This is a genomic window from Lyngbya confervoides BDU141951 (genome assembly GCF_000817775.3).
Taxonomy (GTDB): Bacteria; Cyanobacteriota; Cyanobacteriia; order Thermosynechococcales; family Thermosynechococcaceae; genus Lyngbya; species Lyngbya confervoides.
In genome coordinates this window covers 1-57,671 of record NZ_JTHE03000019.1, presented here as the reverse complement: position 1 = coordinate 57,671, position 57,671 = coordinate 1, and the positions used below count along the sequence as shown (strand labels likewise).

At 52.3% G+C, this 57,671-nt stretch carries 31 protein-coding genes and 1 pseudogene (1 of these 32 running past the window's edge); 22 read left to right on the top strand and 10 right to left on the bottom strand.

All coding sequences use genetic code 11. The features are described 5' to 3' along the window. Positions 1-490, top strand: a pseudogene (locus QQ91_RS02830) (D-cysteine desulfhydrase family protein) (it extends 500 nt beyond the left edge of the window). Positions 491-518: 28 nt separating this feature from the next. Here QQ91_RS02830 and QQ91_RS02825 read toward each other — a convergent pair. From QQ91_RS02825 to hslO, 4 genes are all read right to left on the bottom strand, one after another. Then, positions 519-1,112, bottom strand: a complete 594-nt coding sequence (locus QQ91_RS02825) for a hypothetical protein (RefSeq protein WP_166279757.1) — start codon at positions 1,110-1,112, stop codon at positions 519-521. 4 nt (positions 1,113-1,116) lie between these two features. Further along, on the bottom strand, positions 1,117-1,830 hold the full coding sequence (locus QQ91_RS02820; protein WP_236096046.1) for a TIGR04283 family arsenosugar biosynthesis glycosyltransferase: 714 nt from the start codon (positions 1,828-1,830) through the stop codon (positions 1,117-1,119). A gap of 143 nt (positions 1,831-1,973) precedes the next feature. Further along, entirely contained in the window at positions 1,974-2,414 is a 441-nt protein-coding gene (locus tag QQ91_RS02815; protein WP_166279751.1) for a hypothetical protein, read from the bottom strand. A 179-nt stretch (positions 2,415-2,593) separates the two neighbouring features. Then, on the bottom strand, positions 2,594-3,493 hold the full coding sequence (gene hslO / locus QQ91_RS02810; protein WP_166279748.1) for an Hsp33 family molecular chaperone HslO: 900 nt from the start codon (positions 3,491-3,493) through the stop codon (positions 2,594-2,596). Positions 3,494-3,682: 189 nt separating this feature from the next. Here hslO and QQ91_RS02805 point away from each other — a divergent pair, with 189 nt between their 5' ends. From QQ91_RS02805 to QQ91_RS02715, 19 genes are all read left to right on the top strand, one after another. Further along, positions 3,683-5,497, top strand: a complete 1,815-nt coding sequence (locus QQ91_RS02805) for a coiled-coil domain-containing protein (protein ID WP_166279745.1) — start codon at positions 3,683-3,685, stop codon at positions 5,495-5,497. 166 nt (positions 5,498-5,663) lie between these two features. Beyond that, positions 5,664-7,358: an ABC transporter permease gene (locus QQ91_RS02800; protein WP_166279742.1), complete on the top strand. Its 1,695-nt coding sequence runs from the start codon at positions 5,664-5,666 to the stop codon at positions 7,356-7,358. A gap of 333 nt (positions 7,359-7,691) precedes the next feature. Continuing rightward, entirely contained in the window at positions 7,692-10,079 is a 2,388-nt protein-coding gene (locus tag QQ91_RS02795) for an EAL domain-containing protein (protein WP_166279739.1), read from the top strand. 136 nt (positions 10,080-10,215) lie between these two features. Continuing rightward, positions 10,216-11,046, top strand: a complete 831-nt coding sequence (locus QQ91_RS02790) for an ABC transporter permease (RefSeq protein ID WP_166279736.1) — start codon at positions 10,216-10,218, stop codon at positions 11,044-11,046. Between the two features lie 9 nt (positions 11,047-11,055). Then, positions 11,056-12,354: an ABC transporter ATP-binding protein gene (locus QQ91_RS02785; protein WP_166279733.1), complete on the top strand. Its 1,299-nt coding sequence runs from the start codon at positions 11,056-11,058 to the stop codon at positions 12,352-12,354. Continuing rightward, the gene (locus QQ91_RS02780) at positions 12,351-13,703 is read left to right on the top strand and encodes a glycosyltransferase family 4 protein (protein ID WP_166279728.1); all 1,353 of its coding nucleotides are present in this window, start codon (positions 12,351-12,353) and stop codon (positions 13,701-13,703) included. The genes QQ91_RS02785 and QQ91_RS02780 overlap by 4 nt, the downstream gene beginning before the upstream one ends. A gap of 38 nt (positions 13,704-13,741) precedes the next feature. Next, the gene (locus QQ91_RS02775) at positions 13,742-14,677 is read left to right on the top strand and encodes a glycosyltransferase family 2 protein (protein ID WP_166279725.1); all 936 of its coding nucleotides are present in this window, start codon (positions 13,742-13,744) and stop codon (positions 14,675-14,677) included. A gap of 195 nt (positions 14,678-14,872) precedes the next feature. Next, complete coding sequence (locus QQ91_RS02770; protein ID WP_166279722.1) at positions 14,873-18,058, top strand: G8 domain-containing protein; 3,186 nt, start codon at positions 14,873-14,875, stop codon at positions 18,056-18,058. A 130-nt stretch (positions 18,059-18,188) separates the two neighbouring features. Further along, positions 18,189-19,196 (top strand): glycosyltransferase family 2 protein, encoded by a 1,008-nt coding sequence (locus QQ91_RS02765; protein ID WP_166279719.1) that lies wholly within the window; start codon positions 18,189-18,191, stop codon positions 19,194-19,196. 79 nt (positions 19,197-19,275) lie between these two features. Beyond that, positions 19,276-20,250: a glycosyltransferase family protein gene (locus QQ91_RS02760; protein WP_166279716.1), complete on the top strand. Its 975-nt coding sequence runs from the start codon at positions 19,276-19,278 to the stop codon at positions 20,248-20,250. Further along, on the top strand, positions 20,250-21,533 hold the full coding sequence (locus QQ91_RS02755) for a glycosyltransferase (protein ID WP_166279713.1): 1,284 nt from the start codon (positions 20,250-20,252) through the stop codon (positions 21,531-21,533). Before QQ91_RS02760 ends, QQ91_RS02755 begins: the two co-directional genes overlap by 1 nt. Positions 21,534-21,585: 52 nt before the next feature. Next, a complete protein-coding gene (locus QQ91_RS02750) occupies positions 21,586-22,296 on the top strand; it encodes an FkbM family methyltransferase (RefSeq protein ID WP_166279710.1) in 711 nt (236 codons plus the stop codon). A gap of 1 nt (position 22,297) precedes the next feature. Further along, the gene (locus QQ91_RS02745) at positions 22,298-23,383 is read left to right on the top strand and encodes a glycosyltransferase (protein WP_166279707.1); all 1,086 of its coding nucleotides are present in this window, start codon (positions 22,298-22,300) and stop codon (positions 23,381-23,383) included. After that, positions 23,358-24,773 (top strand): glycosyltransferase, encoded by a 1,416-nt coding sequence (locus QQ91_RS02740; protein WP_166279704.1) that lies wholly within the window; start codon positions 23,358-23,360, stop codon positions 24,771-24,773. Before QQ91_RS02745 ends, QQ91_RS02740 begins: the two co-directional genes overlap by 26 nt. Before the next feature lie 28 nt (positions 24,774-24,801). Beyond that, on the top strand, positions 24,802-26,298 hold the full coding sequence (locus tag QQ91_RS02735; protein WP_166279701.1) for a hypothetical protein: 1,497 nt from the start codon (positions 24,802-24,804) through the stop codon (positions 26,296-26,298). Positions 26,299-26,427: 129 nt separating this feature from the next. After that, the gene (locus QQ91_RS02730; RefSeq protein WP_166279698.1) at positions 26,428-27,630 is read left to right on the top strand and encodes a glycosyltransferase family 4 protein; all 1,203 of its coding nucleotides are present in this window, start codon (positions 26,428-26,430) and stop codon (positions 27,628-27,630) included. Between the two features lie 187 nt (positions 27,631-27,817). Beyond that, positions 27,818-28,339: a GNAT family N-acetyltransferase gene (locus tag QQ91_RS02725; RefSeq protein ID WP_166279695.1), complete on the top strand. Its 522-nt coding sequence runs from the start codon at positions 27,818-27,820 to the stop codon at positions 28,337-28,339. A 391-nt stretch (positions 28,340-28,730) separates the two neighbouring features. Further along, a complete protein-coding gene (locus tag QQ91_RS02720; RefSeq protein WP_166279692.1) occupies positions 28,731-29,429 on the top strand; it encodes a hypothetical protein in 699 nt (232 codons plus the stop codon). Between the two features lie 116 nt (positions 29,430-29,545). Further along, positions 29,546-50,743: a T6SS effector amidase Tae4 family protein gene (locus QQ91_RS02715; RefSeq protein WP_201277287.1), complete on the top strand. Its 21,198-nt coding sequence runs from the start codon at positions 29,546-29,548 to the stop codon at positions 50,741-50,743. A 48-nt stretch (positions 50,744-50,791) separates the two neighbouring features. On the opposite strand, the gene QQ91_RS02710 is transcribed toward QQ91_RS02715, so the two are convergent. The 6 genes from QQ91_RS02710 to QQ91_RS02685 form a co-directional block, all read right to left on the bottom strand. Beyond that, entirely contained in the window at positions 50,792-50,950 is a 159-nt protein-coding gene (locus QQ91_RS02710) for a hypothetical protein (RefSeq protein ID WP_166279686.1), read from the bottom strand. A gap of 559 nt (positions 50,951-51,509) precedes the next feature. Continuing rightward, positions 51,510-52,025, bottom strand: coding sequence for a DUF2059 domain-containing protein (locus QQ91_RS02705; RefSeq protein ID WP_166279683.1), 516 nt, complete (start codon positions 52,023-52,025; stop codon positions 51,510-51,512). A 194-nt stretch (positions 52,026-52,219) separates the two neighbouring features. Beyond that, positions 52,220-53,086 carry a sigma-70 family RNA polymerase sigma factor gene (locus QQ91_RS02700; RefSeq protein ID WP_236096045.1) on the bottom strand — a complete coding sequence of 289 codons (867 nt, stop codon included), beginning with the start codon at positions 53,084-53,086 and terminating at the stop codon, positions 52,220-52,222. Positions 53,087-53,271: 185 nt separating this feature from the next. Further along, a complete protein-coding gene (locus QQ91_RS02695) occupies positions 53,272-53,673 on the bottom strand; it encodes a YybH family protein (RefSeq protein ID WP_166279680.1) in 402 nt (133 codons plus the stop codon). A 207-nt stretch (positions 53,674-53,880) separates the two neighbouring features. Further along, on the bottom strand, positions 53,881-54,732 hold the full coding sequence (locus QQ91_RS02690; protein ID WP_166279677.1) for a DUF1361 domain-containing protein: 852 nt from the start codon (positions 54,730-54,732) through the stop codon (positions 53,881-53,883). Between the two features lie 79 nt (positions 54,733-54,811). Next, on the bottom strand, positions 54,812-54,958 hold the full coding sequence (locus QQ91_RS02685) for a hypothetical protein (RefSeq protein ID WP_250833238.1): 147 nt from the start codon (positions 54,956-54,958) through the stop codon (positions 54,812-54,814). Between the two features lie 141 nt (positions 54,959-55,099). Here QQ91_RS02685 and QQ91_RS21785 point away from each other — a divergent pair, with 141 nt between their 5' ends. After that, the gene (locus QQ91_RS21785; RefSeq protein WP_166279668.1) at positions 55,100-55,309 is read left to right on the top strand and encodes an ArdC-like ssDNA-binding domain-containing protein; all 210 of its coding nucleotides are present in this window, start codon (positions 55,100-55,102) and stop codon (positions 55,307-55,309) included. A gap of 450 nt (positions 55,310-55,759) precedes the next feature. Then, positions 55,760-57,511 carry a mechanosensitive ion channel family protein gene (locus QQ91_RS02680; RefSeq protein WP_166279671.1) on the top strand — a complete coding sequence of 584 codons (1,752 nt, stop codon included), beginning with the start codon at positions 55,760-55,762 and terminating at the stop codon, positions 57,509-57,511. Positions 57,512-57,671 lie beyond the last annotated feature (160 nt).

Genomic DNA, 57,671 nt, shown 5'->3' with positions numbered 1-57,671 from the left:
AGATCAGCAGCTTGGGGCAAATTCAGACCGAGGGAAACCCTTTGATGCGCTAGTGGTGGCTTCTAGCTCCGGGGGGACGCAGGCGGGGATGGCAGTGGGGCTGAAACAGGCGCAGTGGCCCACCCGGCTGATTGGAATTGCGATTGATGCAGAGGAAAAGTCCTTGTTGGAAGCCCACTTAACGACGTTGGCCAATGATCTTGGACAAGATTGGGGTCTGACCTTTCGGGACCAGGAGTTTGAGGTCAATCGATCCTATTTAGGGGCCGGCTATGGGGTGGTGGGAGATCCAGAGCGCCAGGCCCTGCGGCTATTGGCCCGAGAAGAAGGCATTATCCTTGATCCTGTTTATTCTGGACGGGCCTTCGCGGGACTGCTAGGACTGATCCGCAGCCAGGAGTTTAGCCCTGCCCAGCGAGTCCTGTTTTGGCATACGGGCGGTATTCCGGCCCTCTTTGCCTACGGCGATTGCCTGGGCGCAGAGAGGTAAGACCGTTAAGTTCGGGTGGATCAGCGTCCTAAGCGCTAAACATCAAGGCAATGATCAGTAAAAAGATCATGCCAAACCAGAGGATCATCGCGATCGCCAGAAAGGTGCCAAGCTGCGATCGCGGCTCTCCTGAATCCGGCTGGTGGGGCAACAGCACGTGGCTCAGGATATAGCGAAATTTCCCAAAATAAATCCGTCCCCAATAGGGGGTTTGCCGCAGAATGAACAGTTGCCCTTGGCTATGGTCCCAAACCGCGGGCAAATAGAATTGCGCAAAATATTTCTGGGGCGCCCCCAGGCAAATCCGCTGGGCCTCTGGAGTGACGCGCTTTGCCAGATAGGCCACCAGAATCGCGTTCCCTGACTGCAGTCCCCGGGGGAGGGGAGAGGGGTTCAGGCGCTGGGCCTGGTCAAAAAAGGACTGGCGCTCCTGAGCCATCATCTCAGGGGTGAGGCAATCGACGCTGCGCACAAACACCGTGTAGTTCACGCAGGTTAGCAGGCAGTCCCAGTAAAAGTTATGTCGCTTCGCAATCAGGGTATGGGGATCTGTTTTGAGGATTTCAAATCCAAGGCGCTGCAGTTCCTGCCGTTGAGCCCCAAGGGAGTATGAATCTGGCATGGGATCAAGTCTCCAGAGAGGGGGAGGAAGCACGGGAGGCATGATGGGGCCTGTACCAGCGCGCTAGGCGATGGGGACTCACTCCCCAGTGATAGAGAAACATTAACAGCCAATTGCGCAGGGTAGTGTAGAGTAAGCCTTCTTTTTGCCATCGTCGCGCCGATACTTGAATCGGGGTGGCCAGGAATTGAATCCGATACCCCTGCTGCTTCATACGCTGCATCAGGGCCACATCTTCCATAATGGGAAAATCGGGATACCCTCCGATCGACTCAAAAACCGCCCGTCGCACAAAAATCCCCTGGTCTCCGTAGGGAATTCGCGTCAATCGCGATCGCCAACTGGAAATCCGGCCAATGATCCGCAGTCGCCAATCCGTCGCATCAATTCGCAGATCAAAGGCCCCGCCGCTCAGCTTAGGATCCTCAAGTAGGCCCTGGATTGCCGGAATCGCCTGGGGAGGAAGTCGATTGTCCACGTGCAAAAACAGCAGAACCTCCCCGGTGGCCAGGGCAGCCCCGGCATTGAGCTGCGATCCCCGTCCGGCCGATGCCGTGATGCCCATCACTCCCGTGGGGAGTGGCGAAACTGCCGCTAGCGTTGAACCCTGGGGATCGCCATCCACAATGATCACCTGATGGAGTTGCGCGCAAACCCCATGAAGATGAGCAAGCAGCTTGGGAAGCGCCGCCTGCTCATAGAGAACCGGGATAATCAAGGTTAGTTTGATGTGCTCTTGAGGCAAACCGTTGGGCAAATGATCTGAGGTTGAATCGTCTCTAGAGGAATCGTCTATGGATGAACCGTCTATGGATGAACCCTCTACGGATGAACCGTCTGCGCGGGGGCAGATCAAGAGAACTAGTCGCCTTCGGCAGTGGGAATTGGCCCATTGTAGTCAATATTCACCAGGCTTCCATCTAAGGCAACCGTCACTACGCTTTGCAGGCTCGGGGGCTGTGCCGGTCGCCCGCCTAAAAAGGTGTAGGTTAAGGTACCGTTGCCATTGTCTTTATAGGGAGCCTCGGCGGCAGGACCATACATTGCTTGCTCAGCTCGGTAGTTGTTCAGCCCACCGTTGGCATTTTCTGCGGCTTGGCGGGCGAGGTTCATGGTGCGAGTGAGGGCACCGGGTTCATAGCTCGGGGCCGGCTTGGGAGTTGGTTTGACTAAATCGGTGGGGTCTCCGATAAATCCCTCGATGATTTGCCGGATGGAGTCAATATTTTGACCAAATGCAGGCTGGACGGAAAGCGATAGAGCTATACTTGCCAGAGCCAGGGGAATCAGCTTTCTGCTCATAGTCGTACCTTCGATGAAGAATCTATTTTGACTGTACGATTATTCTCTAGGCACAGCAATGAATATGAAGTTATTTCGATCACCCGATTCTGTGATCTGTCTCATGGGTCTCCCTGGCGTTATCCCGTCAGGGTGGGGTTGGGGATCCTGGGAATTGGCGGTGGTGCCGGTCCTCTGCGCTAGGCAAATTCGTGATCCAATTCCTGGATTAATCCCTCCAGATCCGCGGCGCTGGCTTGATAAATCTCGTTACAAAAGTCGCAGGTGGTTTCAGCGCCCTGGTCAGATTCAATTATGTCCCGCAGTTCTGCCTTCCCCAAGAGCTTCAGGGCGGCTCGCACCCGATCTTGCGAGCAGTGACAGAAGAAACGCAAATCCTGAGGATCAGGAAAGATCTCCAGATCGAGATCGCCAAAAAGCCGATGGAGAACGGCAGCGCCATCGGTGTCATTCTGGATCAAAGAGGTAAATCCCTGCATCGATTCCAGGCGCGATTCGAGAAAGGCCACCAGGGCCAGGTCGCGAGCGGCCTTCGGAAGAACCTGCACCAGCAGTCCCCCCGCCGCAACCACGCCCTCGGTTTTGAGGAAAACCCCCAGGGAGATGCCCGAGGGGGTCTGTTCGGACTGAGCGAGATATTGGGCCACATCCTCTCCCACTTCACCGCTCACCAGGTTGACGGTGCTGGAGTAGGGCGGTCCCTGACGGCTATCTCGAATGACGTGGAGAAAGCCCTTCGCGCCGATGGCGGATCCCACATCAATGTTGCCCTGATCCGTAAGGGGAATCTCAATCCGAGGACAATTGACATAGCCCCGAACCGTACCATCGCGTCCTGCATCCACCAGCAGCCCGCGCAGGGGACCGTCTCCCTTCAGGCGCAGATTCACGCGGGCTTGCCGTTGTTTCATATTGGAGGCCAGCAGTAGCCCAGCGGTCATGGCTCGACCCAGGGCCACGGTGCCGACGTAGGATAGGTCATGCCGTGCCCGTGCCTCCTGAGTCAGATCCGTGGTAATGGCGCACACCACCCGAATGCCGCCGTCGGCAATGGTGCCTCGAATTAACTGGTCAGCCATATTACAAATATTTACAATGAACCTGATTCTTATTCTAATCATCTTTAGGATCGTCTCTTTTCTGACCAAGCATCTGGATCCTTCCCTGGGGATCGCTAGGATGGGACTTCTGGATCTGGGCCATTCCGCACCGGAAGAAAGGGGTATCCTGAACAGTAATCCAAGGGTCAAGCCACACTTAGGACGTCCATGACAGTAGAATCGTCCCTGCAACAGGTGAAACAAACGCGCTGGCGTCCAGTCTCGGGTCGACTCGGGCGATCGCTGGAACGCTGGCCTCTTTGGGGCTTAGGCGTGGTGACGGTGATGCTGATTTCGGGCGGCGGCGCGCTGTTCTATCTGGTCACGCAGCCCCCCAAGCCCAACTGCAGCCATGTGTTTTGGCCTCTGGCCTCAGCCTCCACGCGCCTGTACTGTGCCCAGGAACTGGTGCGTAACCCGACCCTGGATAACCTGCTTCAGGCCATTGCTCTGGTTGACGCGCTAGCGACGGATCATCCGCTGCGCGGGACCATTAACCCTCGCATTGAAAAGTGGTCCACCCTGGCTCTCGATCGGGCGGAGGAAACCTTTCACCAGGGAAATTTGAAGCGGGCCATTGAATATGCTCGAAAGATTCCCACCAAGACAGCGGCCGCCAAGCAGGTGCAGGCGCGCATTGCCCGCTGGCAGAAAATTTGGGCCGAGGGTGAGGAAATTAATGACACCGTAACCGCAGCCCTGGCCCAGGAGGATTGGCGCCGGGCCTTTAGCGCGATGGTGGACTGGCTTTATGTGGAGAATCGCTACTGGTCCAAGGTTCGCTACGAAGAGGTTTCGGACATTATCATTCAGGCCCAAAAGGATGAGAAACTCGTGGTGGAGGCCGAAAGATTAGTGAAGCGGGGGGGCTTTGAAAATCTAGAACGGGCCTTGGGGCTTGCGCGTCAGCTGCCCTCTGAGACCATTTTCAAGCGATCGCGCCTGAAGATATTTAATGGGGTGGCCGATCAGTTTGTGGCCATTGCGGAGACAGCTCTTGACCAAAAGCGGCTGCGAGAGGCCACCGATGCCCTCTCCCTCATTCCCCGAGAGAGCAATGTGTGGTCCTATGCTCAGGATCTGATCAAGATTGCCAATGCCACCTCCCTGACCTGGGCTGTTAGCAGCGATAGCTATCTGCGGGCGATGGAGGAGCTGCGCGAAATTCCAAAGTCCAGTCGGCTCTACGGGAAGGCGCAGCAGTTAATTGCGCGTTGGCAGGGGCAAATTGCTTCGGTGAAGGTGCTGGAAGAGGCCCAAACACGAGCCGTTGGTGGAGATCCCGAGGACTTGCGCGCCGCCATCGCCCAGGCCCGTCTGGTTGCCTCTAGTAGCGATAAGTGGGAAGAGGCCCAAAGCAACATTCAAGATTGGCGGCAGCAACTGGAGCTGTTTGAGGATCAGCCCATTCTGGACTATGCTGAGGAGCTGTCTTTGGCTGGGGACCCAGCTTCGCTGCGCTCAGCCATTGCCCAGGTCCGCAAAATTGGCCCTGGACGCTTGCTCTATGCAGAAGCCCAGTCTCGTCTGCGCTACTGGCAATCGCAGCTAGAGGATTTTTCGCGGCCCTCTCGCTATGCCAGTGGGTCCCAGGAGTCCGTGAGCCTAGCCCTCGCGCCAGCCCGTCAATCCTCCACAGACTCCAGCTTGGAATTTGAAAATCTAGAGTCGAATCGGACGCTGCTGGTCCAGGCGCGGCGGGTGGCCCAGGCAGGGGACTCCCAAAGCCTGCTTCAGGCCATGAACACCGCCAATCAGGTTCCGATCAATTCCGTGGATCGCTACGAGGCTGAACTGGAAATTGAGAATTGGGCGAATCAACTGCTGACCCTTGCGGTTCAAGAGGCCCCTCGGGATCTGCGTGCGGCCATTGCCCTGGCGCAGAAGGTGCCGCCCTATAGCCAGGTCCATTCGGCGGCTCAGGCTCAAATCCAGACTTGGCAAAGATCACAGCCTAAGCCCCCCTCGACAGGACAGCCTTGACGCGGGGCGACCCTCTCGGGATTGAATCCCCGGTGCAAATCTATTTTAAATTGGTTGAACATCCCCACTAGACCGCCCGGAGGAGACTCTGCCCCCAAGGGGCGATGGGGCCGTTGTGACCCTTACATTTTTGTTTTTGAGTTTTGTTACGGAGAGGACTGTGCCATTGACTAAGTCTGCATCGCCTTGGTTTGGATCTTGGGGGCGATGGCTCTGGGCGCAGCCGGGCTGGACCCTATTTGTGCTGTTTACCGCTTCCCTGGTTGCCCTGCCGATTTTGACGGTCCTGAGCCACATTTTTGCTGACAGCAGCGAAACCTGGGCCCATCTAGCCGCCACGGTCCTGCCGAGCTACCTGATCAATTCCCTCTGGCTCTCCTTGGGGGTCAGCCTTGGGGTGCTGGGCGTTGGCGTCAGTACGGCTTGGTTTGTGGCCATGTGTCGATTTCCGGGCCGCGCCATCGTGGAATGGGCACTGTTACTGCCCCTCTCTACTCCTGCCTACGTCCTGGCCTATACCTACACAGACTTTTTAGATGTGGCTGGTCCGGTGCAGCAGTGGCTGCGGTCCACCGGGCAATGGCAGGTGGGAGACTATTGGTTTCCCGAGATTCGATCCCTGGGGGGGGCGATCGCCATGCTGGTGTTGGTGCTCTATCCCTACGTGTATATGCTGGCACGGGTGGCGTTCCTGGAGCAGTCTAACCGATTGCTTGAGGCCAGTCAGATGATGGGCTGCAACAGCTGGCGCAGTTTTTGGCTAGTGGCCTTTCCCCTGGCCAGGCCCTCCATTGTGGTAGGGGTCGCGCTGGTTTTGATGGAAACCCTGAATGATTTTGGGACGGTCCAATACTTTGGAGTGGATACCTTCACCACAGGGATTTATCGCGTATGGACAGGGTTTGGCGATCGCCAGGCGGCCACGCAGCTCGCTGCGGTCCTGCTGCTGCTGATTTTCGGACTGGTGCTCATCGAGCGCTGGTCTCGGGGCCGCGCCCAATATTATCAAAGTCACGGCCTGCGCGAGCGCCCTTACCAATATTCCCTCTCGCGGTTGGCCACCGCTGGCGTGCTGGCCCTGTGCTGGCTGCCCATCACCTTGGGATTCCTGTTGCCCACAGTGCTTTTGGGCATTATGACCTACCAGAACCTGACCGAGAGTGTGACCCTTGAGTTTACGGGCTACGCAGGGAATAGCTTTTTCCTGGCGGGGGTGGCGGCGATCATTTCGGCCGCGATTGCCACGGCTCTGGCCTATGGTCAGCGATTAAACCATGCTCCCTGGCTGCGAACCGCAACGCGCTTTTCAGCCATGGGATATGCCATTCCAGGATCGGTGATTGCGGTGGGCATTGCCATGCCCTTCGGCTGGCTGGATCAAGGCCTGAACCTGATTGCCCAGATCTGGACAGGATCTCGTGTGGGTCTGGTTTTTAGTGGCACTGCCCTGGCCTTGATTTTTGCCTATCTGGTCCGATTTTTGGCGGTGTCCTTTGGCACAGTGGAGGCCGGGCTGAGCAAGATAAAGCCCTCCCTTGATGAGGCCGCCCGCAGCCTGGGGCGCACCCCCACCCAAACCCTCTGGCAAATCCATCGCCCCTTGATGTGGAGCAGCATTCTCACTGCGGTGATGCTGGTCTTTGTGGACGTGATGAAGGAGCTACCCGCTACCTTGATGATTAATCCCACCCATTTTGAAACCCTGGCGGTGCGGGTCTACCGCCTGGCCTCCGATGAACGATTGGCCGCAGCCTCGGCACCGGCCCTGGCCATTGTCGCAGTGGGGCTGCTTCCGGTCATTGTGCTGAGCTGGCAAATCGTGCGATCGCAGGAAGACGAATCCTCCGAAGGGATCGGATGATGGTTTGATTTTTCTCTTAAAAAATAAATTTTGGCTACGATTTGCTCTGTCAATTTCGATGATTTATTGCTGGAAAAGGGCACTCTAACAGGAGTCAAGGAATTGGCCATAAGTCTGGTGCAATTCCTTCACGAAGCGGGTGTGGATTAAAGGCTGTCACCTTATCTCCATTAACTGTGGTTGTTTGTCAGCCTCTTAGCCAGCCCCCTGTTATTCTGGGGACTTGATATGACTGAAACCTGTTCACAGCCAGCTCACAAATTTATAAACACCCATTCGTCTTCTGCGCGTCAAGCCTCCCCTGAGACAATTCCATCCTCAGAATTGCGAGCGGTGAATCTATCGGTATTCACCCAATATTATCCCCCTGACTTTGCGGCCACCGGCCAGCTCATGGAGGAGCTGGTAACCTACTTAACCCAACAGCAGGTGCAGGTGCAGGTCTTCACAGGGCAGCCGACCTATGCCTTCAATGCGAGCGATGCTCCGACCCACGAAGTGCGTGGAGGAGCAAAGGTGCAGCGAACGCGTGTCTCCAAAACTCGAAAATTTTTGGGCAGAACCGGCAGCGGATTGCTGTACTGCCTCCGATCGGCCCTACATCTGTTAAAACAGGCCCACCGGGGTGACCTGCTGCTGTTAACGAGCGAGCCCCCGTTTTTATTTGTGGTGGGCTACGTCGCCCACCGGCTCTTTCGGGTTCCCTACGTTTGTTTAGTCTACGACCTCTACCCGGATGCCATTGTCGAATTTGGGATTGCCCAGGAAAAAAGTCTGGTTGTCCGATTTTGGAACCGTGTCAATCGCTCGGTGTGGGAGCGGGCTGAATCCATCATTGTTTTGAGCGAGACGATGAAGCAGCGAGTGGTGGACAAGGCTCCTCAGGTTAGCCGGAAAATTTCGATTATCCATAACTGGTCCGATCCAAACTGGATCAAGCCCATCCCCAAATCCGAAAATCCCTTTGCCGCCCAGCACAATCTGCAGAATAACTTTGTGGTGATGTACTCCGGAAACATGGGACGCTGCCATGATATGGAAACCATCATGGATGCGGCGGAGGCCCTGCAACAGGAAGCAGTGCAGTTTGTGTTCATTGGGGCTGGCCCAAAACGGCAGGACTGTATCGACCGCGCCGAAGCAAGTGGATTGAAAAACTGCCTATTTTTGCCTTACCAAGACAAGGAGGTGCTGCCCTACTCCCTCACCGCCTGCGATCTGACCCTAGTCAGCGTCGGGGCTGGGATGGAAGGGGTTGTCGCCCCGAGTAAATTTTATTCGGCCCTGGCGGCCGGTCGTCCCATTGCCGCGATTTGTGAAAGCCACTCCTACCTCCGGCAGCTGATTGCGGATGCCAACTGCGGCACCGCCTTCCAGCCGGGCGACAGTCTGGGACTGGTTGCCTTTATCCGCTATTTGGCAAAGGATTCCCAGCGGCAAGCAACCATGGGAAATATGGGGAGCAACTATATCAAGAATCGCTTCACCCCAGACCTGATTGGCCAGGAATATTTACAGCTCGTGGAGCAGGCGGTTCTCAAGGATAGCGAGTTGAGACGCGGACTTGTGAATCGGGAGTTTCAGCTGCTCTATCAACCCCTTTATTCTCTGCGCACGGGGATCCTCAGCGGCTTGGAACTCTTGGTTTACTGGCAGCATCCGCAGAAGGGACTGATCTCTCCGGGAGAGTTTCTCCAGTTTGCTGAGAATTCCGGGTTGATTGTGGAAATGGGACAGGCTTGGCTGGCAGAGGCCTTTTCTCACTTCCGCCATTTCACGGAAAATTGGCAGCATCCGCTACTGCTCAAGATTAACCTGACGGCGGGTCAGTTTTTTCATCCGTCGTTGGTGCCCATGCTAGATCAGTACATGGACCGGCACAATTTAACGGGGCAGCAGATTTGTCTGGATGTGGCGGAGGAAGCCTTAATGAGCGACGGGGCAGCGGCCACGGCCATTCTGTTACAGCTCCAGGATCGTCATATCCAGGTTTGCCTGGAGAATTTTGGCCAGGGGGCCACCTCAGTTAAATTTCTCAACCGCTTTGCCCTGAATGCGGTGGAAATTGACCGACAGGTGGTGAATCGTCTGGAATTTGATCCCGAAGCCGATACTTTAATTGAGTCCATTATCCTCCTGGCCCAGGGGATAAATCTGGAGGTGATTGCAGAGGGCATTGAAACACCGAAGCAGTTAGCGCGCCTGAAGGCCCTGGGGGCTGGCTATGGCAAGGGATTTCTCTTCTCCAAGCCCCGTCCTTACTCGGAGGTGCTGGCCCAAGTCCTGGTGGAATCGACCCCCGTGCCGTACGTCAGTGAAGCCAAACCCAAGGCCCAACAGAATGAGGATGCCCCCTTGATTCTGGTGATTGATGATGAGCGCGGGATGCGTCGACTCCTGCGCTTAGCCATTGCCAAGGAAGGCTATCGCATGATTGAAGCTGAAACCGGTGCAGCCGGATTAGAGCTTTACCGAGTGCATCAACCCGACCTGATTTTGCTAGATGGCATGATGGAAGACCTGGATGGTTTTGAATGCTGCCGCAGAATTAGAGCCGAGGAATCAGCGGAGGCGAAAGTTCCAATTTTGATGATTACTGCCCTAGATGATGCGCAATCCATCAGCAGTGCCTATGGCTGCGGAGCCACGGACTATATTACCAAGCCCGTTAACTGGGAACTGCTGCGACAGCGTCTGAACAGAATCTTGCCACCCCAGTGACCCCTGGGGGTTAACGCTGCTTGGCAGCACCTGAACCAGGCTTCTGTTTGGCCCAGGTGGTACATTCCTTCCCAAAATTACGGTTCCCACGAACCATACCTTATAGATGTTCTGGCCGAGATCGAGGCAATATTTTATGCAGTCCCCTAGAAAAGAACTTGTAATTACGGCCGGGTCCCAGAGTGGTCAATACTGGCGCGACCTTTGGCAATATCGTGAACTGTTTTACTTCCTGGCTTGGCGCGATATCCTCGTGCGCTACAAGCAGACCGTCATTGGGATGGCCTGGGCGTTGGTTCGCCCCTTCCTGACCATGGTGGTGTTTACGATCGTGTTTGGAAATTTGGCGAAGCTGCCCTCGGACGGGGTTCCCTATCCGATTCTGGTGTTTGCGGCCATGCTGCCCTGGCAATTTTTCTCCAGTTCGCTCACGGAGAGCAGCAATAGCTTAATTACCAATGCCAACCTCATTTCAAAGGTTTATTTCCCCCGTTTGATCGTGCCAACGAGCGCGGTGATGGTGTGTTTTGTGGACTTTTTAATCTCAGGCATCATTTTGCTGGGATTAATGGCCTGGTATAACTACGTCCCAAACTGGCGAATTCTCACCTTACCCCTGTTTATCGCCATTGGGTTTGCCGCTGCCATTGGAGCGGGATTGTGGTTGGCAGCCCTCAATGTTAAATATCGGGACTTTCGCTATGTGGTGCCCTTCATTGTGCAGTTTGGCCTTTACATTTCCCCGGTGGGATTTAGCAGTGCGATTGTGCCTGAACAGTGGCGGCTGGTTTATTCCCTCAATCCGATGGTTGGCGTGATTGATGGATTTCGCTGGGCGATTTTAGGCGGCGATGCCAGTATTTACCTGCCGGGATTTTGTCTATCGCTATTTTTAGTGGGATGTCTGTTGATTACAGGGGTCCGATTCTTTCGAGCCTACGAGCGCTCGTTTGCTGACGTCATTTAGGGAAGAGTCATGTCCAGTCCAATCATTAGAGTTGAACATCTCAGTAAGTGCTACCGGCTCGGGCGCAATAAGCAGCATGGACGCTATCAATCGCTGCGCGATAGCTTGGTGGCTAGTACAAAATCTCTAGGAAAGCGGGTGCTTCACCCCTTTCAGCAGCAGGCACAGGGGGAGGATCAATCCCTGGACTTTTGGGCCTTAAATGATGTCTCCTTTGAGATTCAAGAGGGGCAGCGAGTCGGGGTCATTGGTCGCAACGGTGCTGGCAAGTCCACACTTTTAAAGCTCCTCAGTCGGATTACGGAACCGACCCAGGGGCAGATTGGTATCCGGGGGCGCGTGGCGAGTTTGCTAGAGGTGGGAACCGGCTTTCACCCGGAACTCTCGGGGCGAGAGAATATCTATCTCAACGGTGCCGTCCTGGGTATGGCCAGGGATGAGATTCAGCGTAAATTTGATGAAATTGTGGCCTTTGCTGAGGTGGAACGATTTTTAGATACGCCGGTGAAGCGGTATTCATCGGGAATGTATGTGCGCCTTGCCTTTGCGGTGGCGGCCCATCTAGAGCCAGAAATCTTGGTCGTGGATGAGGTGCTGGCGGTGGGGGATGCCAAGTTCCAGAGCAAGTGTCTTGGCAAAATGAAGGATGTGGCTCACTCGGGCCGCACTGTCCTGTTTGTGAGTCACAATATGGCCGCGATTCGGCAACTGTGCAATCAAGCGATTTTGTTGGACCAGGGCCGACTCAGTTTCCAGGGCGATACGGAGGAGGGTGTGGCTCGCTATCTCAAGGCAACCGAGGCCGGGGGGGGCTACCAGGGTCGAGTCAATGTCCATGGCATTGAGCTGCTCGATGCTTTTTTAGAGGATGCCAACACTGGCGATCGCCTGGCAGCCGCCATGTTCAACGGCGACTATTCTCTCAAGATTCGCTTCCGACCGCATCAACCCCTCACCCAGGTGGGGATTGTGGTGCGGATTTACGATGCCGTGGGCACGCTCGTGTCCAGCATTTGCACGCCGGAGGAAGATATGCCGCCTTTTCTCCTGGATCAAGATACGGAAGTGCGGTTTAACCTGCCCCAGCTACAGCTAATGCCCGGCCCCTACCGCGTGAGCATCTTTGTTTACCGGGCCAATGACCCGGTGGAATATATGGCCGCCGATGACGTGCTCTCCTTTGAGGTACATCCGACGATCCTCGGCGATGCCATGTGGGCCTACCGCGCCGATCATGGCATTGTGCGCCTTGCCCGAGGCGGCGATGTGGCCCCGATCAAGGCTGCGGTTCAGGAACTGGTGTTATGAAGCTCCTCTATGTAATTCCTGAATATCCGCCCCAGTCTGGCGGGGGCATTGGCACCTTTTACAGTCAATTCCTGCCGGAGATTGTGGAGCTGGGCCATCAGGTCACGGTGCTGATCGCTAATCCTTTTGCGGCTGAATTTGATTCATTTAGCGATGGTGGCCTTCGTGTTGCCTCCGTTTCCCAGGCCGCGATCGCCGGGTATCTGCCCAAATTTGATCACTATGGCGCCATGCCAGAACTCCAGCGGGTTTTAGCAACGGCTTGGGCCGCCTGGGATTGGGGACAAGGGGGACAGGGGTTTGACCTGGTGGAAACCACGGACTGGGGTCTTCCCTTTGTGCCCTGGATCTTGCGGGATGAAAGCCCCCCAACCCTCGTGCAGCTCCATGGCAGCATGGGCCAGATCGATGCCCATGACCCCCAAATTGATAAACAGGTTCAGGGGAATTTAGTTCGTTTCATGGAAATCGGCTGCTTTGCCCTGGCCGACGCGCTTCAGGCCAACAGCCCCAGTAATGCCCATTACTGGGCCGATCTAACGGGGCGGTCCGTGGACTATCTGCCCCCGGCCTTTAGACTGCCTCAGACCCATGGTCAGGTCTTCTCCGGGGGCAAGGGCGGACTGGTGGTGGGGCGAATTCAGCAGTGGAAGGGGCCAGAAATTTTGTGTCAAGCCCTGGCCCTGGAAGCCTCCGCACCGAAAGCCCGTTCGGATCACAGCCCCATGCAACTGCAGTGGATTGGTCGAGACACGGTTTTTAAGCAGCTTGATCATTCCCTCTCGGACTATTTGCGGCAGCGATATCCGCAGATATGGTCACAGCAGGTGCAACTCCTGGGCGCCTTACCGACTCAGAGAACTCGTCAGTACCAACAGCAGGCCGATTTTATTTTGGTTCCTTCCCAGTGGGACGTGCTAAACTTTGCCGCCATTGAAGGGATGGCCTACGGGAAACCTGTACTCTGCTCGGAGGGGGCGGGCGCGGCCCATCTCATTGAAGATGGGATCAATGGGATTCGCTTTGCCGCCGAGGATCCTCAAGCCCTCCGGGAGGCCCTCGACCGCCTTGAAGCCTTAACATCTGCCCAGCGGCAGCAGATGGGCGCGGCGGCTCGGAACACTGTGCGTGACCGGCTCAATCCGCGGCGGGTGGCCCAGGATCGGGTGCAGGTCTACGCTGAGATTCTCCAGCAAGGGAGATGGCCTCTGCGGCCCCATGATTGGCTGTGCAAGGCCCTTTCTCCCCACCCATCCGAGGGGCATCCCCTAGCCTTTTTAGATTATTTGCCCTTAAAGCAGTTAGGGCGCTACGTCATGCAGCGGAGTTTGCAAAAGCTCACGCGCTAGTGTCTGGTTCACTCAATTTATGGATCTGTTCGATGGCGATGTCTACCCTTGCTCTGTGCATTCCTGCCTATAATGCCGCTGCCTATCTCCCCCGGTTACTCCAATCGGCGCAGGCCCAAACCCAGGCCTTCGATGAAATTTGGGTGTATGACGATTGCAGCCGCGATGAAACTGCCGCGGTGGCGCGATCGCTGGGAGCCCAAGTGGTCAGCGGCGAGGTGAATCGGGGCTGCTCCCACGGCAAAAATATCCTTGCCCAACGGACCCACTGCGACTGGATTCATTTCCACGATGCCGATGATGATCTAACCCCAGATTTCGTGGCAACCGCCCACACCTGGATGCAGCAAGCCGAGGCCCCGGATGTGGTGCTGTTTGCCTACGAAGCCCGAGACTACGACAGCAATAAACGGCTCTACGAGCGTCAGTTTGACGATGCGGCCCTGCGCCAGGATGCGATCGCCTACAGTATTCGCGAGCAGATTAATCCCTTCTGTGGACTCTACCGTCGCGAGGCCATGCTTAGAGCGGGGGGGTACGATACTGACCCCCAGGTGCTCTATAACGAAGATGTGGCCTTTCATTGTCGACTGGCCATTGCGGGCCTGCACTTTGCGGCGGAGTCTCGGGTCACGGTCATTAACTACTGCCGGGCCAACTCCATGTCCAGCGGTAACTTGAACAAATGTCTTCAGGCTCAGTATCAGGTGATGAAAAAGGTTTCGGAACAGGTGGCACCCTGCTACTGGCCCGCCATTGGGCAGCGGCTCTGGGCGATCGCCGCGGTGTCTGCGGCCCAGTCGGACTGGTCCAATGCCGATGCCTGCGTCACTCTGGCTCAGCAGTTGGGAAAACCCCAGGGGCTGCCGCTGGGAATGAAGCAGCTGGCGACCTATCAGCCAGGACTGGCGCTCAGGCTGCGAGAATATCTGATTCGCGGGCTCAAGCCCCACCTGCGATCGCAACGAGCGTAGAAGGTCTTCCAATGCTGATCCCAGAACCTAGAACTGACGGGGGCAGCAAAGGGCAGCAAAACGTTTGTTTTCTCCGCGGTTCTACGGAGGTGAGGGCAGGCAGAGGGCGATTACGATTTTGTTGTACGAACTTGCTGCTGCAGACATGGGGTGTAGGCCCAAGTTCGAGTTGTGAGTAAGAGAAGGAAGGGTTGAATGAACTCGCGCTCTGAGAAGATGGAAAAGGTCAAGTACGAAAAGCACCGAGTCCTGAAAGCCCATCAACGAGTCTTTGGTGATTCCCTCACCCCCCCTTGGATCGATGTAATGTTGGGCACCGATACCTCTCTGGGCATTCAAAGCGCCCCCTCTAGCCTGACCTACGATGCCTATGGTTCGGGGTCAACCCTGGAGGTCTCAACAGCCTTGAGTTTGGATTCAATTGCTCTGACACAGAGGGATCTCACCCAGAGCAATGCAGAGCCTCAGTCCATGACCATGAGCATGGACCCAACCATGCCCCACGCCAGCGATCCGGTGAAGCATGGGGAGCATATGGGGCTGCTCAATCTTCTGCCCCACGGCGCAGAAACCCATCGGGCTGTGAACAGCGGTTCCTGGTTTCATGCCAGTACTTGGTTAAACGGTCAGATTCCTGGCGAGAATGCCAGGGTTCTGATTCCGGTTGGCATTGAGGTGATCTACGATGCGGAAAGCGACCTGCGCTTTGACACCGTGCGGATTGACGGCGGCCTCACCTTTAGCAGCAGTCAAAATACGAAAATGGTGGTTGATACGCTGTTTTCTGATACCACTGGCACCTTAACGATTGGCACCGCCCACAATCCGATTCAGGCCGACAAAACAGCGCGGATCATCATTGATAGTCAAGATGCCGTGAGCGATGCGCTCCAACTTGGGAAAGGGGTGATTACCCATGGAACCACCCGTATCTACGGCGCTGAAAAGCTGGATTTTGTCAGTCTTCAGGATGCTCAAGCTGGGGACAATGTGCTCACCCTAAACCTGCCCACGGGGATGCTTACCCCCCAGGGCTGGCAAATTGGAGATCAACTGGTGCTGGGTGGAACCGGCTATAACCGCCAGGGATCCAATCAAGACAACAGCCGTTTCCAGGATGAAGTTTTAATCATTACCGCCATCAACGGGAATCAGATTCGCTTTATTAACCGAGACATCATCACTGGGGACAATACCGTTTTACGCTTCAATCACCGCCGTCCCCCCGGATTTACCAATGAAACAAATCTCTACGTGGCCAATCTGAGCCGAAATGTTTCCATCAGTTCTGAACAGGGAAAGGATACTCCCCTGGCGCATCGGGGGCACGTCATGTTCATGCACAACCCAGATGTGCAGGTGGTGAACGCTGGATTTTACGATCTAGGACGCAGCAATAAAAATCAGATTGTGGATGATGTCGGCACCAATCGCGACGGAACGGCAGGCAATGGAACCAACGTCCGGGGCCGCTATGCGCTCCATTTCCACCGCACCGGAGCCAACGATATCCACGGTACCCCTGCACTGGCGCGGGGCAACGCGGTGGTGGGGAGTCCGGGCTGGGGGATCGTGCATCATGATAGCCATGCCACCCTGGAAGACAACGTGGTCTTTGATGTCCTTGGGGCAGGGATTGTGGCTGAATCTGGCAACGAAATTGGATCCTGGCATAATAATATTACCCTTAAAACCACCGGTGATTCGGATCCCTGGCATAGCTTCGAGCACCATGGGCTGCGGGTGCAAAACTTTGATATGGGCTTTAATGGCGAGGGCTACTGGGTCCAGGGAGCGGGCCAGGTGGTGATGACCGATAACATTGCCGTTAGTGCCGCCGGGGCCGCAATCACGGTGTTTGGCGGCGGCGATGGCGGCGCAGAGGCACGCGATAAACATGCGATCGCCGTGGCTAATCTGCCGCAGGAGTGGCAAAACATTTCCCAGGGACGGGGAGACGAATCCATGGTAGATGTGGCGGCAACCCCGCTGCGACTGCTGTCGGGCTTTGAAGCTTACAACTCAGAAAAAGGTATTTTGACCTGGGGTACGATGCTGAATGGCGACGGACAACACACCATGGATGTCCCCGGTGCCCATGCCCTGCCCACCACGATTCCAGCCCATGACTATCGGGCTACAGTGGAGAATTTTAAGCTGTGGAATATTCGCAACCACGGCGTCCAGCTCTGGTACACCAGTCAGTACAATTTGTCCAACGGATTAATTTTGGCGGATACTTCCATTCATGAAAATGGGCGCGGGATTGGAATTGCCAACAACAGTAAGAACCATCGCTTTAAAAACCTCCACATTCAAGATTTCTTTACTGGAATTCAGCTCCCTAATGATGATGGAGGTTGGTGGGGAGACTATCAGCACCGGGCGCTCATGGGATCGGTTCTCGAAGATAGCTACATTTTTGGGGTTAAAAGTAACTTCAGTTACTTTGCCGACGACAGCCACTACTTGGCGATGCAGGGTAACAATACCTTTGGAGATCCGAATGGCCCTAACGCCTTACCCATTGCCAGCTATACAACCCAGAGTATGGGCGGCCTAGCGTATCGACTGGATGCATCTAGCTCCTACGATCCTGACCCTTGGAATACGGAAAGTAAATATACCACGCGAGGCATTGTCTCCTACGGCTGGGACTTTGACCACGATGGCATCGTTGACAAATATGGGAAAACCGTCAGTCATGTCTTTGATGGGGTAGGGCTGAAGCCTGTAACTCTGACAGTATGGGACCAAGATGGATCCACCACCCAAACTATGCAGTGGCTAGAGGTGTGGCCCCAGCCCTATGGTGATGCCTTTATCAACGGTAACTTCAGTCAAAACCAGTTTAAGACCCATAACGCCGCTTCCAGCTCAGAAGCTAACGTGGGCTGGGTGAAGGGATCGGGGACCCATGATCCCTTTCTGGGAACCGATGGGGCGCTAGTGTTGAGTACGGGTAGCGCTCATCACACAGGCATTAGTCAGGTGATTCAGGATGAGGCCATGCGGCGAGGTGTGCAAACTCTCCAAATTCGGGCCAAAAATACCGAGGCCCGCATTGATCCCTACAACACCAATCAGATTAAGGTGAGCCTGTGGGGGATTAACGGCCAGTTTCTCAATCGCGTTAACGATGGAGGCCAGGGACCGAAGCCGTCTGGGGCGCTGCCCATGGAGGCCGTTCAACTGTTGAACTCAGACTTGGGCGGGAGTACCTACGACTGGCAAACCTTTAACTTCGAGGTGAATTTGGGATCGGGCTACAACTATCTTCTGGCAGAAGTGTATATCACTCGCACAAACCAGTCGGGAGACTATTTTGCCATTGATAGTTTCAACTTGGTGGGTCCTAGCCCGATTCCGCCAATCCTCTAAAGCGTTGCTAGAGTTGAGCAGCGCTTTCAGAGCCGATGAGGACTGATGTGGACTGATGTGGACTCTTGAGCTGGGATGGGCAACCTAGACCATAGGTTCGGATCTAGTCCAGACGAGAAGAATTGGCTTCATGTATCCCCTAGTATCAGTCTTAATTCCTTGCTATAACGCTCAGAAATGGCTGGAGACAGCTATTCATTCTGCCTTGGGGCAGTCCTGGCCCAAGGTTGAGATTATTATTGTAGATGACGGATCAACCGATGCCAGTCTGGAGATTGCCCGATCTTTTTCCTGTGATCAGGTCAACGTGATCTCGCAGGAAAACAGGGGGGCCAGCAGCGCCAGAAATACGGCATTAAAGGCAGCTCAAGGTGATTTTATTCAATATCTGGACGCCGATGATTTCTTGGCCCCCCATAAGATAAGGGACCAAATTCAGATCCTGGATCAATCCCCCCCTCAGGTATTGGCCATTTGTGGCACGATGCACTTTTTTGATGGGGAGGATCCCAGCAGGGGGATTTTCCATGACGGGATGCCGTTCTATCAAGACAGCGATGATCCCCTGGATTGGCTCATCACTTTGATGGGTGGAGATGGTGAGGGGGGAATGGTACAACCGGCAGCTTGGCTGGTGCCGCGATGCGTGATTGATCAAGCTGGCCCTTGGAACGAACAACTCGCCCTCGATGACGATGGGGAGTATTTTGCCAGGGTTATCCTGGCAAGTGCCGGAATTCGGCGATCGCCTTCGGCTTTAACCTACTATCGGAAGTTTCGATCGCTGCAAAGTTTGAGTGGTCATCAAACGCCTCAAAATTTGCGCTCTGGACTGGATGCTTTAAATCTGCGGGCTGAATATATCCTGTCGCGGACCCAAAGCAATCGGGCCATCCGCGCCATAACCCGCAACTATATGATTTTGGCCGTGGCGGCCTATCCCTTTTGTCCTGCCGTCACTGAGGCTGCACTGGATCGGGTTCAGGAACTGGGCGGTAGCGACTATTTTCCGCCCCTTGGGGGCGCCCGTATACAGCGGCTCCAGCAGCTAGTGGGTTGGAAGCTGGCGCGTCGCCTGAGTGTGGCGCTGCATCAACTGCACCTGCGCCGAATGCGAAAATCCTGGGCTACGGCCTAGCCGTTGTCAACCCCAGGACTTCTATGGGGGCTTTTTGACCTGTTTACTTCGTTCATCATTCTTCAGTTCATCGCAATTTATGCTTAATTTGTTCTATGAAGAACCTGACCCGGACCGCTGGTTGCCGGGCGATCGCTATCCGCGGCGGGTTATCCGCAAAGTTCTGCGCCCAAACCCACGCATTTCAGGGCAACAGCGTGTGTTCTTGAACCTGCTCGCCGGACTGGATCAGCTGAATATTCCCTATCGTGTCAACGACTTTCGCTATATTCAGCGGCATCGTGATGAAGTCGCTTGTATAGTTGGAAAGCCGAACGTTCTTGAAAAGCTGCCCTGGAAAAACCCGATTTTATTTGGGGCCGCTGTATTTTCCCATCCCTGCGATCAGCCCCCTGACTTTTTGGCCTTGCCCATTCGTCGAATGCTAGTGCCCGGTGAGTGGATGGCCCAGATGTGGCGCCCCTACTACGGCGAGCGGGTCTATCCCTGGCCGGTTGGCATTGATACTGACCTCTGGTGTCCTGTTGCCGAGAGTGAGAAAGAGATTGACTTTTTGCTCTACGACAAAATCCGCTGGGATCATGATGCCTATGAAGTCTCGTTGCTAAATCCAATGCGCTGTGAATTGGAGCAACGGGGCCATCGCGTCGTGACCCTGCGCTATGGCCACTACGAAGAAGCGGAATTTCATCAGCTATTGCAACGTTGCCGCGCCATGATCTTCCTGTGTGAGCACGAAACCCAGGGGATTGCCTATCAGCAGGCGCTCTCCTGTAACGTGCCGATTCTGGCCTGGGACCGGGGCGGTGCCTGGCAAGATCCTAACTACTACCCGCACCGAGTAGATCATGCGCCGGTGAGTTCTGTGCCTTACTGGGATCATCGCTGCGGCCTCAAATTTGAAACATCTGAGCAGTTCAGTCAAGCGCTAAGCGATTTTTGGCATCAGTTATCGGTGTTCTCGCCCCGAGACTACATCCTGGAGCACCTTACCCTGGCCCACTGTGCCCAGGACTATCTGAATCATGTTCACGCCTTGGAAGCGATGGGATAATGGCAAAAATTTTAATTTTTATCGGGGCCCATCTGTGTACGGCCCCTCGCCCCCAAAAAGAAGCGGCGGCCCTGGCCCAAGCCGGGCATGAGGTCACCCTCTGCGGGATCTGGTTTGACCGCGAACTGGCCCAGCGAGATCAGGCCCTCATTGCCGATCAGCCCTACCGGTTTCAGCCCATTCTGGATTTTCGGCCCCAGGCGGGGGCGGCGCTGCAGCGCTTTGGGATCCGGATTCAGGCTCGTCTGGCCCGAGAAGCCTTTCGCCGCTGGCAAGCGTTCTCTCCGGCGCTGCTCGGCTACGGCGCCAGGGCAATGTACCGGAGGGCGCGGCAAGCTAAAGCAGATCTGAATATTTTTCACTCCGAAGCGGGGCTTTGGGCTGGGGCTGCCCTCATTAAGGCCGGGGTTCCCGTCGGCATTGACTTTGAGGACTGGTTTTCAGATGATTTGCTTCCCAGCGCCTTGGCCACACGCCCAGTGGCAAAAATTCGGCAGCTAGAATCCACCTTGATGCACCACTGTCGCTACAAGCTGACCACCTCCCACGCCCTGGCCGCGGCCTTTGCCCAAGCCTACCAAACTGCGCCGCCGGCGGTTATCTATAATGCGTTCCCGCGTTCAGAGGGGGTAGCCCCCCGGCCCTCTGAGGGACCGATTAAGCTTCACTGGTTTTCTCACACCATTGGTCCAGGGCGAGGTCTGGAGACGCTATTTCAGGCCTTACCAGCCATTCATGGATCTGTGGAACTGCATCTTAGGGGCAACTATCCACCGAGCAGCCAGGCTTGGATGGAACCGTTAATCCCACAGGCATGGCGATCGCGGATCTTGATTCATCCTCTGGTCACCAATGCTGAACTCCCCCATAAAATTGCGGAGCATGACATTGGTTTGGCCCTGGAAACTCCCTATTGCGGCAACAAGCAATACACCATCAGCAATAAACTCTTTCAATATCTGCAGTCCGGGCTGGCCACCATTGCCACCGACACCGCCGGGCAGCGCGAAATCATGGCCCAAATTCCCGCGGCGGGCGCCTTAATTCCCTGTGATGATCCGGTGGCCCTCGCCACGGCCATCAATGGACTGGGCACAAACCGCGATCGCCTCCAGGCGGCTAAACAGGCGGCCTATGGTGCGGCCCAGAACGCCTTCTGCTACGAGACCCAGATTCCCACCCTGCTGAACGCCCTGGATCAAGCTTTAGCCCCCCTGCACAAGCCCAGGAAGCAACCGGGCACCCTATATCCAGACGGGTGGATCACGGATGCGACCTCCTAATCAGACGGGTCCCTGCAGTAATCGAAAAAATCTATCGTTGAGAAATTATCCTATGCAGCTTCGTAGCCAGATACGGAACTATCTTGTCCAAAAGCTCGATGTCCCTGAGATTCCGGGTAGCTTAAAGCGTCTTGCTGCCCAGGGCTTCCAGCCCCAGCTGATTTTTGATGTCGGGGCCTATCGCGGCGACTTTGCCCAAACCTGTCTGGAGATCTGGCCCCAGAGTGAGGTGGCCTGCTTTGAGGCTCTGTCGACGCGAGTGCAAGATTTACAAGCCCTAGCTCGGGAAAAGCCGAGCATCCGCGTGTTTGCGGGGCTGGTCGGGGCTCACTATCAAGAGAAGGTGCAGCTTCATGAGGCCGAGACCGCCTCCTCAGTGCTGGTGGAGCAACAGCCTCAGGGCTTTCCAGTCTCGCACCACACCATGCGTCCCCTTGATCAGATCGTTCAGGAAAACTATGGCGATCGCCCCCCGGAATTGCTCAAGATTGACGTGCAGGGCTATGAGCTGGAGGTGCTCAAGGGCGCAGAGCAAACCCTTCCCTCCCTGCAGGCCATCCTTGCGGAGGTGAATCTCATTGACATTCACCAGGGCGTTTCTTTGTTTGCCGAAACGGTCCATTGGCTCCATGAACGGGGCTGGGGCACCTTTGACATCTGCGAACTGCATCGACGTCCCCTCGATCAGGCCCTGTGGCAGGTGGATGTTCTCTTTGTTCCCTACTGCAGCCCCCTGCGTGCCGACAAGCGCTGGGGCCGGTAAGATGCGCATTCTCTTCACGGCAGATCCAGAAATCCCGGTGCCCCCGCAGCACTATGGCGGGGTGCAGCGACTGGTGGACTCCATTGCTCGAGGCATGAAGGAGAAAGGGCATCGGGTTGGCCTGGTGGCCCATCGCGGGTCCACCACCCCGGTAGATGCCTTTTATCCCTGGCCGGGTCGCGATTCCCAAAGCCGCTGGGACACGCTTCGCAATACCTGGACGCTGACGCAAGCAGTTCGTGCTTTCCAGCCCGATCTCATCCATAGCTTTTCGCGACTCTGGTACCTGATGCCGATGATGGCCAGGCCCCTGGCCAAAATTATGACCTACGGTCGAGATCCCAGCACCCGCACGGTTCAATGGAGTGCCCAGCTAGCAGGACAGTCCCTGATGTTCACTGGCTGTAGTCAGCACATTAGCCGGACCGGATCCGCTGCTGGAGGCACCTGGCGCACGGTGTATAACTTTGTGGAATTGGAGACCTTTACCTTTCAACCCCAGGTTGCACCCGATGCTCCCCTGGTGTTTCTCAGTCGCATCGAGCGCATCAAGGGGGCCCACACGGCGATCGCGGCGGCCCTGAGAACCGGTAGGCGATTGATCATTGCTGGAAATCGCGTGGAGAGCGAATCGGGCCAAGCTTACTGGCGCGAAGAAATTGCCCCTTACCTGGGAAAAAACGGCATTGAGTATGTAGGTCCCGTGAACGACGCCCAGAAAAACCTGCTGCTGGGCACCGCCGCCGCCATGATCGTGCCCATTGAATGGGAAGAGCCCTTTGGCATCGTGTTTACCGAAGCCCTGGCCTGTGGCACGCCGGTGATCTCGACGCCCCGTGGGGCGGTGCCCGAAATCGTTCGTCAGGGCGTTGATGGCTTTATTGCCGCCGACCTGGAGGCCCTTTGCGATGCCATTGGCAATCTGCCGCGCCTGAATCGGGCAGACTGCCGCCAGCGGGTTGAATCCTGCTTTACGGCCCAAACCATTAACGACCAGTATGAGCAACTCTATCACGCTCAAATTGCGGTCACCGCTGCCCATTCTGCACCCCCTACGCCCCATGACCTCACCGCCTCTGACCTCTAATATCCAGACTCCCCGGCGGCGGGTTCTCATTGTCAGCCCTCATTTCCCGCCCACAAACGCTCCAGATGCCCAACGGGTGCGTACGATGCTGCCCTATCTGGCTGAATTGGGTTGGGAGGCCGAGGTTCTGGCTGTGGATCCTGATCATGTGGAACATCCCCGCGATGAAATCCTGGCGCAGCTTCTTCCCGATGGGGTGCGGGTGACGCGCACGGGAGCCTTGCCAACGCGCTACACCCGCAAGGTGGGCCTGGGCAATTTGGGGCTGCGCAGTCTGCCGTTTTTACAACGTGCGGGCGATCGCCTCCTATCCCAGCGTCCGGTGGATTTGGTTTTTTTCTCCACCACCATTTTTCCGGTGATGATCCTGGGACGACGCTGGCAACGAAAATTTAACGTTCCCTACGTGCTAGATTTTCAAGATCCCTGGCTAGGCGGCTTTTACCAGACCCAGGCCCAGGGAAGGCCCCCCGGTGGACGGCTCAAATATACCCTTGATAAGGCCCTGGCTCAACTCTTGGAGCCCAGGGCCCTGGAGCGGGTGAGTCATTTGATTTCCGTTTCGCCAGACTATCCCCAACGGCTGCAACAGCGCTATCCCCATCTCACGGCCCAAGACTGCACGGTGCTGCCCTTTGGTGCCCCGGAATCCGATTACCATCGCTTGCCCAGTCTGGGAATCGGGCAGCGGATTTTTAATCCCCAGGACGGCAATCACCATTGGGTTTATGTGGGTCGCGGCGGCGCGGATATGGCAACGGCCCTGCATGGACTGTTCTACGCCTTGCGCCAGGAACGAGATCGCCACCCCCAGGATTGGGAAACCCTGCGGATCCATTTTGTGGGCACCAGCTACGCCCAGGGCGATCGCGCTGAGAAAACCATTGCCCCCATTGCCGAGCAGTATGGCTTGGCCGACATGGTGACCGAACATCCCCACCGCATTCCCTACTTCGAGGCCCAGCAGGTATTGATCGAGAGCCAGGGGATTCTCATGATTGGATCCGATGACCCGCGCTACAGCGCCTCCAAGCTCTATCCGGCCATCCTGGCCCGCAGGCCGCTGTTGGCCATCTTTCCGCAGCAGAGCCTGGTGGTGGAGATTTTGCGCCAGGTCAAGGCTGGACAGGTGGTGATCTTTGATCCGGGCATGAAGCCCGCGCAACTTTATCCGCACATGGCCCCCCAACTGCGATCGCTCCGCCAGCAGCACCATCCCCCCTCGACGGACTGGTCTGCCTTCGCCCCCTATAGCGCTCAGGCCATGACCCAAAAACTCTGTGCCTGTTTTGATCGCGTGGTGGACTCCTCTCATAGCCAGCCGCCAGCCTGCACCCCCTTACCCAGGCCAAGGGGGAGTCAGTTCTCCAGGCCTGTCGGGCACGCTTAGGGAGAAGCCAATCCGTTCAACGTTGCCCATGGTTGCCGCCCCCCCTGCCCAGAAAAAAAAGGGATCCACCACTCTCCTGTTTTGGGGGCTGGTGGCCTTTCTGCTCTACGGCAATGGTAAAGCCCTGCTGCAAGTGGCAAGGCCCACGGCCCTGGGTTGTTTGCTCATTGGCGTGGCCTGCATGTATCCCTTTTACCTGTGGTGCGATAACAAGGTCAAAGGCATCCCGGTGTTTCCCTTTTTTGCGCTGACCTACCTGTGGACCTTCTGCTTGCCACTGCTGAGCGAGAATCCCAACGTGCTCAAGTATCCCCCCTTGGCCCATCTTCAGGCGGCCCTATCCACGGTCTTATTTCTGGCCAGCGGGACGGCCGTTTGGTATCCCATGGTGCAAGGCAAGAAAATGAGCGGACCGAGAAGGCCGCTGTTTTCCCTAAAACCCGACGCCGCCGACAACTTTTTCATCGCCATGACTGGGGTGGGGGCCTTACTCAATATGTACATTATGGGGGGCTGGAAGGGAATTCCCGATAACCTGTTCACCACCGTTCGCGGAGTGGTGCTGGGACTGAGCTTCCTGGGCATTTTTGTCGTGGCCTATCGTTCCGGAGAAGGCAGTATTTCTCCTCAGAAGCAGCGTATCTTTTTTCTTTGCTTAGTTCTCAATATTATCAGTGCGGCCGCCACGCTCATCCTCAAGACGGCCCTGACCCTATTTATGCTGTCCATTGTGGCCTACCTGATCGGGGGCCGAAAGCTGCCGGTGCTGCCCCTGCTTTTGGGACTGGTGCTGCTGCTTCCCCTGCACTATGGCAAACACGAAATGCGGGCGCTTTACATGGCTCCCGGCTCACCCCCGACCGTGGTGCAGCCTTGGGAATACCCAGCCTGGTTTCAGGAATGGGGCACCCATGCCCTGGATAACCTCAATCCTAAACCCAAACCTCGCTGGGCTCCGGAAGAGGAAGAAAAGGAGTCCTTTGTGGAGCGATCTAGCGTGATTCACATGCTGCTGATGGCCCAGGAAAAAATTCCTGATTCCTTTCCCCATCTCAATGGGGCTACCTACGTGATTTTGCCTGGAATGATTGTGCCTAGAGCCCTCAATCCCAATAAGCTGCGCACTCACGAAGGCACCCACATGCTGAATGTGCATGTTAAACGTCAAACCTATGAAGATACGCTGCGCACCACCATTGCCTGGGGGCTACTGCCCGAGGCCTATGCGAACTTCGGCGTTCCAGGCTGTGTCTTTGTGGGCGGCCTTCTAGGGGCATTCTATGGCTATGTGACCCGGATAGGGATTGGCAAACCCGCCTTTTCCTTTCAAACGCTCTTTTGCATTTTAGTGATGAGTATGGCCCTGGCTTCAACGGAATGGACAGCAGGGGTCTATGTGGCCTCTCTGTTTCAGTCCAGCGTGCCGATTGTGGGAATTCGCCTGGTTTTTATGAAGCGGCAAAAGACCCCGCCCCGGTTGCGACCTGTGCCGCCCGTAGCTCTCCCCGGCGGCGCAGAGTCCTAAACTTTCAATTTCTAACTTTCAATTTCTAACTTTCAATTTCTAACTTTAGAATCCTAACTTTTCTGATGCCGTTGCCCTTGTTGATTGCTCCTGTATCCGGTCCCCCTAGTTCTTTCGCCTGAGGACTCCATGACTTCAAAACTTGCGATTGTCACCTCTCATCCCATTCAATACTATGCGCCTTGGTTCCGCTTCCTGGCCCAGGACTGTCAAAGGGATCTTCGAGTATTTTACCTGTGGGACTTTGGCGTTGTGGCCCAACGCGATCGCCAGTTTCAAACCACCCTGGCCTGGGATATTCCGCTGCTGGAGGGCTATCCCTACGAGTTTGTCGAGAATGTCAGTGCTCAGCCTGGAACCTCTCATTTCTGGGGGCTCAATAATCCCTCGCTTGCCCATCGGCTGCGCGCCTACCAGCCTGATGCGGTTCTCTGTATGGTGTATAACTACATCAGCCTGTACCGCCTGATCTTTACCTGGAGGGAGTGCCCCCTCCTATTTCGGGGGGATTCCCATCGGCTGGTGCCCCCCACAGGAGTCAAGGCCAAAGTGAAGCAATGGTGGATTCGGCAAATTTTTCAGCGCTTTGCCGCCTGCCTCTACGTTGGGCAAGCCAACTATCGCTACTACCTTGAGCATGGGGTGCACCGCGATCGCCTGTTCTTTTCGCCCCATAGCATTGACAACCAGCGCTTTAGCCAAGCCTTGCCTGAGGCAACCGCCGCTGCCCGTGAGTGGAAACGCAGTCTGGGGATTCCCAGCGACCATCGCGTGATTTTGTTTGCCGGAAAGTTCATCTCTAAAAAGCGTCCCCAGGATCTATTGCAAGCTTTCCTGGAGGCTTCGTTCTCCCATGTTTCCTTACTCTTTGTCGGGGCTGGCCCTCTGGAAGCGGTGCTGAGATCCCAGGCCTCGGGGTCAACTCAGGTGTATTTTGCTCCCTTCCAGAATCAGAGCCAGATGCCGCGTACCCTGGCGATCGCTGATGTGGTGGTGCTGCCCAGCTACGGGGCCGGGGAAACCTGGGGACTCATTGTCAACGAAGCCATGTGTTTAGGTAAGCCTGTCATTGTCAGCCATCATGTAGGCTGCGCCGAGGATTTAGTTAAGCATGGTCAGAATGGCTATATTTTTCCCGCCGGAGACGTAGCTTCCCTAACGCAAATCCTCATCCAAGCCTTAGGACAGGCTGATCTAGATCAGATGGGACGTCGGAGTTCCCATCACATTCAGGCCTACAGCTACGAGCGGATGGCCCAGGGGCTAGGGGAAGCGCTGGCATCCCTGCCGCAGTCTGCGCCAGCGCTAAACTCCCTGGCGATTCATTCCTGATGTCCAGGGCCAGGGGTAAACTTCCAGTTCATAATCAGGTCCTCAAAGCTGATTGTGAACTGGATTCATCGCGACGATCAACGGTATGCACTGTATGCTTGGCATGAGTCTGTGTTAGCGCTGACTCCCCAATGGAAGCCAGAAGTTTTCATTGAGTCCTAGGCGTAATCCATCAGTGGTGTGGAGTATGATGCTTGAATCTCAGCGACTTCAATATGAACGCGTCAATGGGGATCATGCAAGGGAACTGCAGGGCATTCTCTGTGATCCAAGGGTCTATGTAAATGTTGATGATGGCCTGGCTCCAACTTTGGATCAGTTGTGGGAGCTTTTTCTATTGCGAGAGACAGGGCCTTCTGGAGATTGGATTGATGAAACGTGGGTGGATTATGTTGTGCGCATCAAGGACTCCCAGGTGGCTATTGGCAGAGTTGAGGCTACCGTCATCGAACAACGTGCCGAGGTGGCATGCATCCTGGGTGTTGACCATTGGGGGCAGGGGTATGGAAGTGAATCGCTGGCTTGGCTGCAGGGGTTTCTGCAGAAGCACCATGGGGTGAAACAACTGTGGGCAACGGTGACCCCTGGGAACCGAGCTTCCAAATATCTTTTGCTTAAAAATGGCTATGTAGAAGTGCTGAGGGATCCGCTGCCGCCCCTGAGAAGTTACGACAGGAACGATTGGGTTTTCTGTAAGGTCATTCCATAACGGAAAGATTAGCGAGACATTGGGGTCAATTTCCTAAATAACGGTGGTGACCTGGGCAAACCAGGCTAGGATGTGGCAATTTCTTCAAGCTCAATCCTTCCTCAAGCCCAATCTGCCAGCGGCGAACTGGGCAAGCTGACGAATCCAGTGTGTCAATCCAGTTTATAAACAGTCGCTGTCAGAACATCACCACCGCAAAGCGGGTCAGCCCTAGAAAATGCAGCGCTGTTTCGGTGCTGAGGCGAGGGGCGATGGTCGCGCCACGAGACTTATGGATAAACCTTGTTTCACAGCTTCATCAGTTTGTTACATTTGTATTTTCCTTTTAGAGAAAATGTTATTCTTTTTGGATTCTAGCTAACATTGCATCTAAATTGACATAGCACTAGACATGAGCCTGGTTTTGCAAGAATTTGGAATTTCCTTGGCGGTCAAGGGTTTAAATCCCAATGCCTTGAACCCCGATTTTCTAAAGTATGGAGACGTCATTCCTGCGGAATGGGAATTGTCCCGGTCTCCTGTGTATAGCAACCGCGTCACACAAATTATTTACAAAAATGGTATCCAGCTGGTTGCTCAACCGAATCGGATTGATTTTATTGAGGCGATTAATCTAAAGGAGCCTCAAGCCCCACAAGTGGCGGCTGTTGCGGAGCGTTACCTGGAGAAACTTCCAAAACTGGAGTATCAAGGGATTGGAGTTAATATCAGGAGTCACGCGCCTTTTCCCAGTCAGGAAGCGGCTCATCGTTTTCTGACCCAGCAGATTTTACGGTCAGGGGCCTGGAGCGAGAGTCCTGAAGGATCGATTCAGGTTGCTGTTCAATTCAGCTACCCTCAAACAGATGGACGCCTAAATTTGTCGATAAACGAGGCGAAATTGGCTCGGCCTGAGGGCGAGGATGAGTTTGTCATCCTGTTCTCGGGGAGCTATGCGCGTGATCTGGACACCAACGCCCCAGACGCCACCTTAGCCGGCATCCGGCAAGTCCTGCAGGAGTCGCAACAAATTTTGCAGAAATATTTAGACACGCTGAGTCGCTTTCCTTTATCCGCAGAGGCGGATTCTATGGTCTCTATGCCCGCTTAGGAGCCAAAAATTGAGTTATAAGACTCAGGTTGTGCCTCAGGGCTCTGTATTGCTCCTCAAGGTCATCAGACGTTTCGCGCCTTAACTCCCCCTTCCCCCCGCAATCAAAAACAAATATGACTTCCAACAAGGATTTCCTAGGTGGCTCCCTGATTTCAAGCTCTGGACTGTTGCCAGGCGCTTTAATTCCTTTGTTAGAGGATGACTCAGCGAATGGCCTGTTAGATCTGATTGAAGGTATGGGTGGACGTCGAACCGCTCCAGCGTCTTCAGATCTCACCTATGGCATCGAGTCCTCCCCAGGGGATGCCCTGAGGTTAAACGAATTTTATGCTGAGGGAAGAGGGGGGGCGGAGGAACGCCGATTATTCTCACCCACCGATTATTCAGTTCCCCAAACGTCTTCCGCGGTAGATCCCCTAACTGGTTTTGGAGAGGGTTTTCAACTGGGAGGGAGATCGGAGAAATTTCAATGGGATCAATCCTCTCTTGAAACCTCGCAGTCGGGCTTGTTGATCCACTTGAATTTGGACGAGCCTGGCGGAAAAATTGCCAAAGATAGTGCGCCGTTGGGGGGCAACAATAAAGGATTTCTCAAACATGGTGCGTCATTTGTTTCACTGGATGAGTCCGTCCTAGGGGGAGGGGTTCGTTTTGACGGCATCAATGATCTGATCGCCATTAAAGGCCAGCCGAAGACGAGTCTTCAGGCTAAGCGAACCGTCGCGGTTTGGTTTAAGGCGGATGACCCCACAAAGGGTAAGAAGCAAGTCATTTATGAAGAAGGTGGACCCCAGGGAGGGCTGAATATCTACCTGGATGAAGGCCGTCTTTACGCGGGGGGGTGGGATCGGAAACACGCAAACTGGTCTGGCACTTTTCTGTCAACGAATCAGGTTGAGGCGAATCAGTGGCATCATGTGGTGTTAGTGTTGGATGCTGATCCAGGAAAACACCCGCAGGCAGGGGCGTTTTCGGCATACCTGGATGGGCAACAGTTTGGAGAGGGGGTCGGGACTGCGCTACGTTTCCATCATGATGGTATTGGCATTGGTCGCGCCTATCAAAGCACTCGATTCCACGACAAGAAAGGATTTGGTGGCGGAAACCGGGGCTTGGCAGGGGTGATTGCGGATGTTCGAGTGTATGACCGGGCTTTGAGTGGGGCAGAAATCAATGACCTGTGTGATTGGGTCTTGTCTGAGAACGATCCGCCAATCATTGAAGCCAGACTAGCCAACGATACTGCGCCGGTGGGAACGAATGAGGATCGGCTCACCTACGATCCGACGATTCGGGGTCAGGTTCGAGACAGCAGTCCGATCAAGGAGTTTAAAGCAGCGATCGGCGACCAGCCGCTTTCTGATTATGTGGATATTTCCACTTACCTGCAGCCCGATGGAAGTTTTGAGCTGAATCGAGCCGTGCTGGAGGATATGAATGGGGGGACACTACCGGATGGCCCCTATACGATTCACTTTATTGCCACCGATATTTTCGGTAACCACAGCTATCACAAAGAGAATCCCCATTCCTTTAACGGCTTTGCAGATCTCGAGGCTGAAGTTTTTCAGTTACCCGCGGGTGAAGGCGAAACCGTTAAGGCTCGGTTTAGCTGGGTTGAGCGAGATGCAGGCTTCAACAATGAGCTGGGATTGTTTATCGTTGATGATGCTGAGGGGCGGATTGGTGATCTCAAGCCAGGGGATCGCGGGTATGCCGCCGCCGCGCTATCCCATCCTAGCCGCCAAATTATTTTCAAAAGTGGGCTAGGGGAAGGCGCGGTTCAGGAACTAGATCTCCCTGCAGGTCGCTATGTGGGATACTACATTGTCCAAAATGACACTACGGAGCGGTTTTTAGAGAAGAATCCGAAGAACCAGTTAAAACAGAAACCAAAGGCTTTCTTCTCTTTTCAAGCTGCGAATCCAGACGGGTTTGATCACATGCAGGTGGATCCCAGTGAACCGAATTTGTTTCGGTTCGAGGATTTAACGAACGGAGGGGACAAAGATTTTACCGATGTCGTGGTGAAAGTGGAGTTAGATCTGCCCGCTGAGCCGGTGATTGATGCCCTTTCCTTTGTGTTAGACACCACGGTTGCGGTACCCAGTTTTGATTTGCTGCCGGCATCAGATAGTGATCCGTTAGGGGATCAGAAAACCACCCTGGAGACGGTGACGCTCACCGGCACAACTGAACCTTTCGCCCAGGTGAGTTTGAGTCCTGGGGGTAAGACGGTAACCGCTGATGAAAATGGTGCCTTTACCTTCTTTGAACTGAACCTCGCGTTGGGTCTTAATGAATTTAGCGCCGAAGCGGTGGATGCTGCCGGAAATCGCAGTAGCTTTGAGCGAACCTTTGAACGCTTACCTATTTTCCAGCCGCCAGACATTTCTGCACCGGAAGCCCTGACGACCCCGGAGGATAACGAATTACAAATATCTGGCATCACGTTTGCCGACCCCGATGCCGGTGCAACAGATCTGTGGGTGAAGATTTCGGTGGGTCAAGGACAATTGAACCTCACCGATACCAGCGGACTTCAGGTTGCGCCAGGAACCGGTTCAAACAATTCTGTCCTTGAGTTTACAGGAACGCTTGCCGCGATTAATCAGGCGATCGCAACGCTGAGCTATCAACCCAAGCTTAATTTTAATGGCACCGACCGTCTAGAGATATGGGTAAATGACCAGTCTGGAGCGAATGGGGAAGGACTGACAGCCACCCAATCTGTTGCTTTGGTGGTGACCCCAGTCAATGATGCACCGGTGCTGACGGTGCCGGTGGGTCAATCGGTGGGTGAAGATGAAACGCTAACCCTCCCTGCGATTCAGGTCTCCGATGTAGATGCTGGAGATGGCGTGTTAGAGGTGCGTCTTGCGGTGGACCAAGGGACTGTTTCCCTCGCGGCCCTAGAGGGACTGACGTTCACGGCAGGCAGCGGCACGGGCGATCGCCAACTGGTCTTCCAGGGCACCTTAGTGGCATTGAATCAAGCGCTGGGGGCTGTGGTGTATACCCCTGGGGAGAACTATGCTGGAGGGGATGTGCTCAATATCCAAGTGAATGACTTGGGTAATCAAGGAGAGGGGTCAGTCGGCGAAGCCAGTGCAGCGGTTGATATAACGGTTGTTGCTCAAAATGATGCCCCCATCTTGAGTGGGCCAGAGAACCTCTCCGTGGATGAGGCTAGCCCCCTAGAAATTCCGGTTAGCATCAGCGATATTGATGCCGAGGAAGGAGAAATACGGGTTGAGGTGACAGTGGAGCAGGGGGAACTGAGCCTCCCGACAACCACCGGCGTGGTGTTAGCCCCTGAGTCCACCGCAACAGCTTTAGTTTTAACTGGGACGCTCCCATCGCTCAATACCGCCTTAGCTGGCCTGACCTATCTCAGTCCCGTCAATTTTGAGGGATTGGCGAGGGTTGAGGTGGTGGTAGATGATCAGGGCAATACCGGAACCGGTGGCCCCTTAAGCGATCGCCTGATCCTTGAAATTCAGGTACGCAGCATTAATATTGCGCCCGAGGTCGGCCCAGATACCGTCCTAATGGTGCAGGAAGACAGTGGAGTCAATGATCTGGGAATCCCCCTCCCTCAAGATCGAGATGGTGATTCCTTGAGCGTCATCCTGGAAGAGTTGCCGACCCAAGGGGTGATCCAGAAAGCCGATGGAACGGTCGTAGGGTTAGGCGATGCCTTAGGGGTCTCCGATCTGCCCGGTTTACAGTTTGTGCCGGAGGCCAATGCCTTTGGTTCAGCAGGGCGATTCCGCTACACCGTGGAAGATGGTCAAGGGGGGATTGCATCGCAAAGTATCACGATTGAAATATCTCCGGTCAATGATGCTCCGGTCATTACTGCGCCGAGTGTATTAGAGACCAATCGGAATCAACCACTATCAATTCCTAATCTTGGGGTTGCCGACATTGATGCAGGGAACAATCCGATCCAAGTGAGGCTATCGGCTCCAGGGGGAACATTATCGATCGATACCAGTTTCGTGACGGTTGAAGGGGATGCCAATAGTGCTAGTCTGACTCTGACAGGGCCATTGATTGCCATGAATCAAGCCCTGGCGAGTCTAAGCTATCAGAGCCGTCCTGATTTGGTCGGCAATGATATTTTGACGATTGTGGTCAGCGATTTGGGTCAGACGGGATCTGGCGGGGAGCAGATTGTTGAAGACACGATTGAGATTGTCGTGATGGGGGCCAATACCCCACCTACCGTGGAGGCCAATAAGACCCTCACTGTCTTAGAAGATAGCCCGGCAACCCCCTTGGCTATTGCGCCTCCCCAGGATCTAGATGGAGATGAGTTGAGTCTGCGGATCTTGAGCGTTCCCGATATCCAGCGGGGTGCGGTCTGGCTGAATGGATCACCCTTGGCCCTTGACCAAGCCCTAACTATCGAAGACTTGACGCAACTGACCTTTGTGCCAGTGGCGAATGCCAATGGATCGGCGGGAATTTTTGCCTATGAAGTGAGGGATGGTCAGGGGGGGATCGCGCAACAGCAAATTACGCTGGAGATTACGCCTGTTAATGACGCCCCCCAATGGACAGTGCCCGGATTCCAATCGGCTGACCCAGAAACGGAGACGGTGATTCGGGGAGTGCAACTAACGGACATTGATGCCGGAGAGAATGAGATTCAGGTGACGGTATCAGCGGTCAACGGCATTCTTCATTTGCCGCAGCGGGACGGACTCTCCTTTGAGTCAGGCACGGGTGAAGCCAGTCCGACCCTGGTCTTTACGGGCAATTTGGCGGCTATTAATCAGAGTTTGGCGAGTCTGACCTATCGTTCCAATCCAGGCTTTTCGGAGACGGATACCCTTACCCTCATCGCCAATGACTTGGGGAATAGCGGTGAAGGCGGGGCGCAAACACAAACGGCGACCCTGTCTGTCGTGGTTGAGGAAATCACGGGTGTAACCCTCGTTGAGGAACAATTTTTTGAGGTGGTTTACGAGGAATCGGTTGTGATTCCCGTTGAACCGTCTCGCTTAGTAGTTCGGTTTGCCAACCTCAACTTTGACCCCACCGATCCTGATTTTATTAATGATGCCTTTGAAGTCGCCCTGGTAGATGAATCGGGTCGTTCCTTAGTTCAAACTGTCGGCAGCGGGAAAGATGCGTTTTTCAACGTAACGGAAGATGAGCTACCCCAGCTTGCACCGGGTGTGACCCAGGATAATCAGACGGTACAGGTAGATGTGTCTGGTATTGAGCCTGGTACCAATGCTCGCCTTATTTTCCGGCTGGTTAATAATGATGACGATACTGAAACGACGGTTTTAATCCGTGACTTTACCTTTGTCGCAGAACCAGGGCTGGGCAACGGGTCAGCCGTTCCATCGGTGGACTTCCGACGGAGCGATCGCGAGATTAACTTCCGTCAATTAGGGTCTGTGGCCAATAGTGCCCAGGTCAACTATTTTGCGACGTCGTTTAATCAAGAGACGCAAGTTTTATCAACGGACATCTCCTTAGAGAATATTGGCAACGAGGGATGGAGTGGGCCGCTTGTCTTGGTGATTCGTGGTCTTAGTGATCCAGCGGTTCAAGTGGCGAATGCGGATGGCTTTACGCCAGAGGGTTTTCCTTATTTTGATATCACCGATCAGCTTGAAGCTGAAAAACTGAATCCAGGTGAAATGAGCGCGGCTCGCACGATCACCTTCTTAAATCCCACGGGTGAGCAATTTACCTACGAAGTCGAGATTTTGGCTCAAGGAAATCAAGTGCCGGTGATTGAGTCTGAGCCAGGGTTGGAGGTCATCGGGGGATTGCCCTACCGCTACGATGTCAATGCGGTTGATCCGGATCTCGACCCCCTGACCTATGCACTCCAGGTCGCCCCTGAGGGCATGGTGATTGATGCCGTCACGGGGCAGATTGAGTGGCAGACCACGACCGACAATATTGCCAGTCATCGGGTGACTGTGGTGGTCAATGATGGCCGAGGGGGTCTCACGGAGCAAAGCTACACGCTCAATGTGATTGCGCCACCGCCCAATCGTCCGCCCCTTTTCACCTCTATTCCAGTGGTCGATGCCCAAATTAATCAACCCTATCAGTATGATGCGGACGCGATTGACCCGGATCAAGATGCCTTGATCTACTCCGTGATTCGTGGGCCGGAAGGATTTCAGATTGATCCAATCACAGGACAGGTGGACTGGACACCGGGGCCAACTCTCGCCATTGGGGATACGGTGTTGAGTCAAATCAGTTTACCGGGCGATCGCGAGGAGTTTGTCTTTAGCGGGGCGGTGGGCCAAAAGCTCTATTTAGATCTGCTGCGGGAGTTTAACGGTCTCTCCATCCAGATTTTTGCGCCCAGTGGCAAGCTCGTTAATGTTAGAGATGGACTTTTCACGTTAACAGAGAATGGAAATTACACCGTTGTTGTGGATGGTAATGGCGCTCAGACGGGTCAGTATGGATTTAGTTTGATTGACCCATCCCTCCTGCCGGAAGCAGACCTAGACCAGGCGGTTGTGGATCGGCTTTCTCCAGGCACCGATGATGATTTGTTCCGCTTTACAGGGTTTACAGGGCAAAAGATTTTCCTGGATCAGTTGAGCAACAGCGGTTTTTTTGCAAATTGGGTTCTCTTTGGCACCGGGAATCAAATTGTGGCTCAAGATTTTTCGATGAATGACCTAGAGCTGTATTTGCCCACTGATGGGGAGTATATTTTGGCCGTTCGAGGGCGAGGAACCTTTGGTGAGCTTTTAGAGTACAGCCTTGAAATCGTGACCCCCGATGAAACGAGCGCACCGATGATATTGGGTAGCAATTTAGACCCCCAGGTGATTTCCGGGACGATTAGCGAGCCTGGAGAAGAAGATTTCTACACCTTTGCAGGTGTTGTTGGACAGCGGGTGTATTTGGATCGGCTCAATACCATTAATGATGGCAACATCCGAGTCAGACTATTTGGCCCCAGCGATCGCCAATATTTCGATCGGGCATTTTGGTTGGATACCGAAGCTGGCCCTGTCACACTTTTGGAAGAGGGTGAGTATCGTATCCAGATTGATGGCAATGGCGATCGCGTTGGAGATTATGCCTTTAGCCTCCGAGATCTAGGCTTAGCCACTCCGGCTGAGTTAGATACGACCTATTCTGGAACGCTGAGCCTGGATGATGCCAGCAGTCATCTGTATCAATTCCAAGCCAATGAAGGACAACGGATTTTTATTGATTCTCAAAGCACGGGCGCAGTCTGGTTTAGTACAACGGTAGCAGTATACGACTCTGGTAATCGGGAGGTTGCACGAAACTCTGCGGGGCAAGCGATTGAATGGGTGATTGACAAAACAGATACCTATACCTTGGCGATTAGTAATCGTGATCAACAATCGATTGACTACTCTTTTACCTTGGTTACGCCCGAGATTAGCTCCCAGCCTTTGGCATTCAATACACCGACCTTTGGCGAAATTCGTGAAAAAGGGGAGCAGGATCGGTTCACCTTTGAGGCAAATCAAGGGCAGCAGATTTTGCTAGATATTCTTCAGTCGAGCAATCATCGAGTGTCGCTGATTTCCCCCAGTGGCCAGGAACTTGTGAGTGCAGTGGAAGCACGTGATGAGGGAGGATTCAATCTCAATTTTGTATATCTCCCCGAAGCGGGTACCTACGAAGTTTTCTTGGATGGGTTCGGAGGTGGGACGGGCAGCTATGGGTTCCAAATATTGGATGTCTCAAATGCTGAGCCCATTGTTCCAGGAACGGTGGTGAATGCATCCCTCGATCCTGGTCGTGCCATTCGAGTTTATCAGTTTGATGGCAATGAGGGCGATCGCGTCTATTTAGATCGTCAAGATGGTAGTAATTTTGTCTATACTCGCTTGTGGGGGCCAGACTCGAATCTGTTAGCAGATACGACCAATTCCTTCAATGGAAATTCTGATCGGGAAGTGGTGTTAGGAGCAACGGGCACCTATTTCGTCGCTATTCAAGGAGAAGAGAACACCCCGGTTGAGTTCAGCCTTCAGCTTGTGATCAGTCAGGATAGTAGTAGCACCATTAATCTGGACGAGACAGTTTCAGGCTCGATTTCGGTTGCGGGGGAACAAGACACCTATCAGTTTGTAGGTAGCCAGGGGCAAACCTTGGTGTTGGATGCCCTGCAAGGGACTACCAGTTTTTCGTTTAGCGTGAAAAATTCCTCTGGCAATTTCATCTCTCAGGGAAATCTTGGCAACAGCAGTAGCGCCCTTTGGTTGCCGGAGGATGGGGTGTATGCACTAACGGTGGATGGCTTTGATGCAACTACGGGGAACTATCAATTTGCTGTTCGCAGTCAAAGCCTAGATGTTCAGGTGGGAGATCGTCTTTCTGATACCTTGAGCGCCAAAGAAACTCGGCTATATACCTTTGAAGGGGTTGAGGGAACAACGCTGAGCCTCAGTAGTTTGGTCGGAAGTAACACTGGACGCTGGACGCTATATGCTCCTGATGGGAGCCAAATTTTAGCTGCGGCATTAAATCAAAGTTCATCGACGCCGCTTCAGATGAACGGTGAGTATTTGCTAACGGTACAAAATGATGCCGAGACGGAGACAACCTACCAGCTTGAGATATTGGATATCAGCCCTGCCCTTGTTCCTAGCCTGGGCCTCAATCAAGTTTACGAAGGATCGCTACCGGTTAGAGAGAGTACAACAATCTCTCTGGCCGCCAATGCTGGACAGTTAATTTATTTAGATGGACTGTTTTCATCTGGAACTCGTGTTGATTTGACGGATCCAGATGGGCAACGTGTTGGTGGGTTATCAGGCTTTGGCTCAGGCAGTGACCTGGTTTTGCTGACCAAAACAGGAGATTACAGTCTTAGGGTTGAAAGCTTCTTTTCTAGCGATCCAGTCACTTATCAAATTCAGGTACTTGACTTAGAGAGCGTTGCCAGCGATATGGCACTGAATACCCCAATCGCTCAGGCTTTAGAGACTAACGAGACGAAAGTCTTCCAGTTTTCGGGAACCCTGGGTCAAAGAATATTCTTGGATGGATTAGATACCAGTGATGTTGGGGTTACGGCTCGGCTCATTGATGCCTTTGGTAGAGAGATTGCGAGCAGCAACAGCTCCGCTAATTTCGGTATCCAAACGTTGCGATATACGGGCACCCATTATTTGCTGATTGATTCTGCGAATAGCCAGCCGACAACGGCTCAATTTAGACTCCTGGATGTGGACGATGTGGCGATCGCCACTACGGTCGATACGTTGATTACAGGGGACTTTGGAGTCAGTCAACGAGAGACGAATTTCTATGCCTTTAATGGTCAAGCAGGCCAGAAACTTTATATTGATCGGTTTGTGGGTGGAACTAATATCGGTAATCGTTCCGGTAATAAATATGCGTTGTACACACCGGATGGCCAGAGAATTTTAACGGAAGATTTAATCCGGGATGGAGAGCTGACATTACCAAGTACGGGTCAGTATGTTTTGGAATTATCAGGAAATGGGGATTCGAATAATGACTATGAAATACAGCTCGTTACGCCGGAAGATTTAACCGAAACTATTTCCCTCAATACCGTCATTAATGGCGCAATTTCTGAAGCGGGACAGACGAATACCTACCGTTTTGTCGGAGCAGAAAATCAGCAAATCCTCCTGGATGCTCTCTCGGCGCTGAATTCACAATTCCAACTCTTAGCAACTCTCTATTCACCAAGTGGCAAGCAAATCGCAAACTTAGACTTCGCGAATGACAATGGCTCTTTTAACCAAGACCCTGGTTTAATCACGCTCCATGAAAATGGCCTCTATGAGCTTGTGATCGATGCTGCGGGTGAGTTTAATAGTACCTATAGTTTCCAGATTTTGGATGTGGCCGCTTCAGATCTGGTTGCGTTGGATACGACTCTTGCTGGAAGCTTTGCCCTATCTAACGAAGAGGCTCAGGTCTATCGCTTCAATGGCCTAGCCGATCAACGGGTTTATTTTGATCTGAAACAAGGATCCATCTCGGATCGATATGCCCTTTACTCTCCTGCTGGGAATGAACTTTTTAGCCAGCTTTTAGATCGTGATTTTGACATTGTTCTCCCCGCAACGGGTGAATACGTTCTGACTATTTTGGGACGGGGTGGCTCTGTTGATTACAACATCGATTTAGTCACTCCAGATTATGTGCTTGAAGATTACGTGATTGGAGAAACCCTTCAAAGCTCAATTGATGAACCGGGTGAAGTTGACTTTTATCGATTTAGGGGAGATCCGGGACAAATCATCAGCTTAGATGGTCTGTATTCCTCAAACAGCGGCATTTATATTGCCCTTCGTGCGCCGACTACTGTTGAAGCCTATGAAGAGGCTCGAATTCTTGGGCAGGAATTTTTCTTCGGGAACGAACCCCAAAAACCTCTGGTTGTAGTTTTAGATGAATCGGGCGAGTTTATTGTTGAAGTGAATCCTCGAGGGGATCAGACGAGTTCTTATCAGTTTAGAATTCTAGACTTTGCAGCGGCTCAGTCCATTGCCATTGGAGAAACCATTTCTAGTAGCTTTGGCGTTGAAGGTTTTGATGATTCGGTATATCGATTCTCTGTTCTTGATCAGACCCGCTTGTTTGTTGATGGAACTGTAGATCCTGTGACAGGCTTTTCTTCTGGTTATTATTTGTACGATTCATCAGGTAATTTGCTTTCAGAGGGAAGCCTAGGAGATATTGACTTATCTGAGACTGTGCTTGATGCGGGGGATTATTATCTGCTGATTCGAGGTCAAGGCAGTCCGAATGGCTCCTATACCTTCAAGCTGTTGACTCCCGAGTGGCAAACTCAAGCCTATGAGCTAGGAACATCAGTCTTTTCAACTTTCGGTGTACCGGGAGAGCAAGACTGGTATACCTTTGAGGGAGAAGTGGGGCAGAAAATCTATATCGATCAGCTAGTGGGAACAAGCCCCTATCTGATTCCTTCCCTCGTTTCTCCCAGTGGTCAGGTAGTGACTGGATTTGCCGATGGATTTACCAGGGATAAGAGTGAGATCTACACCCTAGAAGAATCGGGAACCTATACCTTCAAGTTTGATGCTCGATTTGACGTGACGGGGGACTATGGTTTTAGAATTCTTGATTTGAATCAAGCGGATTCATTAGCATTCGAGACTCCCCTGCCCGCTAATTTTGGAACCTCTAACCGCGAAACCCAAATTTATAAGGTATCGGTTGAGGCAGGCGATCGCTATTTGCTCAATAGCACCGGAGGCTTTGATGTCAGACTCTTTGATGCTGATGGGAATGCGGTTGACTTGATTGGAACGACCTCTTTTAGCGGTGTTCGTCGGATTCAATGGGATGAAGGGGGTGACTATTATGTAGTGCTTGGAGGACAAGGCGATTCGAGCATCGATGCCTCTCTCACTATTTCTGATATTAGTGTGCCCCCCAATGCGTTAGAGCTAGGGACAAAACAAACGGGAGACATTGGCCAAAATGGCGAGGTACAGGTTTATCGCTTTGAGGCGATCGCTGATCAGCGGGTCTTTTTGAATGTCTTATCTGGCCTAGATCAGTTTAGTTTCCAACTGCTGTCGCCGTCAGGACGTCAGGTTTACACCGCACAAACGAGTCCAGTTCCTCTGCGTTTAGATGAGTCCGGTACCTATTCCCTGGTTATTGATGGCACCTCCTTTTCCTTTGGCTCAGTTCGAGAGTTTCAACTGGGAGAGTTTAGCTTCCAGCTCACGAACTTAAGTGAGGAAGCCAGTCCTTTAAGCCTTGGAGGCGCTAATACCGGCACACTTAATCCCGGTGAAGCCAATCAGTTTTTCACGTTTACCGGACAGAAAGGCTCGATTTTGAGCTTTGATCTGGCGGCGGTGCAATGGTTGGATGCAAATTGGGTCTTGTTTGATCCGGGCGATCGCGCAATTGTTTCTCCTGCCCAAGACAATCCTGACTTTCAGGTAGTCTTGCCGTCGAGTGGGGTCTATACCCTGGCCATATTGAACAGTGCAGATCTCCCAACGAGCTATGCGTTTCAAGTCACCGATATTACGCCTCCTCCAGTGACTGCTCAAGGGCTCAACACTCTATATTCTGGCAATTTTGCGGGAGGAGATCCCGAAATCTATACGATATCCGCCTCTGCGGGTACTCGCGTTATTTTCGATGGGCAAACAACAGCCTTTAATTCTGTCCAAGTTCGACTGAGAAATCCGGATGGAACCCTGTTGCTTGATAATCAAAGCCCAAGGAATGATTCCCAGCCGTTATTGCTTCAGCAAACAGGGGATTACACCCTTGAAGTTTATGGTGGGGCGGGAGACTATGCGTTTCAAATACTGGACTTTCCCTCTAACTTGCGATCACCAGGAGTTAATTATCTAGAGATTGGCGGAACCACTGCGGGTACGCTCTCAGCGCTGAGCAGTAAAGTTTACACCTTTGAAGGTCTAGCAGGGCTTCCCGTCTATTTCAACGGAATTACTGGCGCGAATATAAGGGCGCAACTTGTTGCTCCCAATGGTGAAGAACTCTTAAACAGCGTGAATTTAGGGAACTTTGATGCTGGCCCCTTCGATTTAACTCAAGACGGAACGTATCACTTCGTCATCTCAAATGATGCGGCTGATGCAAGAGACTATAACTTTCAGTTGCTTGAGCTATCGAGTGGTACCTCGCTTGACTTTGGAATTCCGGTTCAAGGTTCGTTAGCGTCAGGGCAAGAAGTCACTTACTACAAACTTCAAGCAGAGGCAGGACAGACCCTGTTTTTTGATATTAACAATGACGCAGGCACCTGGGCTTTATACGATCCATTTAATGAACGGATACATTCTGATGTTCGCAACTACAGCTTTAATCGCGACTTTGAGGTGACCCTGGAATACTCAGGGGATTATCTCTTAGTTCTTGGGGGTGGCGTTCCCGAACCCTACAGTTATGAGTTTAGTGTCTTTGGTTATGACCCAATTCCAGCTGAAATTGTGACCCCTGGGCTTGGAGGTGGTGCATCGGGTGAAGCCTCCTTAGTAGCAGAATATGCCGTTGAGCTATCAGTTGAAGACCCCCAGGGTGCGAGTGACATTCAGGTTTACACAATTCAGGTTGGCCCAGACCCGAACAACAATAATCCAACTATTCTGAGTGACCCTAAAACCGTTTTTGGGCTCAACGAAGATGTGTATCGTTATCAAATTGCAGCGATTGATCCCGATCAAGATGTACTTCGCTATCGTTTGGTTAATGGCCCTCTTGGGTCTTTCGTAGATAGTAATTCTGGCGAATTGCTCTGGTTCCCAGAGGACGGAGTCGTTCCCGGAACTTCCGTTGATTTTGTGGTTCAAACCTATGATGGGCGGGGTGGGTTTGACACCCAGGAATTTCAGGTTGAGGTCTTTAACCGACTTGGAAAAGTTCAAGGTATTGTGTTTGATGATCTCAATGGCAATGGAATTCTGGATACGAAGTTCTTCAAAGGGGATAATCCCTCTCTTGTATTGGCCCTAGACGTTTCTGGAAGTACTCAAGCCCCATTCCGAGGCAGTCAAGCCTATCCTGAGATTAAAACTGTCCTTGATGCACAAGTGGCGGCCTCTTTCACTCTCCTTGATGCACTGATTGGTCAAGGACTGGGAAATAAGGTCAACATTGGCTTAATTCCCCATAATGATTTGACCGTATTGCAGGATATGGATCCGGTTACACCCGGCTTGCAACCCTATACAACTGCTCTCGCGGATCAGGATAATAATGGAATTCCAGATATTCGAGAAATTTTGGAAGTCTATGAACCCTCTGGATCCAACAACTTTACACGAACCTTAGAATCAATCCGATCCTTGACGGAAGTATTACCCGGTGACCCAAATGTCATCTTTATGTCAGATGGCTATGATACGTCTTTTCTACGGAATCCTGAAGAGGGAATACGAGTCGTCGAGGCGTTAAATGAAGCTGGTGTCAATCTGTCTGCCTTTGCCATCGGGGAAGCCTCAACTTTATCTACTTTAGAGAAGATTGATCCGAATGCAGAACAAATTGTAGAGATTGAGCCGCTGATTAAAGTGTTTGCTGGGGTTGATCCTAGGTATGCGATCGAACCACTCAAAGAGGATATTGGTGTCTACCTAGATTTGAATAATAATGGGGTATTGGATACAAATGAACCTTTCCAGGTTACACAGCTTGATGAGGCAGGCAGACCCGTAGATGGAGCAACCTATCTATTTTCATTTGAGGATTTAACTCCTGAGACCTATACAGTTCGGCCTGTCATTCCGAGTGGGTTGATTCAAACTGCCCCTGAAATTAGTCCTTCCATTGCTCCGATTACGCTGGATGGGGAATATTTCACCTATTACTTTGGTCTTGCGGGTCAACGCTCACCAGAAAATTTAAACCCAATTTTCCAAACTAATTTTGAGTCGAGAGCTATTTCTGCGGGCGAAACTGTGATCTATCGTCCACGCGCAACAGACCCCGATGGCGATCGGCTCCGCTATGATCTCTTTTTGCCCCCCGAGGGTATGACTGTAGATACGGAGACAGGGATTGTCACTTGGATTCCTACACAAGCTCAAGTTGAGCAATACTACGCTGATCTAGAAGCAACTCGCGAGCGACTTGGCCCTGCCCGTAGTGCCTCCGTACCGGAGCAAGTCAGCTTTAAGACTTTGCTGAGGGTGAGCGATGGCCGGGGAGGACAAGCGCTTCAAGAACTAGATTTGACACTTTTGCCCATCAACAGTGCCGCGAGCTTTACCTCGATTTTGGTCAACAATCAGGCCCAAGTCGGTAAAGAGTTTAGATATCAGTCCTTGGCGATTGATCCAGAGGGAGATCCGGTTATCTATTCTTTGGCACCTGGCGCACCGACCGGCCTAACTATTGATTCCAGTTCAGGACTGTTGACTTGGACTCCTAGCGCTCAACAGCTAGGGCAATATGATGTTGGGCTACTGGTTACCGATGATAAAGGAGCCCAATCCCGGCAGGTACTGAGTCTATCGGTGATTGAAGCACAACCGAATCAAGCTCCTGTGATTACCTCTCAGCCGAGGGTGGCGACGCGGGTGAATACACCGTATCTCTATCAGATCAAAGTTCAGGATCTCGATGGGGATGCTATTGCCTATGAAATTGTAGAAGGCCCAGAAAGCTTGACGATCGATGCGTCTGGACTTGTGTCATGGGAGCCTAATCGTAACCAAATTGGAACTTATCCGATTTCCATCACGGTCAATGATGGGCAAGGTGGCGTTGATACGCAAACCTATACGTTGGATGTGCGAAATCAGGTGGTTAATTTTGCACCGGAAATTACCTCAGAAGCACCACTGCTTACCAATGTGGCCCGGCCTTACCAATACCAAGCGTTAGCCACGGATCCAGATGGTGATGTTCTCTTTTGGGAACTTCGGAAAGCCCCTGAGGGAATGATTATAGACCTTGCATCGGGGGTAGTGAGCTGGCAACCTTCCTTTATTCAAGTGGGGAGTCATCGAGTTGAGATCAATGTCCTAGATGCCTATGGTGCGAGTGCCTCCCAAACCTACACCCTAGAAGTTCGCGGTACTAATACGCCTCCCCGCATTACGTCTGTGCCGCCGACTCAAATTGGTATCAATCAACCCTATCGGTATCAGGTTGAAGCGAAAGATCCAGAGGGCGATCGCTTAAAGTATCGCTTAGGCAAACATCCTGCGGGGATGTCGCTTGATGAAAACACTGGCGAACTGCTCTGGACACCCAATACAGGGCAATTAGGTTCCCATGTGGTAGAGCTGTTGGTTCAGGATACTCAGGGGGGAGTCGGGCAGCAGACCTACACCTTGGTTGTGACCCAAGCGGCAGTGAATCAGGCTCCAGCGATTACTTCAACCCCTGGTTTCTGGGCGGATGTTGCCAATGGTTATCAGTATCAAATTACGGCGATCGACCCGAATAATGACCCACTGACCTATTCTCTGGTCAATGGCCCGACGGGCATGACGGTGGATGAAACCTCTGGGTTACTGACTTGGCAACCCATACAAGTCGGTTCAGTGCAGGTTACGGTCGCGGCCTATGACCCACTCGGAGCGGGTTCAATCCAGAACTATACGTTGCAGGTCACGGAGGTTAATCAAGCTCCCGTGATTCGCTCTGTACCGATTGGTACGGCGACTAGCGAGACGACCTACCGCTATGATGTTCTAGCCTCTGACCCCGATAGAGAGGCGATCGCCTACAGCCTCGTGAATGCGCCAGAGGGCATGGTGATTGATAACCGGGGGCGGATTACTTGGGCGACTAATAGCAACGATATTGGCACCTATCCTATTGAGATTCAAGTGCGGGATGGCCGAGGGGCGATCGCGTCACAACGCTATGACCTAGTGGTACAGAATGACATCATTGCCCCACGGGTGACGATTAATGTCAATCAATCGCGGGTGAATGTGGGCGATCGCGTCACGGTGAAGGTGTCGGCCACGGATAATATCGGGGTTGAGTCGCTAGCTCTGACGGTCGGTGGAGAGGCGATCGCCTTGGATGCCCAAGGGATTGCGACGCTGGATTTGAATACGATTGGCAATATTGAACTGGTGGCTTCGGCGATCGATGCCGCTGGAAATGTGGGCACTCAAAATCAGGCGGTGCAGGTCATTGATCCGACGGATACCACTTTCCCAGTGGTGAATCTGATTTCCTACGTGGGGGATATTCCCTTGGAAACCGGGATTACCGCACCCACCGGAATTGTGGGCAGCGTTCAGGATACGGACTTGCTCTCCTATACCTTGGCGATCGCTCCGCTTGAGGGTGGCGAGTTTGTTGAAATCGCGAGGGGGTCTGGCGTCGTCGATAATGGGCTCTTGGGGACGCTTGACCCCACGCTTCTGCAAAATGATAGTTACTTGCTGCGCCTTGCCGCGACGGATCTGGGGGGTCGAACCTCAAGCATTGACGCCATTGTGAATATTGAGGGCGATTTGAAGTTAGGGAATTTCCGGCTGTCGTTTACAGACCTATCCATTCCGGTGACTGGGATTCCCATTCAGGTAACCCGCACCTATGACAGTTTGACGGCCAATGAAACTGATGATTTTGGCTACGGATGGCGGATGGAGTTCCGCAATGTGAATCTACGAACTGGTATCGGGAAAGATGAACTTCTAGAGTTTATTGACGTTCCGTCAAAGGGTTTTAGAGAGGGAGATAAGGTTTTCATCACCTTACCAGGCGGAGAAAGAGAGGTCTTTACTTTCAAGCCTAAAAAAATTTCTGTCTTTGATGTAATTTCTGGCATTGATGTATCGACTCCCTTTTACCAACCAGTTTTTGAATCGGAGAAAGACTCAACGAACACCTTGAGCGTGAAAACCAATGGGGTGTCGCTCCGACCCAATGCCCAAGGGGAATACTACAGCCCCAGTGGCTATCGCTATAATCCTGCAGCCGATCTGGTGGGCTTCGGCGGGTACTACGACCTGACCACAAAGGAAGGCATCGTGTATCGCATTAATGCGCGGACTGGGGATCTGGATACCATCACGGATCGCAATGGCAATGTGCTCACCTTTAGCGATCGCAGTATTACCAGTTCGACGGGTGTGGAAGTCCTGTTTGAGCGCGATGCCCAGGGACGGGTAACGGCGGTGATTGATCCCGAGGGGAACCGGATCCGCTACGAGTATGACGCGCTGGGTGATTTGGTGGCGGTGAGCGATCGCGAGGGGAATACCACCCGCTTTGATTACAACGATGATCGGCTGCATTATCTGGATGAGATCATTGACCCCCTTGGACGCAGCGGCATTCGCACGGAATACGATGAGCAGGGTCGATTGGTACGGATGATTGATGCCGACGGCAATCCCGTTGAGTTGATCTATGACCCCGACAATGATATCCAGCAGGTCAGTGACCAGCTCGGCAATATCACAACCTATGAATACGATGAGCGCGGGAATGTCCTCAGAGAAGTGGATTCCCTGGGTGGGGTGACGATTCGCACCTACGATGACAGGAACAACATGCTGACGGAAGCTGATCCGTTGGGCAATACGATGACCTTTACCTATGATGGCGATCGCAATGTACTGACAGAAACTGACGCCCTCGGGAATGTGACACGATACACCTATAATCGGTTTGGTAACATTTTGACTACTACAGATCCTACGGGCCAAACGATTTCTAATACATATGATCGAAATGGCAACTTGACTAAAATTGAAGGTCAAGCAAGCGGCTTGCTCACCTTTGAATATGATGAGGTTGGCAATCTGATTCAAATGGAAGATGCCTCTGGTATAACAACCTTTGCATATGACAGTGTTGGGAATCTTATTAGTCAGGTGGATGCAGTAGGTACGAGTACGAATTATTTTTATGACCCACGTAACAACAATCTAATCGCTGAGAGAACGGTGCAAACTCTTCCTGACGGCACGCTCAGATCTCTTGCCACGAAAATGGTCTATGACAGGGAAAATCGCCTGATAAAAACTATTGATGCCGATGGCAATATTACGGAGACGATTTACGATGCAGCGGGGAATCGGGTTGAGGAAATTGATGCTCTGGGCCGCTCTACTAGATACATCTACGATGATCGCGGTCAGATGGTCGCCACGATTTATCCGGATGCGACACCCGATATCGATGCGGATAATCCTCGCACCCAGACGGTTTATGATGCCAAGGGTCAGGTGATTTCAGAAATTGATGAACTGGGGCGAGTCACCCGAATGGTCTACGATGCCCTGGGCCGTCAGGTGGAAATGATTTACCCGGATGCAACACCTGACACGGATGCGGATAATCCTCGGATGCAGATGGAATATGATGCTGCGGGGCGTAAACTGGCGGATATTGACCCACGCGGAAACCGGACGGAGTATCGCTATGATGATGCGGGTCGATTAATTGAAACTATTTTGCCGGATGAAACCCCTGAAGATTTGACAGATAATCCTCGGTTTACCACAGCCTATGATGCGGCGGGACGACAGCTCACGCAAACGGATGCACTGGGGCAGGTCATTCGCTTTATCTATGACGATCTGGGTCGCCCGATTGCCCAGGAGTATGACGATGGCACCCGAACTGCTACGGAATTCGATGATGCGGGTCGAGTTGTGGCCCGGATTGATCAGGCGGGGGTAGTGACTCGCTATGAGTATGATGCCCTGGGTCGTCTCACAGCGGTGGTGGATGCGCTGAATCAGCGGACGGTGTATACCTATGATGAGCAGGGGAATTTAATCACCCAGACGGATGCGAATGGGAATACCACACGCTACGAATACGATCGCTTGGGTCGAAGAATTGCCACGGTGTTGCCGCTAGGTGAGCGGGAGACCTATGAATATGATGCAGTGGGGAACCAGATTCGACGCATTGATTTTAACGGAGAGGTGACCGAGTACAGCTATGATGAGCGGAACCGTCTGATTGTTAAGGATTTACCGGGCGAGGAGTACGACGAAACCCATAGCTACACCGACAATGGCCTGCGCGAAACGGTGGTGGATAATCGGGGGACAGCGACCTACCGCTACGATGAACAAAATCGCCTGATTGAGCGGGAAGACCCCGATGGTCGCAAGATTGCCTACAGTTACGATATTGCCGGGAATCGTACCAGTGTTGAGATTCCGTCAGGCACTACGGCCTATACCTTTGATGCCCAGAATCGATTGAAGACCGTGACCGATCCTGAGGGCGGTGTGACCACCTATTTCTATAATGGGGTGGGGAATTTAGAACGCACGACCTTTCCGAACGGGACTGAGGAAATCCGGGAGTATGATGAGCTGAATCGTTTGGTCTTTATCCAGACGACTGGGCCTGAGGGCGTGATTGCTAGCTTCCGCTATACGCTTGATGCCACTGGGAATCGTCTGGCGGTGGATGAGCATGATGGACGGCGAGTGGAGTACAGTTACGACTTGCTGTATCGGCTGACGAAAGAAACAATCTTTGACCCTGGAGCAACGGAAGCGAGCCGCACAATTGAATATGTTTACGATCCGGTTGGGAATCGTCTGAGTCGGGTGGATAGTGGTGAAGGAACGACAATTTATACCTATGATGATAACGATCGGCTGTTAAGAGCCACTTTAGATGGCGTGGTGACCTCTTACACCTATGACAATAATGGGAACACCATGAGTAAGACTACCGATGGAACTACCATTACCTATGCTTGGAATGCAGATAATCGCCTTGTGGGAGCTGATACCGACGGTGATGGTGCGATCGATGTAGTTAATGAATATAACGAGGATGGTATTCGTGTTGGTCAGATAGTGAATGGAGAGGTGACTCGATTTTTAATTGATGCAAATCGCTCCTATGCTCAAGTATTGGAGGAATATTCAACGGATGAAATTATTAAAGTTTTCTATATATATGGAAATGACTTAATTTCTCAGAATCGAGGGGGAGATAAGAGTATTTATCATGTAGATGGGTTGGGAAGTACAAGAGCTATAAGTGACGTAGTTGGTGACAATATCAATGAATATAATTTTGATGCTTTCGGCCAAATTTCATATATTTTAGAAAGTGAAGAGAATCGATATCGCTATTCTGGAGAGCAATTTATACCCGAATTAGACCTTTCATATAACAGGGCTAGACACTATAATCAAGATATTGGGAGGTTTATTTCGAGAGATCAATGGTTAGGAGACTCCCTAAAACCGATCACTCTTAATAAATATCTATATGGTAGTGCAAATCCAGTAAGGTATATTGACCCTAGTGGATATTTCAGTATTTCTTCGACAATAGCTGCAATGAGTATAATTATTATACTTGCAGACATAGCTCTTTCTGAACCCATTACACATGCTTCTTCAAACTCTAGAACTAATGGAGTGCCAGCATTCCATAAAATGTCAGGTCATTATTTAACTGGTCTACCCGAGGAGGTTTATAAAGAGCTTGGTGGCCGGATTTTATATAACCATGAACATTGGCCAGATGCTTTTAACAATACATGTGCTCTAAGAGTTAGCCGCGCACTCAACTATAGCGATGCACCAATTCCATTTATACCTAGAGAGACAATTTCTGGTTCTGATAAACTATGGTATATATTTCGAGTCAAAGACATGGAAAAATATTTAACAAAGAAATATGGTGCGCCAGAAATAGTTAGTGAGGGAACAGCGATACTAAAGTTTTTGGGAAAAAAGGGAATTATTATATTTGATACTCAAGGTGCGTGGAGCGATGCAACTGGTCATGTTGATTTATGGAATGGTGCCTCTTGTATCGGGAAGTGCTATTTTCGTGAAGCTAAGAGTGTCAAACTATGGACAGGCGAGTCGTAGTTCGCTAGTGCGATCGCCCCCATTAAGGCTGGGGGCTGGCCTATCAAATTAGCTGTGCTTTGCGGCCTCCTCCTTAATCATCTGCGTTAGATTCTTCGGGGCTGGACGTTCCTTGACCTGGGGCTGATCCTCGGTCACCGCATCCAGACTGGTCACTCCGGCGCTTGAGACTAAAGCTCCGCCAATGACCTGGGGTGTTTCCTCCAACAGAGTGGCGCTAACCTCCTCAACCTCGGCTTTGACCTCAGAGACTTTGCAGTAATCCGCGATCGCCTGATTGAGTTCAGCCTTGCGATCGTTAAAAAAAGTAGACGCGATCGCTCATGCTGCATGACATCTGCAATGGCATCTCCATCATAGGATTGCCAAAGCTCAGCAGCGACTCAACATGCTGGAAGGACACTTGCGATCGCTCGATCGCCCGCATAGATTGGGGTTGACGTTTGGCAACTCAAAAGCATTCCCGCAACCGTGCGATCGCCGCTGGAGTATTGAACCATCGTTGCCGTTGATCAGTAACCACTGTGAAAAAATTGGAATCGAATAAACCAGGAGTCTGCTGACTCAAGGGCTACGCTGATTCAAGGACTCATAATTCTGCGGAGGTCTTGAGCCGGACCAAGACTATAACGGCCCCGTAAAAGTCGGTCCTCCGATCAATCTTTTTTGCCCGGAGGAATAGTTCGGCTTGCGCGGGTCCTAGCGGGCAATCTCACTGCGACAAAGAAGCGATATTCAGAACCGTTCTAGGCTCAATAAAGATAATTCAATTCTCTGCCGCTGGTAAGCTTATTTTGCCTTCATTATAGTTTAACCATAGTTCATATCCCATCTTAAATCTTCGCGCAGAGGCATCGGTATAGGCCTGAGCTTCAGACTGCAACAGCTTTTTCATCACCGGCTGCTTTGATAATTCGAGCAGATCCTGTAACTCATCCTCCGAAAAATCAGCCTTCAATCGCCCGATATAGACATCCTGGAACTGACTCCACCCAATCTCTTGGGCAAACATCTTTCTCAATCTAGAGTAAAGATTAGAATCATTGCCGTCACCAATTAACATTCCCATCATGTGGTCAAAATGCATATCGTATCTTTCGGCGATGCCTGTCTCCCGGAGGACATCGGCTGCCAACATGTCCTTGGAGGCTGATTGGGCTAATAGGTGGGATGGATCTGCAACTTGAGGGATTTCCTGGGATTTTGCGGTCTGTACCGTCATCAATGCAAGGCAGAAGATTAGCATCAATCCGAGAATCTGTGAGACTTTAAGCTTAAACATGGGGGTCCTAGTCTCTAAAACTTTACGAGGGCTTTAAACTATAATCTAATCCAGATTTTGTCCAAATTCTCCTGCCATCTTAATTTAAGATCCCAAATGCCGCCCTGTTCTGGCTCCGGCACTGAGTCCCGAAACCTTGGGGCATTCTGATCAGGTAGGGTGTCACCCCCGCGCCACCCGTACCGGAGCTGCCCTCAAGCCACCTCTTTCAGTTGCTGAACATCTTGAACCCGCCGTAACTGGGCGAGGGCTTTCTTCTCAAGCTGCCGGATCCGCTCTCTAGACAGGCCCAATTGATCCCCCACCGCCTGTAGAGATTGGGGTTCGCCATCCTCCAACCCGTAGCGCAACCGGAGGATGACCGCCTCTCGCTCCGGCAATTGATCCAGTAACTCCCCTAAAAATTCCTGCGTCCCCTGCTGCGCGATCGCCTCAAAGGTTCCCGGTCCATCGCTGGCAATCAGATGGATCAGATCGGTCTCCGCATCCTTGCTGACTCTGCGATCCAGGGAAACACAGCTCGTCTGAGCAAATTGCTTCATCAACATCTCCAACTCCTGCGGGGACATTTCAGAGGCCACCGCCAGTTCAGCCATCGACGGATTTCGACCCTGGGCCTGCCAAAATTCCCGCCGGCTCCTCTTGAGCTTGTTCACCTTTTCCCACACATGCACGGGCAATCGCACCGTCCGCGATCGCTCCGCAATCCCTCGGGCAATGGCTTGCCGGATCCACCAGTGGGCGTAGGTGGAGAATTTATATCCCCTGGCAAAATCAAACTTTTCCACTGCCCGGTCCAGGCCAATGGATCCCTCCTGGATCAGGTCATCAAACTCCAAGCCGCGATCGCGATACTTTTTGGCCATGTGAACCACCAGACGCAGGTTGGCCTCCATCAGCTTGCGCTTAGCGCGGCGGCCTCTTGCTTCCACCGTGGGGGAGGGGTCAGGATGCTCCTGCCAGGCTTTCACCGCTCGGCCCAGTTCAATTTCTTGCTCTGCCGTGAGCAGCGGCACCCGACCGATTGCCTGGAGATACTGACTCATGCCGTTCTTTTGCATCTGTTTCCCCCATTAAACTTTATCCAGAAGAAAATAGCGTAAACCTCTATTGTCAGTCACTGATCGAGCTGATTTTTAACGTTTATTCACACATTGTAGGAATCCGGCACTGCATAACATCTTGCCCCGCGATCGCTGTTTCGCCCTTCACCTCAACCCCTAGGAAGCAGGATCGGTCTGAATCGTCAGGAGGCCTTGTCTGGCTTGCGATTCCACATCTGTCGCTGAATCAACCACGACCCAGACCGATCCCGGTGCAAAAGCCACGTCGCCGTCAGGCGAAAGTTTGACGACAGGCCATCCGCATGAGCGACGGTGGAGACCTCAACATCTGCAATGCCGTATACCCAATCCTCTGCGATAGCCAGGACATCACGAGGAGTCATCTTCACTGCCCAGCGCGCCACATCGTAATCCGCTTGCTCTCCTCTCTGGATGGCCTCCAGGCCATACTCAGGGTTTGCGCCCGGTGGCATTCGAATGGCATCCTGGGCGAAATTCTGAATATATGCAGCGGAGTCGCTTGCATTGACGGCACTTGCATAGGACTGCAACAGCCTGTTGAATACCTGATCAGCCGTGGACATCCTAGAATCCTCCTTTGCCAAAGTCGCGAATCATTCGGATGGAGGGTATGGTCGTCCCTGATGCTCGATGACCCGTCATTCAACGCCAGATCTGATCAATCGGCCTCCTACTTTCCAATCTTAATCGAAGGCGATCGCCCCACGCCAACTCTCCCAACTGGAATGCCAGACAAATGGCCGGAAATAGGGCTATTTTCTGAGCAGGATCTAAAATTCGCTAGATTGCAAATCCTTTACCCTCAACGTCAATCCCAGCGTGATTTGCTTGAGAATCCAATACAGCGTTGTCAAAATAACCACCGTTACGATTATGACGGCTACCGGTCGCTTCTCTGTTAACGTGTTCAAGGTTGTGAGCAAAACATTGGCAGGATCTGTCACTAAATCCCAGCTATTGAATCGAATAAAGCGACCTAAATAGATTCCGACCGCGGAAAGACTGTGCATCAAGAGTTCCGCAGGTAAAATATATTGCTGTGACCCCTGCTCCCTAAGATAAGAGCCTTGGTTCAGAATAGAAATAACATAGGCTTCAAACCCCAGAAAGATTGCAACAAAATGAATAGGAATCACCACAAGCGTCAGAGTCCAGACGGAAAAGAAGCCCGATCCAATGGCTCTAATCAAATGAATAATGTCTGTGAGCACGTAGGCCGCATTCGGCAGAAAGGAGATGAACACAATTAATCCAAGCCACCATAAAAAACTGCGGGCGTTACTCCTGCGCTTAAATATCCAGATGCTTAACCCGAGAGCAATGAGACCGAGAACTCCCCACCAAGAGACCCCTATGATGGCAGACACGTCCCCTTTTATGGCTGAGCGGAGGAAATTCAGGCGATCGCTCAACAGGTCGGGAACCTTAGCCCACAATCCCACCGCACCGATGAACCCCACCACTCCACAAAACCACCACAGCCAAGGTCGAGCAACGGACTGACGACGAAAAAGAAGGTAGCTGAGCACGAGGGGAATAAATGCGAGAAATAAATTCCACAGAATCCAGCCACCATATATATTCTCAAGTAAAGATAAAAAGTGAAGTAGAAGCAACCGCATTTTTTTTGCTTGAAAACAGAGAGTTGTTCCAGATTAACCTCTGGAAGAGACAACGACACCCCTTGCTGTCGCTAGCCGCCTAAAAGGGCTGGAGGCGATCGCCCTGCCACAGATTTCCAGCACTCCCTCCCACATCGCCGCTGACCAGGAAACGGCAAAGGTGGGATGTCGGCGGCATGGGCTCGAACCGCTTTAGCTTGCAACGACTCCACAAAGGGGTAATCATACCAATCACAGCCCAGCGCTTAAAGCGCAAACCTGCCACTGCTCAAAAGGCTGAATGGAAAGCGGCCCAGGCTAAAACTGAGCAAGCCCCTGCTCAACTCAAGAAGGGTATCTAGGCCATCCCTGTTAGCGCTGGAGATCCATGCTCCGGGGGGCTGCTAAATTCCACCACTCTTGTTTTAATAATCTCATCCTCATCGCCTGGCAATGCCCTCACGCCACCAGGGTCGCCGGATATCAGACCTGGCAAGACCTGGGGCGTCAAATTCGCAAAGGCGAAATGCGATCGCCCTTCTCGCTCCTTGCACTCTCAAAATCTCTCCAGACCACGGTGGGGATCCCCCCGATCTAATTAGCTCCTGCAAAGTGATGGGCTTCAAAATCAGTGCTGTGTTCGACATTTCCCAAACCGATGGGGATCCTCTTCCCGAAATCTCGACAGAACGGGTGGGACATGATGCCGATATTTACCTACAGGGAGATCAGAGACCTGAAAGTTTACAAGGAGCAGCTTAATAGTTTACAGTGCTTCAGAATTTAGCTTCCTTTCAAGCGCAGATGCTTGCGTGTATTATGTTTTAGCTTGTGTTGAACCATATGTGTAATCCATATCAAACTGACTCCATAGACAAAAAAGTAGAGTTCTATTTCTTGGCATATTTAAGAATTAGAAAATATTAGCAAATTTCTAATGCTAACCAGAAAATATAAAGCTTATTCTATATTCATTTTTTAATAATCTTATATTCCTATGCTTAGATTACTCAGATTACAAGTAAGCTTCTTCAAGTCATTAAGATCTTTGATTCTGATTCTTTCAGGTTCACTAATATTCTTTCAGGCTTCTGTTCCTAGCGCAGCGGGTCAATTTAATATCTTTGGGGAAAGTTCACCTTATCAAGCTCAATCTTCCATAGACTATGTTCGTCTCGGAAATATTGATGTTGCAGCTGTAAAGGTTGATGGAGAGCAAATATTTCAGGTCGCGGCTCCTGCCCCTGATCTCTCTGAGAGTCAGCCTCAACTATTGCCAATTGAAAATCGTATAAGAACCATTGAAATTCGTCTCAAGCAAATTATAGAAACGGGGATTAATCCCAAAAAACTGGATATATATACCTCTAAGTTCAATAATGAACTTGTTATTTATTCTAAAGATTCACAATCCTTGGTTGAGCGTAAGATTTTGACAATCACGGAGTCTGATACCTTCATTGAGTTTCAAACACCAGATCAGTTAGCAAAGGAGTGGATTCAGAAAATCCGTAGTGCCTTAGAGCGTGCTTGGGACCAACGTCAGCCCCAATATTATTGGGAGAGTCTAATTTTTGCCCTAACGGTCCTAGGTCTCACAGTCTTCTTAAGTGTCATCCTTTGGATGATACAAAGACGACTCAAGAACCGTCGTAAACTAATTAAACAAAGGATTTCATCTAGTTCAAGAGATAATTTATCCACTTCTCCACTCACCGATGAGGTACCCACTGACCCAGAAGCATATCTGAATACTCAAGCTTTGAGGGGCTTTAGGATATTCACGGCTGATCCCTTCAGTTTGTTGTCAAAACAAACTCTAAGGAATCAACAGAATTTGTACCAATTGCCAAGCTCGGTCTTTTGGTTTATACAAATTAGTCTTTGGGTTTCAGGACTCTTTCTTGCCTTATACAAATTTCCTGGAACCAGATCAATCGCATTTCGGCTACTTGCCGCACCTTTAGATTTACTGTGGATCTTTCTAGTGGTTGGTTTGGCACTAAGAATTATAAAAATTGCCATCAATATTACCTTGAAGGGATGGGCAAAACGGCAAATAAATATTCCTGACAAAGCTCAGCGAGTGGCTTATCGACTCCCAACTATCACCCAAGCAATTAATGAAATCACTCAATGCCTTGCCGTCATACTAGCTTGTCTATGGTTTCTGACCGCGATTCATGCACCGATATCTATTATCATCACGAGTCTAGGAGTGATAGGTTTTGCTGCTCAAAATCTAATTAAAGATTGGATTAAAGGCTGCTTAATCCTCTGGGAAGATCAATATGCAATTGGTGATGTCGTTGCGATTAACAACGTCGTGGGAGTGGTTGAGTATATGAATGTACGGATGACACAATTGAGATCCACCGATGGTGAACTGGTGACCATTGACCATAACAGTTTTACTCAAGTGAAAAATCTCACGAGTCAGTGGTCTCGGGTTAATTTGGGAATCGATGTTGCCTATCATACGGATCTTGAGCAAGCGATTAAACTGATGGAGGATGTTGCCTTGGAGATGTGTGCCGATCCCCAATGGAGTGAATTCATTCTTGAGGATCCATCGGTGCTGGGGGTAGATCAATTTGGTGATAACAGCGTGACGATTCGTCTTTGGATCAAAACGCAACCTTTGAAACAATGGGACGTGGCTCGCGAGTATCGCAGACGGCTCAAGCCAGTGTTAGATCAAGCAGGAATTTCTATTCCTTTCCCACAACGTTCTATTTGGTTTGAGAACCCCCTTGCCAGTGGTAAAGGTCATGATGATTCCCATAACAGTGATGACTGACGGTTGCAACTCAATGTTCATTTTTAAGATTAGCAACGATCGTGCTGGAGGAAAGCCCAAGATTAAATCAGAAAACATGCCACGTAACCGTCCCAGGGTCGAACGAAAAAATGAGCGTTTTAGGGTCGCCAGTCGATTAAGATACAGAGCATGAGTTCTT

Bases quoted from the DNA above. Each gene is read 5' to 3' on its own strand.
- QQ91_RS02825 (WP_166279757.1), bottom strand. From the start codon at position 1,112: ATGCCAGATTCATACTCCCTTGGGGCTCAACGGCAGGAACTGCAGCGC.
- QQ91_RS02815 (WP_166279751.1), bottom strand. From the start codon at position 2,414: ATGAGCAGAAAGCTGATTCCCCTGGCTCTGGCAAGTATAGCTCTATCG.
- hslO (WP_166279748.1), bottom strand. From the start codon at position 3,493: ATGGCTGACCAGTTAATTCGAGGCACCATTGCCGACGGCGGCATTCGG.
- QQ91_RS02805 (WP_166279745.1), top strand. From the start codon at position 3,683: ATGACAGTAGAATCGTCCCTGCAACAGGTGAAACAAACGCGCTGGCGT.
- QQ91_RS02790 (WP_166279736.1), top strand. From the start codon at position 10,216: ATGCAGTCCCCTAGAAAAGAACTTGTAATTACGGCCGGGTCCCAGAGT.
- QQ91_RS02785 (WP_166279733.1), top strand. From the start codon at position 11,056: ATGTCCAGTCCAATCATTAGAGTTGAACATCTCAGTAAGTGCTACCGG.
- QQ91_RS02780 (WP_166279728.1), top strand. From the start codon at position 12,351: ATGAAGCTCCTCTATGTAATTCCTGAATATCCGCCCCAGTCTGGCGGG.
- QQ91_RS02775 (WP_166279725.1), top strand. From the start codon at position 13,742: ATGTCTACCCTTGCTCTGTGCATTCCTGCCTATAATGCCGCTGCCTAT.
- QQ91_RS02770 (WP_166279722.1), top strand. From the start codon at position 14,873: ATGAACTCGCGCTCTGAGAAGATGGAAAAGGTCAAGTACGAAAAGCAC.
- QQ91_RS02765 (WP_166279719.1), top strand. From the start codon at position 18,189: ATGTATCCCCTAGTATCAGTCTTAATTCCTTGCTATAACGCTCAGAAA.
- QQ91_RS02760 (WP_166279716.1), top strand. From the start codon at position 19,276: ATGCTTAATTTGTTCTATGAAGAACCTGACCCGGACCGCTGGTTGCCG.
- QQ91_RS02755 (WP_166279713.1), top strand. From the start codon at position 20,250: ATGGCAAAAATTTTAATTTTTATCGGGGCCCATCTGTGTACGGCCCCT.
- QQ91_RS02750 (WP_166279710.1), top strand. From the start codon at position 21,586: ATGCAGCTTCGTAGCCAGATACGGAACTATCTTGTCCAAAAGCTCGAT.
- QQ91_RS02745 (WP_166279707.1), top strand. From the start codon at position 22,298: ATGCGCATTCTCTTCACGGCAGATCCAGAAATCCCGGTGCCCCCGCAG.
- QQ91_RS02740 (WP_166279704.1), top strand. From the start codon at position 23,358: ATGACCTCACCGCCTCTGACCTCTAATATCCAGACTCCCCGGCGGCGG.
- QQ91_RS02735 (WP_166279701.1), top strand. From the start codon at position 24,802: ATGGTTGCCGCCCCCCCTGCCCAGAAAAAAAAGGGATCCACCACTCTC.
- QQ91_RS02730 (WP_166279698.1), top strand. From the start codon at position 26,428: ATGACTTCAAAACTTGCGATTGTCACCTCTCATCCCATTCAATACTAT.
- QQ91_RS02725 (WP_166279695.1), top strand. From the start codon at position 27,818: ATGATGCTTGAATCTCAGCGACTTCAATATGAACGCGTCAATGGGGAT.
- QQ91_RS02720 (WP_166279692.1), top strand. From the start codon at position 28,731: ATGAGCCTGGTTTTGCAAGAATTTGGAATTTCCTTGGCGGTCAAGGGT.
- QQ91_RS02715 (WP_201277287.1), top strand. From the start codon at position 29,546: ATGACTTCCAACAAGGATTTCCTAGGTGGCTCCCTGATTTCAAGCTCT.
- QQ91_RS02705 (WP_166279683.1), bottom strand. From the start codon at position 52,025: ATGTTTAAGCTTAAAGTCTCACAGATTCTCGGATTGATGCTAATCTTC.
- QQ91_RS02700 (WP_236096045.1), bottom strand. From the start codon at position 53,086: ATGCAAAAGAACGGCATGAGTCAGTATCTCCAGGCAATCGGTCGGGTG.
- QQ91_RS02695 (WP_166279680.1), bottom strand. From the start codon at position 53,673: ATGTCCACGGCTGATCAGGTATTCAACAGGCTGTTGCAGTCCTATGCA.
- QQ91_RS02690 (WP_166279677.1), bottom strand. From the start codon at position 54,732: ATGCGGTTGCTTCTACTTCACTTTTTATCTTTACTTGAGAATATATAT.
- QQ91_RS02685 (WP_250833238.1), bottom strand. From the start codon at position 54,958: ATGATTACCCCTTTGTGGAGTCGTTGCAAGCTAAAGCGGTTCGAGCCC.
- QQ91_RS21785 (WP_166279668.1), top strand. From the start codon at position 55,100: ATGCTCCGGGGGGCTGCTAAATTCCACCACTCTTGTTTTAATAATCTC.